Origin of the sequence: Mycobacterium sp. IS-1590 (assembly GCF_001500025.1) — a bacterium.
Taxonomy (GTDB): domain Bacteria; phylum Actinomycetota; class Actinomycetes; order Mycobacteriales; family Mycobacteriaceae; genus Mycobacterium.
Window position 1 is genome coordinate 1 of record NZ_LQIW01000006.1, and the last position, 57,671, is coordinate 57,671.

The window sequence follows — 57,671 nt, forward strand, 5'->3', positions numbered from 1 at the left end:
CCGCCCGCGGAGGAGGGGGTGCGGGTCGCGGCGGTGACGAGGCGGCCGTCGTCGACCTGCCTGGGGCGATCGCGCGTTCCTCGCCGAACAGAAAGGCCGCCACCACGACCGCGGCGACCAGCAGCACCGCGAGCACCGCAGGCACCACGAGTCCCGGCCGCAGCCACGACCGATTCGGCTGGGCGGCGGCCACGGCCAACCGGGTGCTGTCGGGGTCGGCCGAGGCGACACCGAGGTGGTGGCTGAGCGCCCTGGCGAAATCCGCGCACCGCTCGAATCGGTCCTTGGGGTTCTTGGACAGCGCCTTGGCCAGCACGGGGTCCAGGTTGGCGAGGTCGGGGCGGTGGGTACCGATCGCCGGTGGCGCGGCCGACAGGTGCTGGCTGATGACCACTGCCGGATTCGAGTTGCGAAACGGCGGCGAACCGGTCAGCAGGTGAAATGCGGTGGCGGCCAACGCATATTGATCTGCTCGGCCGTCAAGCGTCTCGCCCATCAACTGCTCTGGTGCGGCGTAGGACACCGTGCCCACCGTCATGTTGGTCGCGGTGAGACCGCTGACGTCGTCCGCCCAGCGGGCGATCCCGAAGTCGGCCAACAGGACTCGTCGATCATCTGCCTCCGGCCGGGCGAGCAGGATGTTGGCCGGTTTGACATCGCGGTGCAGCAGGCCGCCCTGATGCGCGTAGTCGAGGGCGTCGGCGATGGCGGTGACGATCGCGGCGACCTCCCGCGGAGGCATGCCGTTGGGATGGTGCTCCTTCAGCAGTTGCGCGGCGTCGGTGCCGTCGACGTAATCCATCGAGATCCAGATCTGGCCGTCGGTCTCGCCACGATCGTGGATCCCGACGATGTGCGGATGCCACAACGTGGCCGCGATGTCGGCCTCGCGCTGGAACCGTCTGCGGTACTCGTCGTCGGCCGACACCGACGCGGGAAGCACCTTGAGCGCGTCGCGTCGGGGCAGGCGCGGATGTTCAGCCAGGTAGACCTCGCCCATTCCGCCGGAGCCGAGTAGTCGCACGATGGTGTATCCGGCGAAAGTCGCCCCCTCGGCCAACGGCATGGCCGAATAGTACGAGACGACTACAGATCGAGTGTCAGATGGGAACCTTCGGCGGCGCGGGAAATGCAGATCAACATCAGCCCACCGTCGCGTTCGGTGTCGGTGAGCAGCGTGTCGCGGTGGTCGACCGAACCGGTCAGCACCCTGCTGCGACACGTACCGCAGAAGCCCTGCTGACAGGAATACGGGGCATGCACACCGGATCTGCGCAGTGCCGCAAGCAGCGTCTCGTCGGCCCCCACGTCGATGGTCTGGCCGCGTGAGGCCACCGTCACCGAGAAGTTCGTACCGTCCTCGACCGGTGGCGCCGCGAACCGCTCGAAATGCAATTCCACGTTGTCGCGCCCGACCAGCCGATCGCGGATGACCGTCAACATCGGCGCCGGACCGCACGCGTAGACCGCGGTGCCGCTGGGGCAGTCGCCGAGCAGGTCGTCGGCGCTGGGCAGCCCGTCGACGTCGTCGGTGCGGATCTGCACGCGGGAGTCGAACCGTGTGAGCTCGTCGACGAACGGGAGGCTGTCACGACTGCGGCCGGTGTACACCATCGACCACTGGACACCGAGCGCTTGCGCCATACGCACCATCGGCAGGATCGGCGTGATGCCGATGCCGCCGGCGACGAACCTCAGCTGCCGGGTGGGGGAGCCGTAGCCGGGAACGGTGAGCGGAAACGCGTTGCGGGGCCCGTGCGATGTCACGGTCGCGCCTGGGCTCAGCGCCTCGTGCACCTCGATCGAACCGCCGCCGCCGTCGGGGATGCGCCGCACCGCGATGCGGTACCTGTCGGAGTGGGCGGGGTCGCCGCACAACGAGTACTGCCGCACAAGCCCGCTGGGCAGCGTGATGTCGATGTGCGAGCCGGGATGCCAGCGCGGCAGCGGTTCGCCGCCGGCGGCGACCAGCGTCAACGCCACGACGTTCTCGTCGCGCGCCACCACCCCGCGGTCGGCGACCCGCAGAACCAGCGTGCGGTCGAGCTCGCGGGGCGGTGTGACCTTGCGGACGGCGCCGGCCAACGCTTCCATTCCGTTGATCACGACGTCGGCGATGCCGATCATCGCGTAGCGCCGTCCCGGCCGCAGCGGATGGGCGGGCAGTTGCCGGTAGCGCTCGCGCAGACCCATCAACGGTGTGCGGCGCGCGCGGCGGGTGAGGTGGCCAGGTAGGCCACGGCCTGGGCGGTCGAGCCCATGTCCTCGGGCGAGTAGCGGGGGCGGAAGTAGGACAGTGTGTTCGTCCCGAACAGCGTCCGGAACTTGGGCAGCAGGCCGAGTTCGGAGTCCCGCATCCGCAGTCGCTGCATCTCGAACCAGCCGATGTCACTGTTGGGGTCGGACTTCAGCAGATACCAGGTGCCGCGTTGGAAGAACGTGAACATTGCGGCCGCGGCGACCGTCATCGCCCGGATCCGGTCGGGATAGCTGTCGTGGAAGTAGACCGCGACGTCGTGGGCGACGCAACGGTGCTCGACCTCTTCGCTGCCGTGCCAGCGGAACAGGTCGACCAGGGTGGGGTCCGCGCCGTGGTCGTCCCACGTGGAGTTCAGCGCGAAGTCGCCGAGCACCGCGGTGTAGTGCTCGATCGCCGCGATCAGCCACAGCCGCTCACACAGGTTGCTCAGCCGCCGCTGCGGGTCGTCGAAATCCTTTGGCGCCAGGACTTTTTCGAACATGTAGCCGACGAGGTCGAGCATGGGTTTCGGGTCGACCCCGTTGCCGACGAGGAAGTCGGAGATCACGTCGTCGTGGGCCGCGGCGTGCGTCGCCTCCTGCCCGATGAAACCGCGGATGTCGTCGGCGAGCTTGGGATCTCTGACCAAGGGCAGCGCCTCGTTGTAGGTGCGGACGAACCAGTGCTCGGCGGCGGGCAGCACGACGTTGAACAGGTTGATCATGGTGGAGGCCACCGGGTGGCCGGGGATCCACTCCAGGGGAACTCCGGAGAGGTCGAAGTGGACCTTGCGGGCCTGGATCTGGACGGGCCCGGGGTCGACCTCGCGGGCGAAACGGCGCGGACGTAGAGCCCCAGGCTGGGCCGGCGACAATGCCATCTCGGCTCCTCCTTCGTGCCGCACAGTCTAGTGCGGTAAGCGGGAGCGCAGGTTTGCGGTTCGCCGGGCGCGTCTATAACACGTTCATGGTGGCGATCGACGACCTCCTCGGGTGGGCCAAAGCGCAGGTGTCCGCCCGCGTGCCGAAGGCCGACCTGGACCAGCGCGATCCCGACTACATCCGCGAGCAGCTGCCCGGGCTGTGGCTGCTGGCGTCGTTGTACTTCCGCGCCGACGTCCGCGGCCTGGACCGCATCCCCGCGGAGGGTCCCGTGTTGTTGGTGGGCAACCACAGCGGGGGCAACCTGCCGCCCGACACGTTCGTGTTCACCCTGGCCTTCAGTTCGTACTTCGGGGTCGAGCGGCCCTTCTATCAACTCGCACACAACCTCGTCGTCTCGATGCCGGGCCTGGGTTCGCTGCGCAAGTTCGGCACCGTGGCCGCCAACCACGACAACGCCAAGCTGGCATTGGAGTCCGGCTGTGCGCTTCTGGTGTACCCGGGCGGCGACTACGAGGTGTTCCGCCCGTCGTGGCAGCGGCACGAAGTCGATTTCGGCGGCCGCAAGGGCTACGTGAAGCTGGCCCGCGAAGCCGGGGTGCCCATCGTGCCGATCGCCAGTGTGGGCGGCCAGGAAGCCGCCTTGTTCCTCGACCGCGGCCAGTGGTTGGCGCGTCTGTTGATGGCGGACAGGCTGGCCCGGCTCAAGAGCGTGCCCATTCTGCTGGCACCGCCGTGGGGTCTGACGGTCAGCGACTTCATACCGCGGCTGCCCCTGCCGACGAAGATCGCGATCGAAGTGCAGGACCCGATCGACGCGGACGACATCGCGGCCAGTGACGACGACGTCATCAACGACAAGGTGTTGAGCAGCCTGCAGGCAGGAGTCGACAGGTTGGCGGCCGAACGACGCTTCCCGGTTCTGGGCTGAGACATGAGGGTTCAACGCCAGTGCGTCATCGACGCCGACCGCGACCAGGTGTGGAAGGTGGTCAGCGATCCGGGGTGCTATCCGGAGTTCATGGCCAGCCTCGAGCGCTGGGAGATGCTGACAGATGCGCCCGCCGGGCTCGGGTCCCGCTACACCGTGCACTGGAAAGTCGGTTCGGTGCCGATCGGCGGCACCGTGGAGGTCGTCGAGTTCGATGAGCCGCGCGAGGTGTCGTGGATCGGGATCACCGGTGTGTCACAGCGCGGCCGGTTCCGGCTGCGCGACACCGGGGACGGGCGCACGAAGGTGACGTTCCGGTTGTCCTACGAGTCCGCCGGCAACCTTCTGGGGCTCATCGCCGACCGGGTGGCCGCGCGTCAGGTCGGTCGCACGATGAGCGAGACGCTGACCAACCTGCGCCGGATGGTGGAGGGCTGAACCCTCTCAGCCGGCCGGTGGCGGCGGCGGGGTACCCGCGCCGGGGGCGCCCTGGATCGGAACCACCGGGGTCGGGGTCACGGTGGTGACGCCGTTTCGGCCTACCGTCGGACCGCCGGAGGGACCCTGCTCGGCGATCAGGTCCGCCGCTTTCTGACTGCAGTCCAGCATCAGCAGCATCCGCCCGCCCGAGGTGATCTTCTGCTGATCGACCAGGCACTCCGCCTGGGGGAGTACGCTGCCGACCGAACCGCCGAAGTAGGCCTTGACGCCTTGGGACTTCAGGATCTGCAACGCCCGGTTGTACGGTTCGCCGACCACGTTCAAGGTGCTCGGTTGCGACATCGCGATTCCGGCGCCGACGAGTGCCGCCGAACCGACAGCCACGAGCCCGCCGCTGAGCACAACAAGCTTGTTCACGTGATCTCCTCAGGTCGCTGCGGTGCGAACATATCGCAGCCGTGACGAATGTGAAACCGGAGCAGACGGCCTCGGCGTTACACCGCCGGGCGCACCGCATTTCGCATGACCTCGCCCAGCCGCGCCGCGGTGACGTCGTCGAAGACGTCTTCGAGCAGCAGCTTCTTACCGTCCGGGCCGGCCAGCGGCACCCGCCAGTTCGGATACTCGTCGGTGGTTCCCGGCTGATTCTGGGTGCGCATGTCACCGACCGCGTCGGCCAGCGAAAGCGACAGCAACCGCGACGGGGTGCGGCCGAGATAGCGATGCAGGGCCTCGACGATCGCGGCGGTGTCGGACTCCGTGTCCCCGCGCAGGAGCCCGACGCGGCGCAGCTCGTCGAGCCATCTGTCCTGTTGCTCGCGGTCGTCGGCCAGCTCCTCGGCGGCGGGCCGCGTCAGCAGCCCGAGGTCGTCGCGCAGGCGAACGTGTTCGCCGGCCAGGTAGCCGGCCGTCGGGGGCAGGTCGTGCGTGGTGACGGCCGACAGGCAGTACTCGCGCCACCGCTCGGCGGCCAGCGGGCCGCCCGCGGGGCCGTGCGCGCCGTCGCGGTCGGCCTCGAACCACAGGATCGAGGTGCCGAACAGGCCGCGGTCGTGCAGGTAGTCGCGAACCCAGGGTTCGACGGTGCCGAGGTCCTCGCCGACCACGACGGCTCCCGCCCGGTGAGCCTCGAGCGCGACGATGCCGATCATCGCCTCGTGGTCGTAGCGCACGTAGGTGCCGTCGGTGGGCGGCGCCCCGTTCGGGATCCACCACAGCCGGAACAGCCCGATGATGTGGTCGATCCGCACACCGCCCGCGTGCCGCAGCACCGCGTTGACCAGTGCGCGGAACGGCTCGTAGGCGAGCTTCTCGAGCTGGTCCGGGCTCCACGGCGGTTGTGACCAGTCCTGGCCGAGCTGGTTGAACTCGTCGGGAGGAGCGCCCGCCGTGACGCCGAGCGCGAGCACGTCCTGCAGCGCCCAGGAGTCCGCGCCGTTGGGGTCCACGCCCACCGCGAGGTCGTGCATGATGCCCAGGCTCATTCCCGTCTGCAGCGCGGTGGCCTGCGCCGCGGTGAGCTGATCGTCGAGTTGCCACTGCAGCCAGCGGTGGAAGTCGACGGCGTCGGGGTGCTCGGCGGCGAAGGCCGCGACGGCACCGCCCGCCGGATGCTGCAGTTCCGTCGGCCACTGGTGCCAGTCGGCTCCGTACCGTTCGGCCAGCGCACACCAGATGGCGAAGTCGTCGAGGCTGCGGCCCTCGCGCTCGCGGTACGCGGCGTAGGCCAATTCCCGCCCCGCGGAACGGGGTACCTCGTACACCGTTTCCAGCGCTGAGCGTTTCGCCTTCCACGCCGCGTCACGCTCGACCTGCTCGGCGCGGTCGGCTCGGGACTGCACGGCCTCGCGTAGCTTGCGTAACCGGTTGCGGCGGCGGACATAGGCGTATTCGGGGATCGCCTCCACCCGCAGATAGATCGGGTTGACGAACCGGCGAGAGGTCGGCAGGTAGGGCGAGGGCTCCATGGGCGCGACCGGCGCGGCCGCGTGTAGGGGATTGACGAGGATGAATCCCGCGGCGTGCCGGGCCGCCGACCATACCGCCAGGTCGGTCAAATCGGTCAAATCGCCTACACCCCAGGATCTTTCGGAGCGCACGCTGTAGAGCTGGGTGGCCAGGCCCCAGTTCCTGCCGGATGGGGGCGTCAGCGAGGCGGGGGAGACGATGATCGGGGTGCTGAACTGGGCCCCATCGGCGTGCAGTTCCAGGCGGTGATATCCGATCGGCAGGTCGGCGGGCGTCTCGAAGGTCGCCTCACCGACCGGTCTTCCGTCCAATTCGTAAGGGGGTCTGTTGTTTTCGAGTTGACGCAGGTCCGTTCGTACGGAGCCGTCCTCCAGCCGGATCCGCAGCGACACCGGGTCACCGTGTGTGACGTGCACCCAGAACGTCGAGGGGGCGCCGCTGCGCCCGATGATCGTCGGCGGAAGGTGGCGGGACCAGTATTCGCGGTCGTGGGCGGTGAGGGCGGCATCGCGGTCGTCCTCGCTGCCGGCGGCAACACCCAACGCGGCCAGCACCGAGATCAACGTCGACTCGGCGACGGCGATGCGCGTGCCCGTCCAGTCCTCGTAATCGGTTGCGACACCGTAGCGTCGCGCCAACTCCACTAGCGACGCGGCGGGCCCTGTCATATCGCCAATCTTGCCCGGAATCGGTCGCCACGTCTCATCACAGGCTCGCTCATACCCGATCTGCGCGAACTCAACCGGCGCTCAATGGGCCTCGGTGGGTGGGTAGTGTCGGCCGGTATGGCGCCCGACCGGCAGGAGACTGCCGAGGTGCAGAGTCGACAGGCCCGGATCGCGGTCGCAGCGCTGTTCCTGACGAACGGCGCGGTGTTCGCCAACCTGCTGCCGCGCTACCCGGAGATCAAGACCGATCTGGGGCTCTCGAATTCGGCGTACGGCGCGGCGGTCGCCGCCTTCTCGGCGGGGGCGCTGGCCGCCGGGCTGACCGCCGCCGCGCTCATCCGCCGCTACCGCTCGTCGTGGGTGGCTGTGGTCGGCACCGTCGGAATCGGGGTCTTCGTGGTGCTAGCGGGCGTGGCGACCTCGCCGGTGTTGTTCGCCGCCGGGCTGTTCGCGGCGGGCGCATGTGATGCGGTGACCGACGTCGCGCAGAACGCCCACGGCCTGCGCGTACAGCGCATCTACGGCCGTTCGATCATCAACTCGCTGCACGCGGTGTGGGCAGCGGGTGCCATCATCGGCGGTCTGATGGGCGGGGCGGCCGTCGTATCGGGCGTTCCGCGCGCACTGCATCTCGGCTTCTCGGCCGTGCTGTGCAGCGTGGTCGTTCTCGTCGCGTACCGCTACCTGCTGCCCGGACCCGATCACGAAGACCACCGGGAGGCGCGCGCCGGGCGTGCGGGCCGTACCGGTGGTGCGCTGTACGCCGCGCTGCTCGCCCTCGTGCTGATCGCGGTGGCCGGTGCGACGGTCGAGGACGCCGGCAACTCCTGGGCCGTGTTGTATCTGCGCGACACCCTCGGTGCGCCCGGACCGATCGCGGTGACCGGCTACATCGCCGCCGTCACCTTTCTCTTCATCGGGCGACTGGCCGGTGACCGCCTGGTCGACCGGTTCGGGGAACGCGCCGTGGTGCGCGCCGGCGGCGCGATCACCGCGATCGGGATGGGTCTTGCGCTGGCGTTTCCGTCCGTTCCCGGCACGATCGCGGGCTTCGCGATGGCCGGCCTGGGCGTGGCGACCCTGGTGCCGTCGGCGATGCACGCCGCAGATCAGCTGCCGGGTCTGCGGCCGGGCAGCGGCCTGACGATCCTCACCTGGCTGATGCGCATCGGGTTCCTGGCCGCCCCGGTCCTCGTCGGTGCGATCGCCGACGCGACGAGCCTGCGCGCCGGCCTGCTTGTCGTCCCGGTCGGCGGCGTCGTGGTCGTGGTGATGTCGGGTGTGCTCAGTGCGCGACGCCGGCCAGCTCGATCGTGAGCACACCGCCGACGACGAGCGCGATGCCCAACGTCATCACCCAGGTCAGTGGTTCGGTGAACAGAAAGCGTGCGATGACCGCGACCAGCGCCACGCCGCAAGCGGTCCACACGCCATAAGCGATGCCGACCGGCATCCCGAGGCTCAACGTCAGCCACAGCAGATAGAAGGACGCCAGGTAACCCAGGACGATCGGTGCGATCCAGGCCTTCTTGCGGAACCCTTCCGATGCCCGCAGCGACAGCGTCGCGAACACCTCGAAGACGATCGCGACCGCCAGTGTCCAGTACATCACCGGTGTTCGACCGCCCGGTGCGAACCGAACTCGATCAGCAGCACGCCGGCGATGATCAGACCGATGCCCGCGACGATCGGCCAGGTGAACGGGTCACCGAACAGGGCAGCGGCGAGAACCGCGGTGCCCGCCGTGCCGACCGCTCCCCATATTCCGTACGCCACCCCGACCGGCATTCCGGCCCGCAACACCAGCGTCAGGAATGTGAAGGCCGCCAGGTAGCCCCCGACGACGACGAGAAGCCACGCCGAATGATCCTGGGACGCCCGCAGCGACAGCGTGGCGGCGACCTCGACGACGATCGCACCTGCCAGCAAGGCCCACTTCTGCACGCGATCAAGCTAGCCGACCGGCCGACGATGGCCCGCCCGACGCGCAAAACCGCAGCCCAGATGGGCTGTGGGAAGGCGCGCGTAGCCTGAACTCGCTGTGTTCCATCGATCGGAGGAGTCCCATGCCGTACGACGTGGAGTCGCGGTGACCGCAGAGGCACGGGGCAGCGACGCGCTCGTCGTCGACACCGCGTACGGACCGGTCCGCGGCCTCGACGACGGCACCGTGAAGGCGTGGAAGGGGATCCGGTTCGCCGCTGCGCCGGCAGGTGAGCTGCGGTGGCGGGCGCCCGAACCGCCGCGGCGCTGGTCCGCACCGGCGGATGCCACGCGGGTCGGCCCGGTGTGCCCGCAGCCGACGGATCCGCGCATCCCGATCGACCTCGGCGCTCCGCAGGGCGACGACTGCCTGAGTTTGAACGTGTGGGCGGCATCCGACATCGACCCGGGCGCGGGCAAACCGGTGATGGTGTGGGTGCACGGCGGTGCCTACGTCCTCGGTTCGTCGGCGCAGCCGCTGTATCACGGCCGCGCACTCGCCGCCGGCGGCGACGCCGTGATCGTCACGGTGAACTATCGCCTGGGGGCGCTGGGCTTCCTGGATCTGTCGGCGGTGGGCGAGGGCTTCGCCACCAACCTCGGCCTGCGGGACGTGCTGTTCGCGCTGCAGTGGGTCCGCGACAACATCGCGGGCTTCGGGGGAGACCCGAACCGCGTCACCATTTTCGGGGAATCAGCCGGCGCCGGGATCGTCACCACGCTGCTGGCCAGCCCGGCCGCCGCGGGCCTGTTCTGCGCGGCGATCGCGCAGAGCTCACCGGCGACCTCGGTCTACGACCGCGAACGCTCGCAGCGGGTGGCCGCGCTGTTCCTCGACCGGCTGGGCCTGGGATCCAGCGATGCCCAGCAGTTGGTCTCGGTGCCCACCTCCGCGCTCATGACCGCCTCCAAGGACGTCTTCGACCACATCCCGGTCAGGACGCCGGGCACGCTGGCGTTCGCGCCGATCATCGACGGCGACGTGGTCCCCGCGCACCCGGTCCAGCTGGCCCGCGACGGCCGTACGCATCCGGTACCTCTGATCATCGGCACCAACAAGCACGAGGCCGCGCTGTTCCGCTGGATGAAGTCGCCGTTGATGCCGATAACCCCGAAGGCCATCCGAACGATGTTCGCCGAGATCGCGGCCGAACAACCCGACCTGCAGCTCCCCGACGAACAGCAGATCCGTGCCGCGTACCGGGGGCGGGGCAAGACCATCGGCATGGGTGTCGCCCGCGACATCGGGTTCCGGATGCCGTCGGTCTGGTTCGCCGAGGGCCATCGCGACGTCGCGCCCGTGTACCTCTACCGGTTCGACTTCGCCACCCCGATGCTGCGACTGCTGCGGCTCGGCGCCGCCCACGCGACCGAGTTGCCGTACGTGTGGGGCAATCTGGTCGCCGGCCCGAAGGACCCGACCTTCAAGCTCGGCGGGCTCAAGGCGGGCAAGACGGTCTCCGCGCGCGTCCGGCGGCGCTGGCTGAACTTCGCCGTGGACGGCACACCCGCGGGTCTGGCCGGTGATCCGGTCTGGCGGCCGTACCGCGCCTCCGACCGCGCCACCTTGCTCATCGACGCCCAGGACCGGGTGGCCGACGACCTCGACCGCGATCTGCGCACCGCATGGGGCGATCAGGTGCTGAGCTTCCGGTGAGTCGTATGCTTTGCCTGGAGGTTTCGAAGTGGATGTGAGTGGCGTCTTCTCGCACGTGTTGCCACCGTTGATGCACGATCCCGTGGTCTTCGCGGTGCCGTTCTTCTTGTTGCTGTTGGTCATCGAGTGGGCGGCCGCCCGCAGACTGGCGCACGAGGAGGCCGACCGGGCACCGGCCGGTGCGTATCAACGCTCCGATGCGTGGGCCAGCATCTGGATGGGCGTGGTCTCGATCGGCACGAGCGGGGTGCTGAACTTCATCGCGCTGCTGGCCTACGCGGCGTTGTTCGTCTACGTCGCGCCGTGGCAGCTACCCGCGGACGCGTGGTACACGTGGGCGATCGCGATCGTCGGAGTGGACCTGCTCTACTACGTCTATCACCGGATGGCACACCGGGTGCGGCTGATCTGGGCCACCCATCAAGCGCATCACTCCAGCCAGTACTTCAACTTCGCCACCGCGCTGCGCCAGAAGTGGAACATCAGCGGCGACGTGTTCTTGCGGGCGCTGCTACCGCTGTTCGGCGTACCACCGTGGATCGTCTTCGCCAGCTTCTCCATCAACCTGATCTACCAGTTCTGGATCCACACCGAACGCATCGATAGGCTCTGGCGCCCAATCGAATTCGTCTTCAACACGCCGTCGCACCACCGGGTGCACCACGGAATGGACCAGCAGTACCTCGACAAGAACTACGGCGGCATCTTCATCCTGTGGGACCGCTTGTTCGGCAGCTTTGCGGCAGAGACGGCGCGCCCGCACTACGGGCTGACCAAGCAGGTCGACACCTACAACATCTGGACGCTGCAGACACACGAGTACGTGGCGATCGCGCGTGACGTCGCCCGAGCGCGGCGGTGGCGCGACAAGCTGGGATATCTGTTCGGCCCGCCCGGGTGGGCGCCGGCCCGAACGCCGGTTGTGGCAGAGCAGCAGTCCGCCCCGGTCGGCGCCTGAGCCAGGTAGCCCCCAGCGCCGTAGTCTGCGCTGTGTGAAAACCGTCTTCGATGCCCCGGTCGACGCCGGTCTGGTCGAACGTTCGCTGGCGACAAGCACGTTGGGCTCGGTGTGGCTCGACGAGCAGATTGGCCCGCCGCGCCCGCGGTTCCCCGCCCTGACGAAGCCCGTCACGTGCGACCTCGTCGTCGTCGGGGGCGGCTACACCGGGCTGTGGACCGCTCTGCACGCCGCGCGACGCGACCCCGATCAGCGGATCGTGCTCATCGAGGCCAACCGGGTGGGCTGGGCGGCCTCCGGCCGTAACGGAGGCTTCGTCGACGCCAGCCTGACGCACGGTGCTGCGAACGGAAAAGCGCGCTGGCCCAATGAGTTCGACGTTCTCGAGGCGATGGGCCTGGAAAACCTCGACGGCATGCAGGCCGAGATCGCGCAACTGGGCCTCGATACCGACTGGGAGCGCACCGGCACGCTGACGGTGGCCACCGAGCCCCATCAGGTCCACTGGTTGCGCCACGCCGCGGCCGACGGTGAGGGGAAGTTCCTCGACACGACCGAGGTTCGCGACGAAGTGGCATCACCGATCTACCTCGCCGGCCTGTTCAACGCGGACACCTGTGCCCTCGTGCACCCGGCCAAGTTGGTGTTCGCACTCGCCGGCGCCTGCCGGGACGCAGGCGTGCGCATCTTCGAGCACACGAACGCCGTCCGGCTCGATTCCGGTGGCGTCGGGTTGCGCGTGCAGACCGGGCGGGCCGTGGTCACGGCGCGGCACGCGGTGCTCGCGACCAACGTCTATCCGAGCCTCCTCAAGCGCAACCGATTGCACACGGTGCCGGTGTATGACTACGTGCTGGCCACCGAACCGCTCACCGATCACCAGCGGGACCGCGTCGGCTGGCGCGGGCGGCAGGGAATCGACGACTGCGCCAACCAGTTCCACTACTACCGCCTCACCGCCGACAACCGGATCATCTGGGGCGGCTACGACGCCGTCTACCACTTCGGGGGGAAAGTGCGTGCCCGCTACGAGGATCGGCCCGCGACCTACCGCCGGCTGGCCGAGCACTTCTTCCTGACCTTTCCGCAACTCGACGACGTCCGGTTCAGCCATCGGTGGGCCGGCGCGATCGACACCAACACCCGGTTCTGCGCGCACTGGGGACTGGCCAGAGACGGCCGCGTCGCATATGTCAACGGCTTCACCGGACTCGGTGTGGGCGCTTCCCGGTTCGCCGCCGACGTGTGCCTGGACCTGCTCGAGGGCCGGCCCACCCCGCGCACCGAATTGCAGATGGTGCGCGAGCGACCCCTGCCGTTCCCGCCGGAGCCGATGGCCAGCGTCGCCATCCAGACGACACGGTGGTCGCTTGACCGCGCGGACCACGCCGCCGGACGTCGCAACGCCTACCTGCGGACGCTGGACGCGTTGGGCCTCGGTTTCGATTCTTAGCGCTCCCGTGCCGAAACCGCTGCCGGGGCGTAACGTCTTTGTGACCTTCACCGATGGGCAAGTGACGGAACCATCGTCGAGTGGTTGCTCCTGGTCGGGCGGTGATTGTGAGCTCTCCCGACCCGGTTAGCGGCTCACAACGCGCCGGTACCGGACCTTCATCGGCTCGACGAGCGGAGACGACTGTGCGCCGACATTCGCTACGGGTACTGGCGGCGCTGGCCGCCCCGATCGCTGCGGGCGCCATGCTCTCCGCGCCCGCGCAGGCCAACCCGGGCGTCCTGGTCCACCCCGGCATGGAGATCCGCCAGGACAACAACGTCTGCACGCTGGGTTACGTCGATCCGGCGACCCGGATCGCATTCACCGCGGGCCATTGCCGCGGCAGCGGTCCGGTGCGCGACCGCAACGGAAACCACATCGGGGTGCAGACGGTGTACCGCGACAACACCCCCAACGGCGCGACCGTCGACACCAATCATCAGATCGCCGACTGGGAGGCGATCGCACTCGCGCCCGACGTCACGGTCAACAACGTGCTTCCGGGGGGCAAGGTGCTGGTGACCGACCCCGGTGTCGTGCCGACGGCCGGTCAGCCGGTGTGTCATTTCGGCGTGGTGACGGGGGAGAGCTGCGGCAACGTCGAAGCCGTCAACAACGGCTGGTTCACGATGGCCAACGGGGTGGTCAGCCAGAAGGGCGACTCGGGCGGCCCGGTGTACGTGATCACCCCCGACAACCGTGCGGTACTGATCGGCATGTTCAACAGCACCTGGGGCACATACCCGGCCGCGGTGTCCTGGCAGACGGCGAGTCAGCAGGCGAGCGAGGACGTCATCTCCGCCGCGTCCGCCACCGTCGGCACCGTGTCGCTGCCCTAGGGAGCCAGCGCGAACACCGGGATGGACGGCGCGGCGGCGCGCAGCTCGTCCGGTGAGGACGTCGGCGTCAGACCGCCGATGTGGCCCTTGACCTCCCAGAACCAGCGGTCGAGGTAGCGGCTGAGCAGCTCGGGTTTCGCTTCGTCGGGGACCTCGCTGATCCGCACCTCGCGGCGACGCCACCGGGGACCGACTTCGACCACACCTGCCGCCCGGGCGTTGCGGACCCACTGGGTGTGACCGCGCGGGGAGACGAGATAGTCGCGACCGCCGACGGTGAGCACGTTGACCACCACGCGCCGGCGCTTGCCCGTCTTGCGGCCACGTACCGACAGCGCTCTGGTTCCGGCGACGCTGACACCGGCCTCGGCCAGCCATCGGAAGATGCGGTTGACGGTGCGGGCGGCCCGCGTCGGTTCGTCGTAGCGCAGTGTCGTCACAGTGGGCCTCCTCGATTAGAGAGCGGTGCTCTCAGAGTCCAGGCTGCCACCGCGAGCCGCAGAAAGCAAGAGCAGTGATCTCGTTTTGTGTCACACTCGGCGCATGGGCAAACGGGCCGAGAGCAGACAGAGAATCGAGGAGCAGATCATCGAACTGGGTCGGCGACACCTCGTGACCGACGGCGCGGCCGGACTCTCGCTTCGGGCGATCGCTCGCGACCTCGGCATGGTGTCCTCGGCGGTGTACCGCTACGTGTCCAGCCGTGACGACCTGTTGACGATGCTGCTGGTCGATGCGTACTCCGAACTCGCCGATCATGTCGACCGCGCCCGCAGCGACGGCGGACCGTGGCATGAACAGTTCCGCGCGATGGCGCACGCCGCGCGCCGGTGGGCCGTCGAGGAGCCGGCGTCGTGGGCGCTGCTCTACGGCACCCCGGTGCCGGGTTACCACGCGCCGCGCGAGCGCACTGTGGGGCCCGGGACCCGCGTCGTCGGCGCCGTGTTCGATGTGGTCGGCGCCGGCATTGCCGCCGGTGACATCCCATCCTCGAAAACCGTTGTCGACGAACCGTTGTCGTCGGACTTCGAGGCGTTGCGCACCGAGTTCGATTTCGCCGGCGACGACGGCGCGATCACCAAGAGCTTTCTGGCATGGGCGGCGCTGATCGGGGCGATCAGCCTCGAGGTGTTCGGCCAGTACGGGCCCGACACGCTCACAGATCCCGCGGCGGTCTTCGATCTGCAGGTCGGCCTGCTGATCGAGGCACTGAAAACAGATAAGTATTGACTTATATAAGCTCGGGCTTTAACTTATCGAGGTGCACGCGTTCGACGTCCTGGGCGATCCGGTGCGCCGCCGGATCCTGGAACTGCTCGCCGACGGTGAGCAGCCCGCAGGAGCCATCGCGGCCACCATCCGAGATGAGTTTGCAATCACCCAACCGGCGGTCTCGCAGCACCTGAAGGTGTTGCGCGACAACGGCTTCACCTCGGTACGGCCGGAGGGTCAGCGCCGCCTCTATGCGGTCAACGGCGCAGCGCTGCGCGACGCCGACGAGTGGCTCGCCGGCTTTCGCCGGTTCTGGGCGCCGAAGCTCGACGCGCTCGGCACCGAGATCGCGCGGGGTAAGCGACAACGACGAAGGAAGGCAACATGAGCGAGATCGACGTGGACCACCAGATCAGCACCGTCGCACGGACCGTCGGGAAACGCACGATCGACGCAGGCGAGGCGCACGTCGTCACGATCAAGCAGACCTACGACACCGATCAAGCCGACCTGTGGGATGCCGTCACCAATATCGAGCGCATCCCGCGGTGGTTGATGCCGATCTCCGGTGACCTCCGGGTCGGGGGCACCTATCAACTGCACGGCAACGCCAGCGGGACGATCCTGACGTGCGACCCGCCGAAGAGCTTCACCGCAACCTGGGAGTACGGCGGAAACACCAGCTGGATCGAGGTCAACGTCGGTGAGCAGGGCGCAGACCGGGCGGAGTTGGTCATCGAGCACATCGCCGTCGTCGGCGACGAGATGTCCCTGCAGTTCGGCCCCGGCGCGGTGGGTATCGGCTGGGACTCGATGGTGCTCGGCCTGGCGCTGCACCTGTCGACGGGTGAGGCGATCGACCCCGAATTCGGCGCGCAGTGGGTCGCCACCGACGAGGGTCGGCGCTTCCTGGCGCTGTCCAACGACGCCTGGTACCAGGCGAACATCGCATCCGGCGCCGATCCCACCGCCGCACGCGAGGCCGCCGACCGCTGCCTGAAGGCCTATTACGGCGAGGCCTGAACTAGAACACGTTCTAGCCAATCGGACGGGCCGCGGATATCCTCGACGCGATGCTTGCCCAGACACCTGTCCAGATCGCATGGGTGACGCGGGACCTCGACGTCACCGAAGAGGCGCTCACCTCGATGTTGGGCGTCAAGAAGTGGGTGCGCATGCCCGGCGTCCACTTCGCGCCGGACACGTGCACGTACCGCGGCGAACCCGCCGACTTCGTCGCCGACATCTCGCTGAGCTACGCCGGCGACACGCAGCTGGAACTGATCGCACCGGTCTCCGGGCGCAACATCTACACCGACTTCCTCGACACCGCAGGTCCGGGAATGCACCACATCTGCGTCGAGGTCGACGACGTGGACGCGGCGCTGACCGAACGGAGAGCCGAGGCGGTACAGCGCGGCGTGATGCCCGGCGGCATGGAGTTCGCCTACATCGCCGCCGCCGGTCTGCCATACCTGGAGATCGCCTCCATCCCCGACGAGATCAGGGCCTTCTTCGACTACATCAAACAGGAGCAGCAGTGAGCACCAGCGAGATTCCCGACACCGTCAACGCCGCCGATGTCGCGTCGTGGTCCGACGAATTCGATGTCGTGGTGGTGGGATTCGGCATCGCGGGAGGTTGCGCAGCGGTCAGTGCCGCGGCCACGGGCGCTCGGGTGCTGGTGCTGGAGAAGGCCGCCGATGCCGGCGGGACCAGCTCGATGGCCGGTGGGCACTTCTATCTGGGCGGCGGCACCGCCGTACAGCAGGCCACCGGTCACGAGGACAGCGCCGACGAGATGTACTCCTACCTCGTCGCGGTGTCGCCCGAACCCGACCACGACAAGATCCGCGCCTACTGCGAGGGCAGCGTCGAACACTTCAACTGGTTGGAGGACTTGGGTTTTCAGTTCGAGCGCAGCTACTACCCGGGCAAGGTGGTGGTGCCGCCGGGCACCGAGGGCCTGTCGTACACCGGCAACGAGAAGGTGTGGCCGTTCTGCGAGCAGGCCAAGCCGGCACCGCGCGGGCATTCGGTGCCGGTGCCCGGTGAACTCGGCGGCGCCGCGATGGTCATCGACCTGTTGGTCAAGCGCGCCACCGAACTCGGCGTGCAGATCCGCTATGAGACCGGCGTCACCAACCTCGTCGTCGAGGACGGGTCGGTGGTCGGCGTGCGGTGGAAGCACTTCGGCGAGACGGGCGCGGTCAAAGCGAAGGCGGTGATCATCGCCGCCGGTGGGTTCGCGATGAACCCCGAGATGGTCGCCGAGTTCACGCCGGCACTCGGCCAGAAGCGCAAGACCAAGCACCACGGCGAGGTGGAGCCCTACATCCTGGGCAATCCCAACGACGACGGGTTGGGCATCCGGATGGGCATCTCGGCGGGCGGCGTGGCCAAGAACATGGACCAGCTGTTCATCACCGCGGCCGCGTATCCACCGGAGATTCTGCTCACCGGCGTGATCGTCAACAAGGACGGCCATCGCTTCGTCGCCGAAGACTCATACCATTCGCGCACTTCGGCTTTCGTGCTCGAACAGCCGGAACAGACCGCCTATCTCGTCGTCGACGAGGCCCATATGGAAATGCCCGAGATGCCGCTCATCAAGTTCATCGACGGCTGGGAGACCGTCGAGGAAATGGAAGCCGCCCTGGGCATCCCGCAGGGCAACCTGGTCGCCACGCTCAACCGGTACAACGAATTCGCCGCTCGCGGTGAGGATCCCGACTTTCACAAACAACCCGAGTACGTGGCGGCCCAGGACACCGGCCCATACGCGGCGTTCGACCTGTCGCTGGGGCGCGCGATGTACTCCGGTTTCACCATGGGCGGGCTCGCAGTGTCGGTCGACGGTGAGGTGCTACGGGAGGACGGCTCCGTGGTCCCCGGCCTCTATGCGGCGGGAGCGTGCGCGTCCAACATCGCCCACGACGGTAAGGGCTACGCGAGCGGAACCCAACTCGGCGAAGGGTCGTTCTTCGGGCGGCGGGCGGGAGGACACGCAGCCCGCCGCGCGGGGGCGCACGCCGCGGCGCGTTAGACCTTCGCCGGTTCGTCACCTTCGACGCGACCCAGCCGCCACTCGCCGTCGCCCAACAGCTCGAGTTCGTGGGTGTGGTGCTGTTCGACGGTGCTGCGGTGGCTCACGCTGACCAGGATGGTGTCGGGCAGCTCCTGGCGAACCAATTGGTAGAGCATGAACTCCAAGCCCTCGTCGAGCGCGGACGTGGACTCGTCGAGGAATACCGCCTTGGGTTTGGTGAGCAGGATCCGGGCGAAGGCGATGCGTTGCTGTTCGCCGGGGGAGAGCACCTTGGCCCAGTCGTCTACCTCGTCGAGACGGTCCGCCAGGTGCGGCAGCGCCACCTTGTGCAGCGTGTGGCGCAACGTCTTGTCGTCGATCTCACCGACCTCGTTGGGATAGCTGACAACGGTGCGCAGGTCGCCCAGCGGCACGTACGGCATCTGCGAGAGGAACATCGTCTCGTTCGGACCGCACGGCCGGGTCAGCCGTCCCGAGGTGAACGGCCACAGCTGCGCCAGGCTGCGCAGCAGGGTGGTCTTGCCGCTGCCCGACTTGCCGGTGACCACCAACGAGTCGCCGACCTCCAACCGCATGTCGAGCGGTCTGATCAGTTGGCGGCCGTCGGGGGTGCGGACCTCGACGGCGGACAGTTCGACGGTGCCGTCCGCGCATGGCGCGGTGGTCAGCTCGGGCAGCGCCCGGCCCTCGTCGTTGGCGACCACCAGGCCGTGCAACCGGATGATCGCCGCTCGGTAACCGGCGAACTGGTCGTAGACGTTGCGGAAGAACGACAGGCCCTGCTCGATGTTGCCGAAGGCCGCCGCGGTCTGGCTCATCGCCCCGAGCGTGATCTCACCGGTGAAGAACCGGGGAAACTGCAGCAGGTAGGGCGGCACGACGATGATCTGGTCCATCGACAGGTTCCAGCCGTAGAAGCCCATCATGCGGTTGATGTAGCGCTTGTAGTTGCTGACGACGGGCGCGAACAGCCGCCGCAGCCCCGACCTTTCGGCAACCTCGCCGCGGTAGAAGGCGACCGCCTCGGCCGCGTCGCGCAGCCGCACCAGCGCATAGCGGAAGGCCGCGTTGAACTTCTCGTTGTAGAACGACAGCCAGATGATCGGCCTGCCGATCCAGAACGCGAAGACCGAAGCCAGCAGCACGTAGGCCAACAGGATCCAGAACATCGCCCGCGGCACGCTGCCGATGATCGGCAGCGTGAGCGTTCCCGACAGATTCCACAGGATCGCGGTGAAGGAGATCATCGAGACGATCGCACTGACCGCGCCGAACAGCAGCGTGGCGGTCGAGGTGTTGTTGGGTGTGTTCGGCAGGCCGCCGACCCCCGCGGTGAAGATGTCGATGTCGTACTGGATGCGTTGGTCGGGATTGTCGATGGTGTCGTCGATGAAGCGGCCGCGGTAGTAGGCCTTGTCGTCCAGCCAGTCGCCGGTGAGCCGGTCGGTGAGCCAGACCCGCCAGGCCAACATGAACCGCTGAGTCATGAAGAGGTCGAGCATGATCCGCGCGACGTGGATGACGGCCAGGATCGCGAAGACCATCATCGACAGCCAGAATCCGTCCCTGCCGGAGTTGCGGATGGCGTCGTCGCCGCTGCCCAGACCGGATGCCACCACCTGGAAGCTGGTCATCATGTCGTTGCCCTGGAAGGTGAACAACACCGTCAGGCGAACCCCGATGATCACCGAGAGCAGCAGCGCGCCCAGCCACAGCCAGACCTTGACGCTCTCCGGACCCTTGAAGTAGTCGCCGGTGATACGCCAGAACTGACGGCCCCACACGGTGAACCTGGCGATGAGCACCAAGACGATCAGCGTGCACACCGCCGCGATCGCCCAGCCCCGCGCGATCCACACCAGCGACGTCCACAGTTCACTGCCCCAGTCCAGCGTCGGGGTGAACATTCCCTCATTCACTCCGGCAAGGTACCTTCTCGGGCCGCCGCAGGCGCTTCAGAAGGGCCAACCGCGGGTCGCGAATCTGACGAGGGGCGCTCATCGGGCGAATGTCGAGCGCAGATGTGCCGCCAGGTCCTCGGGGTCGACGTGGGCCGCCGCATAACCGAGGTAGCCGTCGGGTCGCACCACGAACATCGACCGCTCCGCACAGTCGCAGGCGCGGGCGAAATGCCCTTCGGCGTCGCGGATCAGCGGTAACGCCGTGTCGGTGACGTCGGCGCCGGGCGCGGCGACCAGACGCGGTCATGCGGTCGCCCGCCACGGCCATCGCCGCTGCGGCGGCACGTTCGAAGTCCGCCACGTCGGCGGTGGCGCACCCCGGACCGGCGTACAGCAGCACGGTGTGGTGGGGGCCGAAGAGCTCAAACAAGCGGAGCGGGCCGGTGACGGCGTCGCGAATCAGCCCGGTCGCGTCGTTGGCTCGTCGTCCCGCACCCGGCGCGACGATCGGGCTGTCCGCGTAGTCGATGAGCAACTGCGCCTCGCGGCGGATCACGTACCGCGGGTCGCTCGAGTCGGCACCGATACCGTCGCGGGCGCTGCGCACGGTGCGCCCGACCACCTCCTCGCCGACCGGCCGGCGTTCGGCGTCGTAGGTGTCGAGCAGAGCGGGCGCCGACGCGCCCGACACGACCAACGCCAGTTTCCAGGCCAGGTTGTGGGCGTCCTGAATGCCGGTGTTCATCCCCTGCGCACCGGTCGGCGGGTGGATGTGCGCGGCGTCGCCGGCCACGAACACCCTGCCGCGCCGGTAGGCGTCGACGAGGCGATGGCTGATGCGGAAGACCGATGACCAGCGCAGTTCGCGCGCCGTGGTCGGTTCGGGGGAGAGTCGGTCCAAGACGGCCTGGATGTGGTGCAGTTCGGGTGCGCGGGTGCCCTCGAAGCCGTGCGCGACACCGTCGGCAGGCGTACTGGCCAATTCGTCGGGCACCAGCATCGACATCCGGTACCGGCGGCGATGATTCGTCTCCGCCCGAGGACCGTAGGGCGGCAGCGGTATGCACACCAGCAGATCCTCGGTGGTCCCGTTGGTCTGGCGCATCGACCGAACGGCGTAGCCGCGCGGCAGCGACCAGTCCACCTCGACATCACCGAGCATGTACTGCTCGGTGAATGCGCCGCCCTCGAAGGTCAGGCCCAGCGCCTTGCGTACGGTGCTGTGCGCGCCGTCCGCGCCGACGAGGTAACGGGCCCGCACGGTGCGTTCCCCGACGCCGCTCAGTGTCGCGGTCACGCCGTCGGCGTCCTGATCGAAGCCGGTCAGCCGCCACCCACGCTCGACGCGCACCCCGCGCGACGTGAGTTCGTCGCCCAAGATGCGCTCGGTCACGTACTGAGGAATCGCGACGAAGCCGAAGGGCACGTCGGCGGGAACCTCGAAATCGAGCTGCGCGACCTGCTCGCCGTTGACGTAGACCAGCTGACCGCGCATCGGGGTCGCCGCGTCGAGAATCCGCCCCAGCACGCCCATGTTCTCGAACACTTCGAGCGAACGGGATTGCACGCCAACCGCTTTCGCGTAGAGCGGTGGTTCGGTCAGTGGGTCGACGACCCGGCAGTCGATGCCGCGCCTGGCCAATTCGATCGCAGCGGTGAGCCCCACCGGCCCGGCACCGGCGATCAACACTTGTGTTTCCTCGAGGCTCGGCACGCCTGATTATGCTGCCACCATGGGCACCGATGCACCGGCTCCGTCCGCAGTGAACGCAGGGCATCTGATCGCTCGCCGGTTGCGCGCCAGCGGAATCGACACGGTGTTCACGCTTTCGGGCGGACATCTGTTCTCGATCTATGACGGTTGCCGGGCACACGACATCCGGCTGGTCGACACCCGCCACGAGCAGACCGCCGCGTTCGCCGCCGAGGGCTGGTCCAAGGTCACCCGGGTGCCGGGCGTCGCGGCGTTGACGGCCGGGCCAGGCGTCACCAACGGCATGAGCGCGATGGCCGCGGCGCAGCAGAACCAGTCGCCGTTGGTGATCCTCGGCGGTCGCGCACCGGCGATGCGGTGGGGACAGGGCAGCCTGCAGGAGATCGACCATGTCCCGTTCGTCGCACCGCTGACCCGCTTCGCCGCGACCGCGGACTCGCCGGACGCCGTTGCGGGACTGGTCGATGACGCGCTGCGGGCCGCGGCCGGGGTGGCGGGCGGCCCATCCGGGGTGTCGTTCATCGACTTCCCGATGGACCACGTGTTCAGCGAGGCCCCGGACACCGGCGCGGTGGGGGCCCTGAGCGAACCGACCGCGGGCGTAGAGGCCGACGGCGACGCCGTGGCCGTCGCGCTTGCCCTGCTGCGCGAGGCGCGGCGGCCGGTCATCATGGCCGGGACCAACGTCTGGTGGGGCCACGCGGAGACCGCGCTGTTGGAGCTGGCCGAAACGCTGCGCATCCCGGTGCTCATGAACGGCATGGCCCGCGGCACCGTTCCGGCCGACCACCAGCTCGCGTTCTCGCGGGCACGCTCAAAGGCGTTGAAGCAGGCCGATGTTGCGCTGGTGATCGGCGTGCCGATGGACTTCCGACTGGGCTTCGGTGGCGTGTTCGGCGCGGACACCGCGCTGATCGCCGTCGACCGCTGCGCACCGGACCGAACGCATCAGCGGCCGGTCGCCGCGGGCTTGTACGGCGACATCACCGCCACGCTGTCCGCGCTGTCGACGGCACGACCGATCGATCACGAAGCCTGGATCGCCGACCTGCGTGCCACCGAGACCGCGGTGCGTACCTCCGAGGCCGAGGAGCTGCGCGACGACCGCACGCCGCTGCACCCCATGCGCGTGTACGCCGAGATCAGCGCGATGCTCGAGCGCGACGCGATCGTGGTGGTCGACGCCGGCGACTTCGGGTCCTACGCGGGTCGCGTCATCGATAGCTTCGTACCCGGCGCCTGGCTCGACAGCGGCCCGTTCGGCTGCTTGGGGTCCGGACCGGGATACGCCCTGGCCGCCAAGCTGGCCCGGCCCGACCGTCAGGTGATCCTGCTCCAGGGCGACGGCGCATTCGGGTTTTCCGGTATGGAATGGGATACGTTGGTGCGACACGGGATTCATGTCGTCTCGGTGGTCGGCAACAACGGCATCTGGGCGCTCGAGAAGCACCCTATGGAAGCGATCTATGGGTATTCCGTCGTGGCTGACCTGCGACCCGGAACGCGGTACGACGAGGTGGTGAGGGCGCTCGGCGGACATGGCGAGTTGGTGTCGACGCCCGCCGAACTGCAACCGGCCCTGGAGCGGGCCTTCTCCTCGGCGCTGCCCGCGGTGGTCAACGTGCTGACCGACCCGACGATCGCCTACCCCCGCCGCTCCAACCTGGCCTGACTCGATTGCCGCGACCGTGCGGGTCTGCACACGACACGCCGCGAAATTCCAGCACTCCGCGCACGTTCGCGGCGGCGCGAGCGCGACGAAAATGACTCGACCCATCCGGTCTCCGCGCCCATGCTGAACTCATGGAGGTGCGCATACACGACTCTTCCGATGAGTTTCGCGCGATCGCCGAACCGCTGTACCGGCGCGACCCGATCGCCAACACCATCGAGCTCACGACCGTTGCCGCCGCGATCCCCGACGACGCGCTGTTGCTGTCGGTGTGGCAGAACTCGGACGTGGTCGGCGTCGCGCTGCACACCCCGCCATACCCGTTGGCGTGCAACGGTATTCCGATAGACTGCGTCGACGTCGTTGCGCGTGATCTCCGTCGGAGACGACCCGACCTGATCGGGGTCCGCGGTTCTCGTGAGATTGCCGTCGCGATCGCCGACGCCTGGCGGTCGCACGGCGGACGTGCGGGCACCGTCACGCTCGAAGAGCGGCTCTACCGACTGGGGACCCTGCGACCGCCGGCCGGCGTTGCGGGGGCGCCGCGATGGGCAGACGAGACCCACCGCGCGGTGCTCATCGGCTGGGTGGAGCGCTTCTTCACCGAGACCTTCGGCCATCCCCGCGACGACACCGCGGGGGCTCGCTTCGTCGATGCGGCCGCCGACCGGGGCGACCGGTTCCTGCTCTGGGACGTCGGCCGCACACCGGTCAGCACGGCGCTGCTGCGTGCGCCCGCGGCGGGGGTGTCGCGCATCGGCCCGGTCTATACACCCGGGGACCACCGGACCAACGGCTACGGCTCGGCCGTCACCGCCGCAGCCGCACAGGCCGCACTGGACCGCGGCGACGCGGAGGTGGTGCTGTTCACCGATCAGGCCAATCCGACCTCGAACGCGATCTACCGAAGGATCGGCTTCGAGCCGGTGTCAGAATTCGCGCGCATCGACTTCCGCACGGTCGCCCGACCTTGACCGTGCCCAGACTGCTGGCGAAATGCGGCGTGTCGCGAAGCGGACACGCACGCTCGCCCGAAGGAGCGCAGCGCGTACGGTAGCGGTGTGGCAAAGACGAAGACCCGCACTTCAGGTCGTGTCAGCAACAGGTTCTGGAAAATGCTCGGCGCCAGTACCGACCGGAGCCAGGCGCAATCGATGGCGCAGGTACGCAGCTCGGCGGACTTCGACGAGAAGGCCGCGGCCCTCGACGACGAAAAGTTGAGCAAGGCCGCCAAGTTGCTGAACCTCGACGACCTCGCCGAGTCCACCGACATCCCGCAGTTCCTGGCGATCGCCAGGGAAGCCGCCGAACGCACAACGACGCTGCGGCCGTTCGACGTCCAGTTGCTGGGGGCCCTGCGCATGCTCGCGGGCGACGTGGTCGAGATGGCCACCGGCGAGGGCAAAACGCTCTCGGGCGCGATCGCGGCGGCCGGGTACGCCCTGGGCGGACGGAGCGTGCACGTCATCACCATCAACGACTACCTCGCTCGCCGAGACGCCGAATGGATGGGCCCGTTGCTGGAGGCGCTGGGCCTGACCGTCGGCTGGATCACCGAGAGTTCGACCGCCGAGGAGCGCCGCGCGGCCTACCAGTGCGACGTCACCTACGCCTCGGTGAACGAGATCGGGTTCGACGTGCTGCGCGACCAGTTGGTCACCGACGTCGCGGACCTGGTCTCGCCGAACCCCGACGTCGCGCTGATCGACGAGGCCGACTCGGTGTTGGTCGACGAAGCGTTGGTTCCGCTGGTGCTGGCCGGCACGACCCACCGCGAGACCCCGAAGGTCGAGATCATCCGCATGGTCGGTGAACTCACCCCCGGTGTCGACTACGACACCGACACCGACAGCCGCAACGTCCATCTCACCGAGATCGGTGCACAGAAGATGGAGGCCAAGCTGGGCGGTATCGACCTGTATTCCGAAGAGCACGTCTCCGGCACGCTGACCGAGATCAACGTGGCGTTGCACGCCCACGTCCTGCTGCAACGCGACGTGCACTACATCGTCCGCGACGACGCCGTGCACCTGATCAACGCCTCCCGGGGCCGCATCGCGCAACTGCAGCGCTGGCCCGACGGCCTGCAGGCCGCGGTCGAGGCCAAGGAGGGGATCGAGACCACCGAAACCGGCGAGGTGCTCGACACCATCACGGTGCAGGCACTGGTCAACCGGTACGCGACGGTGTGCGGCATGACCGGCACCGCGCTGGCCGCCGGTGAGCAGCTGCGCCAGTTCTACAAGCTGGGTGTGTCGCCGATCGAGCCGAACAAGCCGAACATCCGCGAGGACGAGCCCGACCGGGTGTACGTCACCGCCGCGGCCAAGAACGACGCGGTCGTCGAGCACATCAAGGAGATTAACCAGACCCGCCAGCCGGTGCTCGTCGGCACCCGCGACGTCGCCGAATCCGAAGAGCTGCACGAGAAGCTCGTCAAAGCCGGTGTGCCCGCCGTCGTGCTGAACGCCAAGAACGACGCCGAGGAGGCCGCGGTGATCGCCGAGGCCGGCAAGCTGGGCAGCGTCACGGTGTCCACGCAGATGGCGGGCAGGGGCACCGACATCCGGCTCGGCGGTTCGGACGTCAGCGATCACGACGCCAGAAAAGATGAGGTTGCCGAGCTCGGCGGATTGCACGTCATCGGGACCGGCCGCCACCACACCGAGCGGCTGGACAACCAGTTGCGCGGTCGCGCCGGGCGCCAGGGCGATCCCGGCTCGTCGGTGTTCTTCTCCAGCTGGGAAGACGACGTCGTGGTCGCGCATCTGGAACCCAACAAGCTGCCGATGGACACCGATGAGAACGGCCGCGTGGTCAGCCCCAAGGCGGCCAGCCTGCTCGACCACGCACAGCGCATCGCCGAGGGCCGGATGCTGGACATCCACGCCAACAACTGGCGCTACAACCAGTTGATCGCCCAGCAGCGCGCGATCATCGTCGAGCGACGAAACACGTTGTTGCGCACGCCCACAGCGCGCGAGGAGCTCGCCGAGCTGTCGCCGAAACGCTACGAGGAGGTCGTCGAACGGCTCGGCGAGGAGAAGCTGGAGAAGATCTGCCGGCTGATCATGCTCTACCACCTCGACCGCGGCTGGGCCGACCACCTGGCGTACCTGGCCGACATCCGAGAGAGCATCCACCTGCGGGCGCTGGGCAACCAGACGCCGATCGACGAGTTCCACCGCATGGCCGTCGACGCGTTCGCATCGTTGGCCGCCGACGCCATCGAGGCGGCCCAGCAGACGTTCGAGACCGCGCCCTCGATCGAGGACGAACCCGGCGTCGACCTGTCCAAGCTGGCCCGCCCGACCTCGACGTGGACATACATGGTGCACGACAACCCGCTCGCCGACGACTCGCTGTCGGCGCTGAGCCTGCCGGGCGTATTCCGCTAGGTTTAGCCCATGACCGAGGCGCATGGCCAGGTGCCTTCGCCGCCGGACGAGGCGGGTCAGGCCCGCGAGCGGGTGCTCACGGTGCCCAACGCGCTCAGCGCGCTGCGACTGGTGCTGGTCCCGGTCTTCTTGTGGCTCCTGCTCGTGGTGCACGCCAACGCATGGGCGGTGGCCGTGCTGATGTTCAGCGGGTTCTCCGACTGGGCCGACGGCAAGATCGCCCGGCTGGTCGACAACCAGTCGTCGCGGCTGGGGGAACTGCTGGACCCCGCGGTGGACCGCATCTACATGCTGGTGATCCCGATCGCGATGGGGCTGCACGGATCGCTGCCCTGGTGGATCGTGCTGACCCTGATCGGGCGGGACGCCGTGCTCGCCGCGACGCTGCCGGTGCTGCGCAGCCGTGGCCTGACCGCGCTGCCGGTCACCTACATCGGCAAGGCCGCCACGTTCGCGTTGATGTCGGGTCTGCCGCTGATCCTGTTGGGGCAGTGGGACGCCACGTGGAGCCGGGTCGTGCTCGCCATCGGGTGGGGCTTTTTGATCTGGGGCCTGCTGATGTACCTGTGGTCCGCCGTGCTCTACCTGATCCAGGTGGGCATGGTGGTGCGCCGACTGCCGAAGGCGCCGCGATGACGCAGAGCTTCCGCAACACACTCGGCGGCTACGACCCCGAATCGGGCCACAATGCCCACGATGCGAACCGGCCGACCAAGATCCCGGTGCCGTCACTGCTGCGGTCCCTGTTGACCGAGCACCTCGACCCGGGATACGCCGCGGCCGCCGAGGCGAAAGCCGGCCTCGAACGGCCGAGGTGGCAGCAGTGGGCCTGGCAGCTCGCCGGCGCCTTGCTACTGGTGGTCGTGTTCGCCGCCGCGGTGGCACAGGCACGCGCGACCGCCCCCGGTGTCCGCGAAACGCAGCACGTTCTCGCGGGCAGCGTGCGGACGGCGCAGGCCGACACCACGGCCGCCGCCGAGCGGCGCGACACGCTGGCTGCCGAGGTCGACGACGAACGGCGCAGGCGCCTGGAAGGCGATGCGCGCGGCCAGCAGCTGCTCAGCCGCCTCGACGAGGCGAGCTTCGCCGCCGCGGCCACACCCGTGATCGGGCCCGGCCTGACGATCACCGTCACCGACCCCGGGGCGTCGTCGGCCAACCTCAGCGACGTCTCCAAACAACGTGTTCCGGGCAGCCAGCAGGTGATCTTGGATCGCGACCTGCAGATGGTCGTCAACTCGCTGTGGGTCAGCGGCGCCGAGGCGCTGTCGGTCGGCGGCGTGCGGATAGGCCCCAATGTGACTATCCGACAAGCGGGCGGCGGCATCCTGGTCGACAATCAACCGATCAGCAGCCCGTACGTCGTCCTCGCGATCGGACCGCCGCACGCGATGCAGGAGGTGTTCGACCGCAGTCCCGGTCTGCAGCGGCTGCGGCTGTTGGAGGCCTCCTACGGTGTCGGGGTGAGTGTGAGCGCCGGCGACGGGCTGCAGCTGCCCGCCGGCTCGGTCCGAGAAGTCAACTTCGCCAAGCAGATTGGGCAATGACACGAACGTGAAGTCAGAAACATGATCGGAATCGCCGCACTGATCGTGGGCGTGGTGCTCGGGCTGGTGTTCCACCCCGACGTGCCCGAGTTCGTCCAGCCGTACCTGCCGATCGCGGTCGTGGCCGCGCTGGACGCGGTCTTCGGCGGGCTGCGCGCGTACCTGGAGCGCATCTTCGACTCGAAGGTGTTCGTGGTGTCCTTCGTGTTCAACGTGTTGGTCGCCGCGCTCATCGTCTACCTCGGCGACCAGTTGGGGGTCGGCACACAGCTGTCCACGGCGATCATCGTCGTACTCGGGATCCGGATCTTCGGCAACGCAGCCGCTTTGCGTCGCAGGTTGTTCGGGGCGTGACGACGAGGCATGACCCATGAGTGAGCACACACCGCAGCACCCCGAACCCGGTGGCTCGCACGACCGCCGGACCGCGGGCGCCGGGCGCCACGAACTGCCGCCCCACGAGCCGTCTCAGGAGATCGGCGGTCTGCGCGCCGGCGGAATCGCCGGGGTGATGCGCCGGGGCCGCGCGCAGGTGGTATTCGGGGCGCTCGCCGTGGTGCTGTGCGTACTGCTCGGGGTGGCGATCGTGACCCAGGTTCGGCAGAACGAGTCCGGTGACTCGCTGGAGACGGCCCGGCCCGCCGACCTGCTGGTGCTGCTGGACTCGCTGCAACAGCGGGAGGCGGCGCTGAACACCGAGGTGAACGATCTACAGCGCACCCTGACCCAGTTGCAGGCGTCCGGCAGCAGCGACCAGGCCGCCATCGAGAACGCCCAGGCCCGGCTGGCGGCGCTGTCCATCCTGATCGGCACGGTTCCCGCGACCGGCCCCGGAGTGACGTTGACCATCACCGACACCGCGCCCGGCGTGCCCGCCGAAACCCTGCTCGACGTGATCAACGAACTGCGCAACGCCGGTGCCGAGGCGATGGAGATCCGCGGCGGGGGATCCGACTCACAGACCGCGGTACGCGTCGGCGTCGACACCTGGGTGGTCGGCAACCCGGGCGCCCTGGTGATCGACGACGTCACCATGAGCCCCCCGTATTCGGTTCTGGCCATTGGCGATCCGCCTACCCTCGCCGCGGCCATGACCATTCCCGGTGGCGCCATGGACAGCGTCGAGCGGGTCGGTGGCAGCATGGCTGTGCAGCAGTCCGAGCGCGTCGACGTGACCGCCTTGCGGCAACCGAAACAGCGCCAATACGCTCAGCCAGTCAAATGAGGGTCGGTTGCCAACCCGGGCCGAACCGCTGAACAACGAGGAGCGCCGTGAGCGAAATCCCAGCCGACCTGCACTACACCGAGGAGCACGAGTGGGTGCTGCGCACCGGCGACGACACCGTGCGCGTCGGCATCACCGACTATGCCCAGTCGGCGCTCGGTGACGTGGTGTTCGTCCAGCTGCCCGATGTCGGCGCCGAGGTGACCGCGGGCGAGTCGTTCGGCGAGGTCGAGTCCACCAAGTCGGTGTCGGACCTGTACGCCCCGATCACCGCGAAAGTCGTTGCGGTCAACGGTGATCTCGAGGGGAGTCCGCAGCTCGTGAACTCCGATCCCTACGGGGAGGGTTGGCTGGTCGAGCTGCAGGCCGACCCCGCCGCCCTGGAGGAGGGGCTGGACACGCTGCTGGACGCCGACGGCTACCGCAGCACAGTGAGCGAGTGACGGGTTGTTAGGGTTTTGCAGACCGGACGCCAACTAGGGCGGATCCGGCGGTGGTGGGCACAATCGCGCTCGCCGCGCGGTACGGTCGACATCAAGACGCGGTATCGCCACAGCAGCCAGTTAGGAGCAGCGGGTGACGGAAAACGACCGGAACTCTGGGACCGACCAGACGTCTGACGAAGTCACCGTGGAAACGACATCCGTCTTCCGCGCCGACTTCCTCAACGAACTGGACGCCCCGGCCACGGCGGGGACCGAGGGCGCCGTTTCGGGCGTCGAAGGTCTGCCTGCCGGATCGGCGCTGCTGGTCGTCAAGCGCGGGCCGAACGCGGGTTCCCGGTTCCTGCTCGACCAGCCCACCACGTCGGCCGGTCGGCATCCCGACAGCGACATCTTCCTCGACGACGTCACGGTGAGCCGCAGGCACGCCGAGTTCCGCCTCGAGAGCGGCGAGTTCCAGGTGGTCGACGTCGGCAGCCTCAACGGCACCTACGTCAACCGCGAACCGGTCGACTCCGCGGTGCTCGCCAACGGCGACGAGGTGCAGATCGGAAAGTTCCGCCTGGTGTTCCTCACCGGCCCGAAGAACGACGACAGCGGTCAGGCCGGCTAGTGGTCGACCAACGCATGCGCGAAGAGTAGCCATGGGCGCACCCGACACTCCCGCGCTCACTGGGATGTCGATCGGAGCGGTCCTCGATCTGCTGCGACCGGACTTCCCGGACGTGACCATTTCCAAGATCCGGTTCCTGGAGGCCGAAGGCCTGGTCACCCCCGAGCGCACCGCGTCGGGTTACCGCCGTTTCACCGCCTACGACTGTGCTCGTCTGCGGTTCATCCTCACCGCCCAGCGCGACCAGTACCTGCCGTTGAAGGTGATCAAGGCACAGCTCGACGCGCAGCCCGACGGCGAACTGCCCCAGAACGGATCGGCATACGGCGTACCGCGTTTGGTTCCGGTCTCTGCTGAGGGGGCCGACAATGCCTCGGGCGCGGCGGCGGTGGCCCCGACGCAGGTGCGGCTCTCGCGGGAGGATCTGCTGGCCCGCTCGGGGGTCGGAGAAGAACTGCTGGGCGCGCTCGTCAAGGCCGGGATCATCACCACTGGCCCGGGTGGTTTCTTCGACGAGCATTCCGTGGTGATCGCGCAGTGTGCGCGCGCCCTGGAGGATTACGGTGTCGAGCCCCGGCACCTGCGGGCGTTCCGCTCGGCGGCCGATCGACAGTCCGACCTGATCGCCCAGATCGCCGGGCCGATCGTCAAGGCCAACAAGGCCGGAGCCCGCGACCGGGCCGACGACTTGGCCCGTGAAGTGGCGGCCCTGGCGATCACATTGCACACGTCGTTGATCAAGTCGGCTGTGCGCGACGTACTGGATCGCTGAGGATTAGACTCGAAGCGATGGCTTACAGGCTCGCTTCTTCGGTGCGGAGGGCAGACACAGATGGGTGAGGTTCGTGTGGTCGGCATTCGCGTGGAGCAGCCGCAGAACCAGCCGGTCCTGCTGCTCAGGGAGTCCAACGGTGACCGGTATCTGCCCATCTGGATCGGCCAGTCGGAGGCCGCCGCGATCGCGCTCGAACAGCAGGGCGTCGAGCCGGCCCGGCCGCTGACGCACGATTTGATCCGAGATGTCATTGCCGCGCTTGGTCATTCGCTCAAAGAGGTCCGCATCGTGGACCTGCAGGAGGGCACCTTCTACGCCGACCTGATCTTCGACCGCGACATCAAGGTGTCGGCGCGCCCGTCGGATTCCGTGGCGATCGCGCTACGGGTCGGGGTGCCGATCTACGTCGAGGAAGCGGTGCTGGCCGAGGCCGGGCTGATCATTCCCGACGAGAACGACGACGAGGCGGCGGGCGCGGTGCGCGAGGACGAGGTCGAGAAGTTCAAGGAGTTTCTCGACAGCGTCTCACCGGACGACTTCAAGGCGACCTAGTTCCATCGAGGCAACGCCGCCGCCCTGCGGATTTGTCACGGAAACGTCTCGTCGCTTCGACACGCGGCGCAGGGTTTCCCCAACGGCGAATCGGGCAGCCATACTTTGGGGGCCGGACCACTGATGGGCAGTCCACAGACGGCGAGAAGCGTATGCTCGACACACTCGGGCTTGGCAAATGTGCGCCCCACGCAGGTCACAGACGCGGGTTCGATCGGCGAGAGGAATCGAGAAGTGGGAGACACGCCACGTCAGGAGCAGCTGGACCTCACCGCTGCTAGCGGCCCCGCGGATTCGGCGACGACCACCACCCCGGAAGCGGCCGGAGAACCCGTCCAGGCCGGACTGTTCCCCGACAACTCCGTTCCCGACGAGCTCGTCGGCTACCGCGGCCCCAGCGCCTGCCAGATCGCCGGGATCACCTACCGCCAGCTCGACTACTGGGCGCGGACGTCGCTGGTCGTTCCGTCCATCCGCAGCGCGGCCGGCTCCGGCAGCCAGCGGCTGTACTCGTTCAAGGACATCCTGGTCCTCAAAATCGTCAAACGCCTGCTCGACACCGGCATCTCGCTGCACAACATTCGCGTCGCCGTCGACCACCTGCGCCAGCGCGGGGTTCGCGATCTGGCCAATATCACGCTGTTCTCCGACGGCACCACCGTCTACGAGTGCACGTCGGCCGAAGAGGTCGTCGACCTGCTGCAGGGCGGTCAGGGCGTGTTCGGCATCGCGGTTTCGGGCGCCATGCGGGAGTTGACCGGCGCGATCGCCGACTTCCCGGGTGAGCGCGCCGACGGTGGCGAGTCGATCGCGGCGCCCGAGGACGAACTGGCGTCGCGGCGTAAGCACCGCGACCGCAAGATCGGCTAGCCTGCGCGGGCTGGACGCCCGCGCCGAGCCGAGCCCACACGGTAAACTCGTCAACGCATCGCGCTTGTGCGGGAGAGTTTCGTGGCGGCCAGTCACGGACGCCGAAGGAGCAACACCTCTCCGTCAACCTCTCAGGCACCCGGACCGCGCAGGCCCCGATGCCTCTGGAAAGCGGTGAGCGGCACGGTCGGGTTCGCCCGGGGGCCACTCACCCGCCCATGGGGAAAGGCGTATCTCGCACCGTCGCGATCGCCGAATCTCTCAGGCGCCCGCACCGGGTCGACGACAGAGGGGGAGGAACCCAGCGGTCCTCTGCCTGCACGCGTCTGGAGTAGCCCGAGTGTTCGATTCCCATCAACCCAATTTCGCCGATCGCCACATCGGACCGGATGCGGACGCCGTCGCCACCATGCTCGAGACGATCGGAGTCGCTTCACTCGACGAGCTCGCCGAGAAGGCGTTGCCCGCGGGCATCCTGGACCCGCTGTCGACCGACGGTCTGGCCCCGGGTCTGGACCGGCTGCCTGCGGCCGCCTCCGAAGCGGAGGCGCTCACCGAACTGCGCGCGCTGGCCGACGCGAACACCGTGGCCGTGTCCATGATCGGCCAGGGCTACTACGACACGCTCACCCCACCGGTGTTGCGCCGCAACATCCTTGAAAACCCCGCCTGGTACACCGCCTACACGCCGTATCAACCCGAGATCAGCCAGGGCCGCCTCGAAGCGTTGCTCAACTTCCAGACCATGGTGACCGATCTGACCGCCCTCGAGGTCGCCAACGCGTCCATGCTCGACGAGGGCACGGCGGCCGCCGAGGCGATGACGCTGATGCACCGCGCCGTGCGGGGAAATCGGTCTAACCGACTGGCAGTCGATGCCGACCTGTTCCGCCAGACCGCCGCGGTGCTGGCCACCCGCGCCGAGCCGCTGGGCATCGAGATCGTCACCGTCGATCTGACCAAGGGGCTGCCGGACGGCGAGTTCTTCGGCGTGGTGGCGCAGCTGCCGGGGGCCAGCGGCGCCGTCGTGGACTGGAGCGAGCTCGTCGCTCAAGCTCACGACCGCGGCGCGCTGGTCGCGATCGGTGCGGATTTGCTGGCGTTGACGCTGCTCACCCCGCCCGGGGAGATCGGCGCCGACGTCGCGTTCGGAAGCACCCAGAGGTTCGGCGTGCCAATGGGTTTCGGTGGCCCCCACGCGGGATACCTGGCCGTGCACGCCAAGCACGCGCGGCAGCTGCCGGGGCGACTGGTCGGGGTGTCTCTCGACGCCGACGGGGCGCCGGCGTACCGGCTGGCGTTGCAGACCCGCGAACAGCACATCCGCCGCGACAAGGCCACCAGCAACATCTGCACCGCGCAGGTGCTGCTCGCGGTGATGGCCGCGATGTATGTCAGCTACCACGGGGCCGACGGCCTGACCGGCATCGCGCACCGGGTGAACGAGCGCGCGCGTGCGGTGGCGGCAGGGTTGACGGCGGCCGGGGTGGAGATCGTGCACCGCTCGTTCTTCGACACCGTCCTGGCCAAGGTGCCGGGGCGGGCCGCGGCGGTCCGCGAGGCCGCCAAGGCACGCGGTATCAACGTCTGGCTGGTCGACGACGACCACGTCTCGGTGTCGTGTGACGAGGCGACCACCGCCGCACATGTCGAGGCGGTGCTCTCGGCTTTCTCGGCGACGCCGGTCGATACGGAGTTCGACGGTCCCCGCATCGTGACGCGCACGTCGGAGTTCCTCACCCATCCGGCATTCACGCGGTACCGCACCGAAACCGAGATGATGCGTTACCTGCGGTCGCTGGCCGACAAGGATATCGCCTTGGACCGCAGCATGATCCCGCTCGGATCGTGCACGATGAAGCTCAACGCGGCCGCCGAGATGGAGCCGATCACCTGGCCGGAGTTCGCACGCCAGCATCCGTTCGCGCCGGCGTCCGACACACCGGGTCTGCGGAAGCTGATCGCCGACCTCGAACGGTGGCTTATCGACATCACCGGATACGACGCGGTGTCACTGCAGCCCAACGCCGGCTCGCAGGGCGAGTACGCCGGCCTGCTGGCGATCCAGGCGTATCACGCCGAGCGCGGTGAGCCCGACCGCAACGTCTGCCTCATCCCGTCCAGCGCACACGGCACCAATGCGGCATCGGCGGCGTTGGCGGGCATGCGGGTCGTCGTGGTGGCATGCCGACCCAACGGCGACGTCGATCTCGATGACTTGCGCGCCAAGGTGAGCGAGCACGCGGATCGCCTGTCGGCGTTGATGATCACCTACCCGTCGACGCACGGGGTGTACGAGCACGACATCGCCGACATCTGCGCGGCCGTGCACGACGCGGGCGGTCAGGTGTACGTCGACGGCGCCAACCTCAACGCTCTCGTCGGCCTGGCCCGGCCCGGGCGGTTCGGCGGCGACGTCAGCCACCTCAACCTGCACAAGACGTTCTGCATCCCGCACGGCGGCGGCGGCCCGGGTGTCGGACCGGTCGCGGTGCGCGCGCACCTGGCCCCGTACCTGCCCGGACATCCGCTCGCCGAGGAATCCCCCGCAAGCGGGAGGTACCCCCATCCGGAGAAGTACACGGTGTCGGCGGCGCCGTACGGGTCGGCGTCGATCCTGCCGATCAGCTGGGCCTACATCCGGATGATGGGCGCGGGCGGACTGCGCGCAGCGTCGCTGACCGCCATCGCGTCGGCCAACTACATCGCGCGTCGCCTCGACGAGTACTACCCGGTGCTCTACACCGGCGAGAACGGCATGGTCGCCCACGAGTGCATCCTCGATTTGCGCAGCATCACCAAGCAGACCGGCGTGACCGTCGACGATGTGGCGAAACGGTTGGCGGACTACGGTTTTCACGCACCGACCATGAGCTTCCCGGTGGCGGGCACGCTGATGGTCGAGCCCACCGAGAGCGAGAGCCTCACCGAGGTCGACGCGTTCTGCGAGGCGATGATCGCAATCCGCGGTGAGATCGACAAGGTCGGCGATGGCACCTGGCCCGCCGAGGACAACCCGCTGCGCAACGCACCGCACACCGCGGAATCCCTGCTGGTGGACGACTGGAACCACGCCTACACCCGCGAGCAGGCGGCCTATCCGCTGGGCAAGAACTACCGCCCCAAGGTGTGGCCGCCGGTGCGTCGCATCGACGGTGCCTACGGCGATCGCAACCTGGTGTGTTCGTGCCCGCCGGTCGAGGCGTTCGCCTGATCACCCCCCTCCGCCCTCCGCGCCGAACGTGGATTACCCGCACGCCTGACCGCAGAAAAGTGTGCCGGTAACCCACGTTCGGCGGATAGGGTGCTCGGGTGCTACCACCGACGGTCGCGCAATGGCGGGACGGCGGTCGCCTGCTCAGGACGGCGGCGGGGGAGATCTTCGTGCGCGGCGCCCCAGGCAACGGCCCGACGATCCTGCTGCTGCACGGGTATCCGTCGAGTTCCTACGACTATCGCAGCGTCGTGCCGCATCTGGGCGACCGCGCCTGGATGACGCTGGACTTCCTCGGGTTCGGGCTGTCGGACAAACCGCGCCCCCATGTGTACAGCCTGTTCGAGCAGGCCGACATCGTGCAGACGGTGGTGGCCGAGACGACGACGGGTCCGGTCGTGGTCATCGCCCACGACATGGGCACGTCGGTGGCGACCGAACTGCTGGCCCGCGACGTCGACGGTGGCCTGCCCTTCGACCTGCGCGCGGCGGTGCTGACCAACGGCAGCGTCATCCTGCATCGGGCCAGCCTGCGGCCGGCGCAGAAGCTCCTGCGCAGCCCCCTCGGCCCGCTTTTCGCCCGGCTGACCAACGAACGGGGGTTCGCGCGCGGTTTCGGCAGGCTGTTCAGCTCCGCGCACCCGCTGACCCGCGACGAGGCCGAGGCGCAGTGGGCGCTGCTGGCCCATAACGACGGGCACCGGATCGCCCACCTGCTGATCCACTACCTCAACGAGCGTGTCGAGTACGCGCCGCGATGGCATGGTGCGGTGCGTGATTGGGCCAAGCCGCTGAGTTTCCTGTGGGCACTCGACGATCCCGTGGCGACCGGCAACGTGCTCGACGGCCTGCGCGAACTGCGGCCCCACGCCGACGTCGTCGAACTGCCGGGCGTGGGCCACTATCCGCAGGTCGAAGTGCCCGACGTGTTCACCCGCGCGGCGTTGAGCCTGCTGGAGCGCTAACCGACGAAGTCGGCGATCGCTGCCGTCAGCTCGGGGGAGTCGGAGCTGGCGAGGTTCTGGTAACTGCCGCCGCTGATCTCGGCCACCGCCTCCCAGGTCGCACGATCGGAGTCCGAACCGAAGTCGATGACGTTGACGGCCACCGGCCTGGCCTCGTCGAACGCACCGCGGATGTACTGCTGCAGGCCTTCTCCGTTGAGGGTCTGGTCGGTGTGCGGGCCGGTGGTGATCACGAGGACCGAATTCTGTTGTCCCTCACGAAAGTTCGCCATCGCTTCGGTGTAGACCAGCCGCAGCGTGGTGAACGAGACCGCGCCCCCTCCTGAGGCGGACTGTTCGTCCAGCGCCGCCGTCAACGCCGCCGACCGGGGCCGGCCGTCGACCTGGTCGCTCAGCGGTCCGGTGCTCACCTCCGAACGGCCCGCGGTGCCGTCGAACGTCCACAGCCCCACCGCCGACGAGGCGGGCAACACCTGCAACCGGGCATTCAGTGCGCCGACGACGTTCTGCAGCCGGGACCGTCCGCCTTCGTCGGTGGGCATCGACTGGTCGAGCATGATCGTCACCGCCGGGTTGGCCGCCGGGGCGGTCAACGCATTGGCCAGCAGCGCACGGGTCTGGTCGTCGCCCACCGACAGTGGAGGCGGCACCGGCCCGAAGTCGACGACGTCGCTGTCGGGCAGCGTTGCGTCCGGGGTGCGGAATCCGGCCTTGGCCAGTTCCGCGAGTTGTTCGGGTTTGCGCATGAACCGGGCGAATTCGCTGGCGGCGCTCTTCTGCTCCTGCGACAGCCAGTCGCCCGACACCAGCACGGTCGGGTAGTCGGCCATCGCCGCGGGACCGGGCGGCAGCCATCCGGAGACCACGCCGGTGGCATTGTCCAGACCGGTGCTGCGCTGATAGAGCTGTTGTTCGGTGATGGCGACGGCGTGCACGGGTGCTGCGGCCGGATCGGACGCGTTGACCAGCGCGTCGAACGCGGTGGAGGTCTTCTTGTCCGCCAGCTGGGGTTGACCCGCGACCACCGAGTTCACCGCGCGCGTGCCGTCACTGGCGGGCGCCCCGGCCGGTACCGAAGCGGCCGCGATCGCCTCCGCGGCGAGATACGACGCATCGCTGTCGCCGCTCAACGGCAGTGCCAGCCGCAATGAGCCCCAGCCGGGAAGATTCAGAGCGTCCAATGCCGACGGATTGCTCTGCAGAGCGGGCAGGGTCGACCAGTTCTGTTGTGCCAGAGCGTTCTTCAACTGTGGCCGAACGGCAAGCAGCACCGGTGACGTGGCCAGCGACCGGCTGTCGATGATCGTCTGCGCGCCCGACGCGGCCTCGAGCCGGGCCGCCGACACCGAGCTGCCCGGAACCCAAAGCGCGGGGCGATCACCCAACTCCTGTGGCCAGGCCCCGATGAAACCGTTGACCACCTGGTCGGATTCGGCCGGTTTGACCCCGATCTTCACGCACTTGTCGGCCACCGGGGCAGCGGTCTCGTTGTAGCGGTTGGCCAGCGACTGAATCGGCTCGGCGATGTTCGGGTCCGCCACCACCGCGACCGACAGTTCACCGTCGACGCACCGCGCCGCTGCCTGGTCGGTGCGATTGGACAGTGCGTCACCGAAGAAGCGCCACAGGATGACCGCCCCGACGACCACCACGACCGCGACCAGGGCAGCGATGACGCCGACGCTGACGCCGCGCCTGCCCGGGGTCACGGCCCGGTGACTACCGGTCCACTCACCGCCCTCCCATTCACCGCTGTGTTGCGGCCCCGAGCGCGGCGGGCCTCCCGGAGGGGGCGTGGACCCACCGGTCCCGCCATCCGAGTAGTCGGGTTCGCGATCCGAGTAATCCGGACCATCCGCATAGTCGGGACGGTCGACGTCTCCGTACTCGGAGCCGTAGCCGGCGTCGTAGCTTCCGGGCCCCGGTTGCGGACGGTCGTCGAGGTAACCGAAGCGTTCGGTCGAAGACTCGTCGTGGCGGTCGCCGAATTCGCCGCCTGCCGAATCTTCGGGATCCGGTTTACTGTGCCTGCCCACTTCCGCCCTCTACTTGCGACGCCGACCGGTCACCGGATCACGCACCGCCGTGCGCGGCCTTGTATTCGCGGCGACGGCGATGCAGGATCGGCTCGGTGTAGCCGTTCGGTTGTTCGGCACCCGAGAGGATCAATTCCTGCGCGGCCTGGAACGCGATGTTGTGGTCCGGATCCGTTGCCATTGGCTTGAATTCGGGGTCCTGCTCGTTCTGCTTGTCGACGATGGCGGCCATCCGCTTGAGGCTGGCCACCACATCGTCGGGCGTGATGACGCCGTGACGCAGCCAGTTCGCCAGCAGCTGACTCGAAATACGCAGCGTGGCACGGTCTTCCATCAGCGCGACGTTGTGGATGTCGGGCACCTTCGAGCAGCCGACACCCGCGTCGATCCAGCGCACCACGTACCCGAGGATCGACTGGCAGTTGTTGTCGACCTCTTCGCGGATCTCCTCGGGCGCCCACGCGAGCTCCTTGGCCAACGGCACGGCCAGTAGCTGCTCGACGCTGGTGCGCTTTTCGCCTTCGAGTTCCTTGTGCACCGCGTACACGTCGACCTCGTGGTAGTGCATGGCGTGCAGCGTGGCCGCGGTCGGCGACGGCACCCATGCGGTGGTGGCGCCGGCCTTCGGCTGACCGATCTTCTGCTCGACCATGTCGGCCATCAGGTCGGTCATCGCCCACATGCCCTTGCCGATCTGGGCCTTGCCGGAGAATCCGGTCGCCAGCCCGATGTCGACGTTCTGGTCCTCGTAGGCCTGGATCCACTGGGTACTCTTCATCGCGCCCTTGCGGATCATCGGGCCCGCCTCCATCGAGGTGTGGATCTCGTCGCCGGTGCGGTCGAGGAAGCCGGTGTTGATGAACACCACCCGGTCGGCGGCGGCCTTGATGCACGCCTTCAGGTTGACGGTGGTCCGGCGCTCCTCGTCCATGATGCCGACCTTGAGGGTGTTGGCGGGCAACCCGAGCACATCCTCGACGCGGCTGAACAACTCGACGGTGTAAGCGACCTCTTCGGGGCCGTGCATCTTGGGCTTGACGATGTACACCGACCCGGTGCGGCTGTTGACCAGCGGGCCGTTGCCGTCCCCAGACTTCAGGCCGTGGGTTGCGATGAGGCTGGTGAACAGCGCGTCCTGGATACCCTCGAAGACCTCGACCTCGTCGCCGTTGCCGTCTGTCCTGACGATCGCGTCGTTGGTCATCAGGTGACCGACGTTGCGCACGAACAGCAGGCTGCGGCCGGGCAGCGTCAGCTCGCCCTCACCGTCCGGGGTGGTGTAGGTGCGGTCCTCGTTGAGCCGGCGGGTGAAGGTCTTACCGCCCTTGGTCACCTCTTCGGTGAGGTCACCGCGGTTGAGGCCCAGCCAGTTCCGGTACCCGAGCACCTTGTCGTCGGCGTCGACGGCCGCGACGGAATCCTCGAAGTCCATGATCGTGGTGACCGCAGACTCCAGGACGACATCCTTGATTCCTGCGGCGTCGGTCGAGCCGACGGGCGACTCGGGGTCGACGAGAATCTCAACGTGTAACCCGTTGTTGCGCAACAGCACCGACCACTGCGGCGCTCCGAGGTCGCCGGTGTAGCCGACGAACTGCTCGGGCGTGGCCAGCCCGACGGAGTTGCCGTCACCCAGGTCGACGAGCAGTTGACCATCGTCGATGCGCAGACCGGTCGCCTCGCTCCACTGACCGGACGCCAGCGGGGCTGCCTCGTCGAGGAAGCGGCGCGCGTAGGCGATGACCTTGTCGCCGCGAACCTGGTTGTAGTCAGAACCCTTCTCGGCGCCGTCGTCCTCGGAGATCACGTCGGTGCCGTACAGCGCGTCGTAGAGCGAACCCCAGCGCGCGTTCGCGGCGTTCAGCGCGAAGCGAGCGTTGAGGATCGGCACCACCAGCTGGGGTCCGGCGGTCGTGGTGATCTCGTCGTCGACACCCGCGGTCGTGATCGCAAAGTCGTCGGGCTCGGGGAGCAGATAACCGATCTCGGTGAGAAACGCCTTGTACGCCTCGTGGTCGAGCGGCTCGATGACCCGCTGCCGGTGCCACTTGTCGATGCGGGCCTGCAGATCGTCGCGCCTGGCCAGCAGTTCTTCGTTCTTGGGCGTCAGATCGGCGACGACCTTGTCCACGCCGGACCAGAAGGTGTCGGGGTCGATGTCGGTGCCGGGCAACGCCTCGTTGTTGACGAAGTCGTACAGCACCCGGGCCACGCGCAGGTTCCCCACCGTCACGCGATCGGTCATCATTCCTCCTAGAACTGTCGCCCCAGCTTACCCAGCGGTAACCCGGCTTATTCGCAACCGGCTGGTCAGCCGTCCCGGCCGGCCACGGTCACCAGCCGTTCGCAGCGGTCGGCGAGGTCGGCCCGCAGCGGCGCCGCCCGCTGCGCGATGGTCTGCTGAATCCGTACGTATTCGGCGCGACCGGCCGGTGTCTCGATCGCGATCGGCTCGAATCCGTATTCGCGGAGATCATAGGGGCTGGCCCGCATGTCGAGTTCGCGGGCTTCGGTGGCCAGCTCGAGGCAGTCCATCACGAACTCGGAGTTGACCAGCGGGCCGAGCTTGAAAGACCACTTGTACAGGTCCATCGCGGCGTGCAGACAGCCCGGTTGCTCCGAGGCGACCTGGCTCTGCCGGGTCAACTGTTCGGCATTGCGTCCGGCGGCGGGTTCGGTGAAAAAGCGGAACGCGTCGAAGTGACTGCAGCGCAGCGCCATCGACTCGACGACCGCATCGGTGCCGGCCGCGCCGAGCCGCAACGGCACCCGGTCGTGACGCACCGCCGGCGACCGGTACACCATCGCCCACTCGTGCAGCCCGAAACAGTTCAGCCTGGCCGGGCGCGCCGCTGTCGACCGCAGCAGGCGCCCGACGAAGCGGACCGTGTCGATGCGCGCCGCCAGGTACTCGGGGCTGACCACCACACCGTCGGCGCCACTCGCGTACCCCGTTCGGCCACCGAAGCGCTGCGCGCCGGCGCCGGCCAGAACGACGCCGAAACCGGGATGCCACGCCCGCAACCTGCCGGGCCGCAGGCTGTAGTACGTGAACAGGAAGTCCCAGACCGGGTGCTTCTCGCCGCACCGGGCGCGGCGACGGTGCGGTGCGCAGAACGCGTCGACCCGGCGTTGATGTGCGCGCTCGCGGGTGCTCCAGACGGATTCGTCGAGCACGACCGCGGTGCGCACGGCGACATCAGACACGGTGGGTCCCGTCGCGCACGGTGCCCACCAGGTCCTCGACGAGATCCTCGAGCGCGACCATCGCCTCCACGCTGCCGTCGGGCGCGGTCACCAGCGCCAGGTGGCTGTTGGTGCGCCGTAGCCGAGACAACGCGTCGGGCAGCGGGAGCGACGACGGGACCACCGGCAGTGGACGCACCATCGACAGGTCCAGCACGGCGTCGGGGTCGTTGACGAACGCCAGCACGTCCTTGATGTGCAGATATCCCAGGTAGGTGCCGGAGGCGTCGGTGATCGGGAAGCGTGAGTACCCCGTCTCGGCCAGCGCCTCCTCGACGGCGCCGACGGTAGGTCCCGCCCCTTCGCGCGCCACGGACACGGTCCGGATGTCGCGCAATGGGAATGCGACGTCCTTGACCGCCCGGTCGCGGATCTGCAGCGCGCGGGTGAGCCTGCTGTGTTCCTCGGGATCGAGCAGCCCCTCGGACAGGGATTCGGCGATCATCTCCGACAGCTCCACGGTGGACACCGTGACGTCGAGTTCATCCTTGGGTTCCACCCGGAACATCCGCAGCGCCACGTTGGCGCACCAGTTGTAGAACGCGATCAGGGGCCTGGCCACACGAATCCACACCAGATAGGTCGGTATCAGCAGCATGGCCGCCGATTCCGGGCCGGCGATCGCGATGTTCTTCGGCACCATCTCACCGAGCAGCACGTGCAGGACGACGACGATGGCCAGTGCGACGACGAAGGACACCGAGTGCAGCACGGCATCGGGCACGCCCACGGCGTCGAACGGCTTCTCCAGCAGATGCGCGACCGCGGGTTCGCCGACGCGACCGAGCAGGATCGAGCAGATCGTGATGCCGAGCTGAGCGCCCGCGAGCATGAGCGAGAGGTGTTCACCGGCGCGGATCACGGTGACGGCGCTCTTCTTGCCCTGTTCGGCCAACGCCTCCAGTCGATCGCGTCGCGCCGAGATCAACGCGAACTCCGATGCGACGAAGAACGCGTTGACGGCCAGCAGCAGCACCGTCAGCAGCACACCGAAGAGATCACCCATCGGCGCTTCTCCCGTCGGCCTCGCCGCTGCGGCCCAGCTCGGTCAGCTCGAGCAGGTCGATGCGGCGACCGTCCATCCGCAGCACGGTGGCCAGCCACCGGTTCGGATCCTCGAGCGGACCGTCCGGGTCGAACGCCTCGAGCTCGACCGACTCACCTTCGTCGGGGATGTGCCCCAGCTTCTCGAGGACCAGGCCCCCGATCGTCTCGTAGTCGCCCTCCGGGGCGCGGAACGCCGTGGCGCCGGCGACCTCGTCGATGCGCAGCAGGCCCGATATCTGCCAGCCGCGGCCCGCCGGCACCACGTCGGGCGCCTCGTCGTCGTGCTCGTCGCGGACGTCGCCGACGATCTCCTCGATCAGGTCCTCCACGGTGACCATGCCCGCCGTCCCGCCGTATTCGTCGACTACCAGCGCGGTCTGCAGGCCGTTGGCGCGGATCTGTGTCATCACCGTGTCGCCGTCCAGAGTCGAGGGCACCTTGGCGACCGGCAGCGCCAGCGAGGCCAGCCGGGTGGTCGCACGTGCGTCGATCGGCACCTCGAACACCTGCTTGACGTGCGCGATCCCGATCGTCTCATCGAGGTCCCCGCGGATGATGGGAAACCGCGAGTATCCCGTCCTGATCGCGGCGGTGACCAGGTCGGCCACCGTGGCGTCGGCGTCGAGGGCCTCGATCTTCTGCCGGGGTGTCATGAGTTCCTCGGCGGAGCGATCGCCGAACCGCAGCGACCGGTCGACCAGCACCGCGGTGACGGGATCCAGTGCGCCGCTGCGGGCCGAACTGCGCACCAGCGACACCAGTTCCTGTGGGGAGCGTGCCGAGCGCAGCTCCTCGGCGGGCTCGATGCCAAGGCGGCGCAGGATCATGTTGGCGGTCCCGTTGGTCAGCCGGATCAGCGGGGTGAACAGCGCGGAAAACAGCAGCTGCGGTCCGGCCGACCAGCGCGCCGTCGGCACGGGCCGTGCGACCGCGAGGTTCTTCGGCACCAGCTCGCCGAACACCATGGAGATCGAGGTGGCGATCGCGATCGCCAGAACCAGCGCCAACCCGCCGGTGTAGCTCGGGGGTATACCGATCGCCTCCAGGCCGGGGTGGATCAACCGCGCGACGACGGGCTCGGCCAGGTAACCGGTCGCCAGCGTGGTGATCGAGATGCCCACCTGGGCGCCCGACAGCTGGAACGACAGCGTGCGGTGTGCCCGCTGGACCAGCTTGTCGCGCCGGTGGCCGCTGCGCGCGTTGGCATCCACGGTGCTGCGCTCGAGCGCGGTCAGCGAGAACTCGGCGGCGACGAAGACCGCGGTGCCCGCCGTCAGCAAGACGATTGCCAGCAGCGACAGCAACGTCGAAGCGACGCTCATCGGGGTGTTCCCGCGCAGGTGCCGGGCCTGTTGCCCGGCCGTCTAGAGGAAGGCTCGGCGTCGGGAGGCTCGGGCCGCTCGGCCCGGTGGGCCCCCTCCGTAACCCGGGCCTCGACGGGTGCCTGCGGCACGGGATCCCTTTCGCGTAGAGGACTGAAGGAAACCCATGGTAACGGGTGATCTTGCCGGGGCGGGATCACCAACCCGTGGGCAGCGGATGCCCCTCGGCGAAGCCTGCCGCCGACTGCACGCCGAGCACCACCTTTTGGTGCAGTTCGGCCAGATTCGCGGCGCCGACGTAGGTGCAGGTGCTGCGCACCCCGGAGGTGATGTGGTCGAGCAGGTCCTCCACGCCGCCGCGGGACGGGTCCAGACCCATCCTCGACGTCGAGATGCCCTCTTCGAACAGCGCCTTGCGGGCCCGGTCGAACGATCCGTCACCGGCGGTGCGGGCGGCAACCGCACGCTTGGACGCCATTCCGTAGCTCTCCTTGAACGGTCGGTTGTCGCGGTCGCGCATCAGGTCGCCGGGGGACTCGTAGGTGCCCGCGAACCACGAGCCGATCATCACGTTGGATGCACCTGCGGCCAATGCCAGTGCGACATCGCGCGGATGCCGGATTCCGCCGTCCGCCCACACGTGAGCACCCAATTGCCTTGCTGCGGCGGCACATTCGACAACCGCGGAGAACTGGGGCCGCCCCACGCCGGTCATCATGCGCGTGGTGCACATCGCGCCGGGCCCGACGCCCACCTTCACGATCGACGCCCCCGCGCTGAGCAGATCCCTGGTGCCCTCGGCGGAGACCACGTTGCCCGCGGCCAGCGGCAGCCCCAGGTCCAGCGACGACACCGCCTTGATCGCGTCGAGCATCTTCAGCTGGTGCCCGTGGGCGGTATCGATCACCAGCAGGTCCACCCCGACCTCGGCCAGGCTGCGCGCCTTGGCGCCGACGTCGCCGTTGATCCCGACCGCCGCCGCGATCCGCAGTCGGCCCCTGTCGTCGACCGCGGGTGTGTAGATGCCCGCACGGACCGCACCGGTACGCGTCAGCACCCCGGCCAACGTCCCGTCGCTCTCGGTCAGCACCGCCACATCGACCGGTGCGTGCTCGAGCAGGTCGAACACCTTACGCGGCTCGGTGCCCACCGGCGCGGTGACGAAGTCGGAGACCGCGACGTCCCGCACGCGGGTGAACCGGTCGACGCCCTCACAGTTCGCCTCGGTGACCAGGCCGATCGGCCTGCCCTCGAAGACCACGACCGCGGCGCCGTGCGCACGTTTGTGGATCAGGGCCGTCGCATCGGACACCGAGTCGTCGGGTGAGAGCACCACGGGGGTGTCGACGACGAGGTCGCGGCTCTTGACGAAGTCGACGGTCTGTTGCACCGCCGAGATCGGCAGGTCCTGCGGCAGCACGACGATGCCGCCGCGGCGGGCCACGGTCTCAGCCATCCGGCGGCCGGCCACGGCGGTCATGTTCGCGACCACGACCGGGATGGTGGTGCCCGAGCCGTCTGCCGTCGACAGGTCGACGTCCATCCGTGATTGGACATCGGAGCGTCCGGGGACGATGAAGACGTCGTTGTACGTGAGGTCGTAAGCGGGCCGGTGGCCCTCCAGAAATCGCATGTCGCCTCGAGTCTAGTGCGCCACCGGTTGCTGCCGAGACGACGCGAACCTGCTCACCCGGAGCCCGAAGCGTCAGCGTCGAGTTCCGTCGCCTTCGGCGTGGGCCCCGCTCGCTCGGAGACGGACGGCGGCCCTGGCCGGGTTAAGCCTCGACTTCGCTGAGGTCCCCGCTCCACAGTGTGTGGAACCTCTTGGCGGGGTCGGTGTCGATGCGGCCGTAGGTGTGCGCGCCGAAATAGTCACGCAGACCCTGGGTGAGCGCGGCGGGAAGGCGCTCTTGGCGCAATCCGTCGTAGTAGGACAGCGCCGAGGAGAACCCGGGAACCGGGATGCCCAGTTCGGTGGCCGCGACGACGACGCGGCGCCAGCTGTCGATCGCCGCCTCGATCGCGCTGCGAAAGTACGGCGCGACGATCAGCGTCGGCAGGTCGGGGTCTTCGTCGAACGCGTCCTTGATGCGGTTGAGGAACTTGGCCCGGATGATGCAGCCGCCGCGCCAGATCGTGGCCAGGTCGCCGGGAGTGATGTTCCAGTCGTACTCGGCGCTGCCCGCCTGGATCTGGTTGAAGCCCTGCGCGTAGGCGATGATCTTCGACGCGTACAGCGCCTGACGGACGTCCTCGGTGAACTTCTCGGCGTCGCTGGGCTTTTCACCGAGGCCGCCGGAGGCAAGACCGGTCGTGGCCTTGCGCTGGGTCACCGATCCCGACAGGGCGCGGGCGAACACGGCCTCGGCGATACCGGTCACCGGCACGCCGAGATCGAGAGCCGATTTCACCGTCCAGCGTCCGGTGCCCTTCTGCTCGGCCTCGTCGAGGATGACGTCGACGAGCGGCTTACCGGTCTTGGCGTCGGTCTGGCGCAACACCTTCGCGGTGATCTCGACCAGGAAGCTGTCCAGGTCGCCGGAGTTCCATTCATCGAAAACGTCGGCGATCTCGCCCGCCGACTTGCCCAGCCCGTCGCGCAGCAGCTGATAGGCCTCTCCGATCAACTGCATGTCGGAGTACTCGATGCCGTTGTGCACCATCTTCACGAAGTGACCGGCGCCGTCGGGGCCGATGTGGGTGCAGCACGGGACACCGTCGACGTGCGCCGAGATCTCCTCGAGCAGCGGGCCCAGCGATTTGTAGGACTCGGCTGGGCCGCCGGGCATGATCGACGGGCCGTTCAGCGCGCCCTCCTCCCCGCCGGAGATGCCGGCACCGACGAAGTGCAGCCCACGGTCACGCATCGCCTTCTCGCGGCGGATCGTGTCGGTGTAGAGCGCGTTGCCCCCGTCGATGATGATGTCGCCTTCCTCCATCGCGTCGGCGAGCTCGTTGATCACCGCGTCGGTGGGCTCACCGGCCTTGACCATGATCAGCACACGGCGCGGCTTCTCCAACGCGTCGAGGAATTCGGCGATGGTCTCGCTGCGCACGAATTTCCCCTCGGAGCCGTGCTGTTCGAGCAGCGCGTCGGTCTTGGCGATCGAGCGGTTGTGCAGCGCGACGGTGTAGCCGTGCCGGGCGAAGTTGCGCGCGATGTTGGATCCCATGACGGCAAGCCCGGTCACCCCGATCTGAGCGGTACCGGTGGTCGATGCGGAAGCGTCAGAGCTCATGCGGGCAGCCTTTCGTTGTTTTGTTGTGTGAACGCCTCGTTCGCGGTTTGTCCCTACGCGGTGAACAGCCGCTGCAGTTCGGTCAGCCACGGCAGCACCACCGCGACGGTCGGGACCACGAGCACCGCTGCCGCTGCCGCATACGCGCCGGCGGCCAGCACCCGGCTGTTGGGCCTGCCGCCGAGTCGGCGCACGCGGAGCAGGGTGGTGGGTCCGCCTGCGGCCAGCGCACCCGACGGCGTACGGCCGGCCGCGCACGCTACGAGCGCGCGGGCCAGGGGAGTGGGACCGGCGATGCGGAGGGCCGCGTCGTCGGCGAGCATCTCGACCAGCAGTCGCACCGCGTCCAGGGCGCTTCCGCTGCGCACGAAGCGCGGGAACGCCGCGTTCACCGCGGTGAACATCTCCAGCACGAGATCGTGCCTGGCGCGCAGGTGCGCGCGTTCGTGGGTGAGGATCGCCGCAATCTCGTTGTCCGCCAACGTGGTCAGCGTGCCCTCGCTGACCACGACGCGGCTACGCACCCCCGGCAGGCAATACGCCAACGGCTGGTCCACGTCGAGGATGCGCAACCCGCCCCCCGCATGCGCGTGGGCCCATTTCTGCGACTTGCCCACGAGGTCGACCACCATCCGGTGACGGGCGCGACGGCGCCGCGTCGCGATCGCCACCTGCACCACCGCCGCGATCAGACGTGCACCGACCACCAACGTCAGGGCTAAGACCACCACGTAGACGATCCACACCGGCCAACCCAGAACAGCGATCTCGCTGGTGATCGTGGCGGTCGGCCGACCGTCGGGACCCGGGGCGAAAAGCCTGCTGGCGATGGCGATACCGGCCGAGAAGGCCGACAGGACGGCGGCCAACGCGATCGCCTGCCACAGAACGATGGCCGCCCGCGGTGCGCGGAAGGGCCATGACGCGCGCGCCAGGAGGGCGGGCACCGGTCCCGACAGGACCAGCGCCAGGACGGTGAAGGCCAGCGCGGACACGCTGTCAGTCTCTCTCAGCCGGTGCCCGAATTACCAGCGGGCGGCGCAACGCGGACCTTGCTTTCCAGTTCGGCCAGAGCGCGACGCAACGCCGCGGCCTCGTCGGCACCGACCCGCTCGACGAAATGCACCAGCGCGGCTTCCCGGCTGCCCGAGTCGGCGGCCTGGTCGAGTGCGTCGACCATCAGGCCCGCGACGAGTTCGTCGCGGCCGTGGGTCGGTGCATAGCGGTGGGCGCGGTCGTCGCGGTGCTGCACGACGAGATTCTTCTTCGCCAGCCGCTGCAGCACGGTCATGATCGTGGTGTACGCCAAGTCGCGTTGGGCGGAGAGCGCCTCGTGAACTTGGCGCACGGTTTGGGGTTCGCGGGAGGACCACAGGTGATCCATCACCGCGCGTTCCAGGTCCCCTAGACGCGTCAACTTCGCCATGGTCCGGTCATCTCCTAGAGGCTATCGATCCAGCGTACTACGTCTTACTACCGTGCGTCGTATTTCGCCCGGTGGACAAGCCGCCACCGTCGCCGGCTCGAACTTCCGCCCGTGGTCACCGCCCGTATGGCCGGTGGTGTGAAAGCAGTCACAGGGTCTGGTCGTCGTGACGCGCCTAGCTATAGTAAGCCTTACCTAACTTGAATATTGGAGGCCCTATGACGGTACTGGTCGACGATCCACTCATCGCGAGCATGGCGATCCACCGGACGCTGCCGCTGCATGAGTCGAGTCGACGGCTCCGTGAGCTCTATCCCGAGTGTCCACGGGTCTACGGCGTCGCGGTGATGCGGGATCTGTCACGACGGCGTTGGTGGCCACTGGCCGATGCGCTGACCACCGACCGCCTGCAGACGATGTTCGACCTGGCCGCCGAGGAGACCGACAGCCGTGCGGCAGTGGCCCACCAGCTGGCCGCCACCCTCGCCCACGTGGTGGTCGGACGCGTCGTACCGCTGGTCGTCCTCGAGGGCCGCGCATGGGATACCGGCCTGGAGAACCTCTGGGTGCACGTGGATTCGGAGGGTGCGATCGATTGGGTCGGCGTCGTCGACCCGACGCTTCGGGCCCTGCCCGACGATCCGTACTTCGACCACAGATCGAACCGCGCCGGACGGTCGACGCGCGACGGCATCGTGGCGCTGCCCAGCGAGGCGGCGCTGACGACGTGGGTCGCGCACCGCAGCCACCGCGCGCTCGCGCCCCTGTTCGCCAAGCTGGTCGAGATCAGCGGGGGCGCGATGTCGGTCGCCTCGATGTGGCACGTCGTGGGCGGGGCGGTCGTCAGCGCCGCCACCCAGGTGCCGCTGCTCGCCGGATCGAGCGAGTGGACGAGCATGCGGCGCGGGCAGGCCGTGCTCGATGCGCTCGTCGGCTTCGGACTTCCCGTCCGGGGCGGCTCACGAGCAATCGGCGCGAAGGTCTTGCTTAATTAGGCAAGCCTTGCCTATGCTCTTGGCAGAGATCGAACCGGAGAACCACCGGACCGCGCCGGAGTCCTGAGGGCTGCAGAGACCCCCGGTCCACACGGAGGACGGGCCCCGCACCACTGGTGCGGGGCCCGTTCGCATGTTGCTGAATTCCCTGTGCGTCAGGCGTTTTCGCTGCTAACCTTTTCGACGGCGCCACCGCTGTCGGCCCAATCGCCGAACGCGCCGAGGTTGTACACCTGCTGATAACCGAGTTCCTTGAGTGCCTGACCCGACAGCGCCGAGCGCCCACCGGATGCGCAGTACACGACCACCGGCTTGTCCTTCGTGAAGTTCTGGTCGTGATACGGCGACTCCGGGTCGGCGCGGAACTCGAGCATGCCGCGCGGGACGTGGACGGCGCCCGCCACCTTGCCGCTCTTGTCCAGCTCATGGGCGTCGCGGACATCGACGACCAACGCGCCGTTGGCGATCAATTCCTTCGCCTCGGCGTGGGAGATCTTCGGCACCACGGCGTTCGCGGCTTCAACGAGGTCTTTCGCGGTTCTGGCCATGGCCGACCCTAACTCCACGCACCCGGCGCGGTCATGGTGTTGGGCGGCGTGTAGACACGTGCCGTGACTACCGACCTGCCATCCGACCTCGGTAAGGGCTTCGACACCGAGCTCGGCCTGACCTATCTCGAACTCGGTCCCGACGGCGGCCGCGCACAGCTGACGGTCACGGACAAGTTGCTGCAGCCCTACGGCATCGTGCACGGCGGCGTGTACTGCTCGATCGTCGAGAGCCTGGCGAGCGTGTCGGCCGCGGTCTGGCTTGCCGACAACGGCGGCGGCAACGTCGTCGGCGTCAACAACAACACCGATTTTCTGCGCGCCATCTCCGCAGGGACCGTCACGGCGGTGTCCACACCAATCCATCGCGGCCGCCGTCAGCAGTTGTGGCAGATCGCCATCACCGACGACGACGACAGGCTCGTCGCGCTTGGACAGGTGCGGCTGCAGAACATGCCCGCCGGCTAAGAGGTCGCGTGCGCTGCTGATCGCCGCGCTCCGTGGCAATATCGCCCACTATGCGTTTATCCCCGCATGAGCAGGACCGCCTGCTGATCTCCTATGCGGCCGAGCTCGCCCGGCGCCGGCAGGGCCGCGGCCTGAAGCTCAACCACCCCGAAGCGGTCGCGCTGATCACCGACCACCTCCTCGAGGGTGCCCGCGACGGCCGCACGGTGGCCGAGCTGATGGCCAGTGGCCGCGAGGTTCTCAGCCGCGACGACGTCATGGAGGGCGTGCCCGAGATGCTCGAGGACGTCCAGGTCGAGGCGACATTCCCCGACGGCACCAAGCTCGTCACCGTCCACCACCCGATCCCGTGACCGAACCGATGGTGCCCGGCGAGATCCTCTACGGGGACGGCGATATCGAGATCAACGCCGGACTCGAGCGGCTCGCGATGGAAATCGTCAACACCGGAGACCGGCCGGTGCAGGTGGGCAGCCACGTCCACCTGTCGCAGGCCAACGCCGCGCTGTCCTTCGACCGCGCGGCCGCGCACGGCCACCGGCTCGACATCCCCGCGGGCACCGCGGTGCGGTTCGAACCCGGTGTCGCCCAGACCGTCTCACTCGTCCCGCTCGGTGGATCGCGCGAGGTGCACGGGTTGACCCTGGATCCGCCCGGCCGGCTGGCCGAGAACAGAGGAGCCCGATGACCCGGCTGCCGCGCGCCAGGTACGGCGCGCTGTTCGGACCGACCACCGGCGACCGGATCCGACTCGCCGACACCGACTTGTTCGTCGAGATCACCGAGGACCGCAGTGGCGGACCCGAACTCGCCGGTGACGAGGCCGTCTTCGGCGGGGGCAAGGTGCTGCGCGAATCCATGGGGCAGGGGCGTGCGACGCGCGCCGACGGGGCTCCCGATACCGTCATCACCGGCGTGGTGATCCTCGACTACTGGGGAATCATCAAGGCGGACATCGGTATTCGTGATGGGCGTATCGTCGGTATCGGCAAAGCCGGCAATCCCGACATCATGTCGGGCGTGCATCCCGAACTCGTGGTCGGGCCGTCGACGGAGATCATCGGGGGCAACGGCCGTATCGTCACCGCCGGCGGTATCGATTGCCACGTGCACCTGATCTGCCCCCAGACGATGGCCGAAGCGCTCGGCGGGGGCATCACCACGATGATCGGGGGCGGTACCGGCCCGGCAGAAGGCAGCAAGGCCACCACCGTCACCCCCGGCGCATGGCACCTGGCGCGCATGCTCGAGTCGCTGGATTCCTGGCCGATGAACATCGCGCTGCTCGGCAAGGGCAACACGGTCAGCGCCGAGGCCATGTGGGAGCAGTTACGGGGCGGCGCTTCGGGATTCAAACTGCACGAGGACTGGGGCAGCACCCCCGCGGCCATCGACGCCTGCCTCACCGTGGCCGACGCGTCGGGCGTACAGGTGGCGCTGCATTCGGACACCCTCAACGAGGCGGGCTTCGTGGAGGACACCGTCGGCGCGATCGCAGGCCGGTCGATTCACGCCTACCACACCGAGGGCGCCGGCGGGGGGCACGCTCCCGACATCATCACCGTCGCCGCGCAACCGCATGTGCTGCCGAGCTCGACCAATCCGACGCGCCCGCACACGGTCAACACGCTCGACGAGCACCTCGACATGCTGATGGTGTGCCATCACCTCAATCCCAGCGTCCCGGAGGATCTCGCGTTCGCCGAGAGCCGCATCCGGCCATCGACCATCGCCGCGGAGGATCTGCTGCACGACATCGGCGCGATCTCGATGATCGGCAGCGACGCCCAGGCGATGGGCCGCATCGGCGAAGTGGTGATCTGCACGTGGCAGACCGCGCATGTCATGAAACGCAGGCGGGGGGCGTTGGAAGGCGACACCTCCGGGGCGAGGGCCGCCGACAACCACCGCGCGCGACGCTACGTCGCCAAGTACACGATCTGCCCTGCGATCGCGCACGGGCTCGACGCCGAGATCGGATCGATCGAGGTGGGCAAGCTCGCCGACCTGGTGCTGTGGGAACCCGCGTTCTTCGGTGTGCGCCCGCACGCAGTTCTCAAGGGCGGCATGATCGCCTGGGCCGCAATGGGAGACGCGAACGCGTCGATCCCAACCCCGCAGCCGGTGCTGCCGCGCCCCATGTTCGGCGCGGCGCCGTCGGCCGCCGCCGCCACGTCGGTGCATTTCGTCTCGCAGCAGGCGGTCGACGACGGACTGGCCGACCGGATCGATGTGAAACGGCGCCTGGTGCCGGTCAAGGATGTCCGCAACGTCGGTAAGGCCGATATGCCGCTCAACGATGCGCTGCCGCAGATCGAGGTCGACCCCGACACCTTCACCGTCCGCATCGACGGAGACGTATGGCAGGAGCAACCGGCGAGCGAACTGCCGATGGCGCAACGGTACTTCCTCTTCTGACGCCGATGACGAACCTGACGACGCTTCTCGCACTGGCCGACTCGCGGTTGCCGACCGGCGGTCACGTGCACTCCGGCGGTGTCGAGGAGGCGGTCACCAGCGGGCTGGTCGCCGACGTCACCACGTTGCGGGCATACCTGCGGCGGCGCATCCGGACCCAGGGCCTCGTGACCGCTTCCCTGGCCGCGGCGGTGCACACCGGGACTTTCGAGCCCGCGCAGGCCGACCACGAAACCGATGCCCGCATACCGGCGCCCGCCGCCCGCCAGGCGTCGCGTGCCCAGGGTCGAGGCCTGGTCCGTTTGGCCCGCCGGGTGTGGCCCGACGAGGACTGGGGTGCACTCGGCACCACCCCACACCTGTCCGTTGCGGCCGGGTGGGCGGGCCGTGCTTCGGGCTTGACCGCTGAGCAGACCGCTCTCTGCGTGGTGTACACGACGATGACGGGTTCGGCGACCGCCGCACAGCGCCTGCTCGCACTCGATCCCGGCGACGTCGCCGCGCTCACCTTCGAGCTGTCGGCGCTGTGCGACCAGACCGCGGCCTCGGCGGCGAAGGAACTGGCCGACCTGTCCGATCCGTTGCTCGACGTGCTGGCTCAGCGCCACAGCAGGCGCGAGCGTCCCCTGTTCGCCTCCTAGTCCGCGCCCGAAAGGACCGTCATGCCTCCGCATTTCACCGACGGTGAGCCACACCGTCATCATCTCGAGCGACCCAAGCGCGCGCGACAGCCGGGGGAGCCCTTACGCATCGGTGTCGGCGGTCCGGTGGGTTCGGGGAAGACCGCACTGGTCGCGGCGTTGTGCCGGCAGCTGCGCGACGAGCTGTCGCTGGCCGTGCTGACCAATGACATCTACACCACCGAGGACGCCGACTTCCTGCGCCGCCACGCCGTGCTGCCCGACGAGCGGATCACCGCGGTGCAGACCGGCGGCTGCCCACACACCGCGATCCGCGACGACATCACCGCCAACCTCGACGCAATCGACGACCTCATCGCGGGCAACAATCGGCTCGATCTCATCCTGGTCGAGTCCGGCGGGGACAACCTCACGGCGACGTTCTCCTCAGGGCTGGTCGATGTCCAGATCTTCGTCGTCGATGTCGCGGGCGGCGACAAGGTTCCCCGCAAGGGTGGTCCCGGGGTGACCTACTCAGATCTGTTGGTGATCAACAAGACCGACCTCGCTCCGCTCGTCGGAGCCGACCTCGACGTGATGCGGCGCGACGCGACCGCCGTGCGTGGTGATCGCCCGTTCGTGATGATTTCGCTGACCGATGATCCTGCGGCCTCCGCGGTGCTGGAGTGGGTTCGCTCCCAGCTCCGGGTGTTCGTCTAGTGCGATCCGAGGTGCTGATCGTCGCGCGGCGGAACCGCCGGCCGCGCATCGAGTGTGCGGGCGGTCTGGCCGCCCGGCTCACCGGGCCCGACACCGTCCATCTCGTGTCGGCGGCGGCAACCCCGTTGGGGGGTGACGTTCTCCACTTCCGTGTCGTCGTCGAGCCGGACGCTCGACTGCGGATACGCACCGCCGCCGCAACGCTCACCCTGCCAGGCGCGAGAACGGTTGATTCGCACGCGATCTGGGAGCTCGATGTGGCAGGGGAACTGGACCTGGACCCGGAACCCACGATCGTGGCCTCGGACTCGCGGCACCACAGCTCGGTGCGCCTCGGTCTCGGCGCATGCGGACGTCTGAGGCTCCGCGAGCGGGTGCAGATCGGCAGATCCGGTGAACGCCACGGGTTCTGGTCAGGGTCGTTACACGCCGACGTCGACGGCGCCCCGCTGTTGCGGCACCGCATCGAGTTGGGCAGGGGAGCGGTCACCGACGACGAGATCGGCGCGCCGATGGCCGCGATCAGCGAACTGAGCTACCCGGACGCCGACGTCGACACCGCGGGTGAACCGCTGGCGTTGGCCGCGGGCGGCTGCCTTGCGACCTGGCAGGGCGCGCGGCTCTAGCCCGCGACCTTCTCGGTGTCGCGTACGCCGGCCGCGATCTCCTCGAGCTCCTCTATTCGGGTGCGGGCGTAGGCCTGCTGCTCGGTGATCGTGAGGTTGCCGCGCTGCGTCGACAGGAACGTGACTGTCCACGACACCAGCGTGGTGAGCTTGCGCCGGAAGCCGACCAGATACACGAGGTGCAACACCAACCAGGCCAGCCAGGCGATGAAGCCGCCGAACTCCAGCGGGCCGATCTTGGCGACGGCGGAGAACCGCGACACCGTGGCCATCGAACCCTTGTCGAAGTACTGGAAGGGTTCGCGCTGCGTGGGATCGGCGCCCTTGAGCTCGGCCCTGATCGCGTTGGCCGCATACCTTCCGCCCTGGATGGCGCCCTGCGCCTGCCCGGGAACGCCCTCGACATGGGCCATATCGCCGACCACGAACACGTTGGGGTGGCCGGGCAGCGTCAGGTCCGGGTTCACGAGCACGCGCCCGGCCCGGTCGACCTCGCCCTCGGACTGCTCGGCGAGGTCGCGGCCCAGCGGGCTGGCCTGCACACCGGCCGACCACACCTTCGTCGCGGACTCGATCCGCCGAATGGTGCCGTCGGAGTCCTTGACGGTGATGCCGTTGCGGTCGACGTCGGTGACCATGGCGCCGAGTTGGATGTCGACGCCCATCTTCTCCAGCCGGGCCTGCGCCTTCTTGCCGAGCTTCTCGCCCATCGGGGGCAGGACCGCTGGCGCGGCGTCGAGCAGGATCACCCGCGCGGTGGTCGAATCGATATGGCGGAACGCACCTTTGAGGGTGTGATCGGCCAATTCCGCGATCTGTCCGGCCATTTCGACGCCGGTCGGACCAGCGCCGACCACCGTGAACGTCAGCAGCTTCTCGCGCCGGGCCGGATCGCTGGAACGCTCCGCCTGCTCGAACGCGCTGAGAATGCGAGCCCGCAGCTCCAGCGCATCGTCGATGGATTTCATGCCCGGCGCCCACTCCGCGAAATGGTCGTTACCGAAATAGGACTGGCCGGCGCCCGCGGCGACGATGAGCGTGTCGTACGGGGTGACGTAGGTGTGGCCGAGCAGCTCCGACTTGACCGTCTGGTTGGCCAGGTCGATGTGGGTGACGTCACCGAGGAGCACCTGGCAGTTCTTCTGCTTGCGCAGGATCATCCGCGTGGGCGGAGCGATCTCCCCGGACGGGATGATGCCGGTCGCCACCTGATACAGCAGCGGCTGGAACAGGTGGTGGGTGGTCTTGGCGATCATCTTGACGTCGACGTCGGCTCTCTTCAGCCTCTTGGCAGCGGTCAGCCCGCCGAACCCTGACCCGATGATGACGACCTTGTGCCGATCAGATGCAGTGGCTCCGGGATGGCTCATACTGGGCTCCTCGACGGTGCTTCCACGTGCAGTTCACTACCCGTAACGGTAGTCGCCTGAACACCCGATCAGTGAACGGGTTCGTTGTGTTATATCCCACCCGGGGCGTGGACTACCCGCCGAGCAGCGGTCGGAGCGCTTCGCCCACCGCGGTGACACGGCCGGGGTGGTATCCGTCGAGGCTCGTGACCGGGCTCAAGATCACCCCGTCGACACCGGCATCGAGGACCTTGGTCTTGATCTGCTCGGCGATCTGATCGGGGCTGCCGAACACCGCTTGCTGTTTGTAGTCGTCGGGGATGACGTCGCCGGTGACGTTCTCGTCGATGATCGCGACGACGAGCATGCTGGTCTCCAGCGTCGCGGGGTCGCGGCCGATC

The 57,671-nt window shown here is 68.3% G+C and carries 55 protein-coding genes, 1 pseudogene and 1 riboswitch (1 of these 57 running past the window's edge); of the genes and pseudogenes, 34 read left to right on the forward strand and 22 right to left on the reverse strand.

Annotated elements, in window-relative coordinates; all coding sequences use genetic code 11:
• From AU197_RS06390 to AU197_RS06400, 3 genes are all read right to left on the reverse strand, one after another.
• A partial coding sequence (locus AU197_RS06390; protein WP_064401797.1) for a serine/threonine-protein kinase occupies positions 1 to 1,066 on the reverse strand: 1,066 nt, incomplete at its 3' end.
• A 20-nt stretch (positions 1,067 to 1,086) separates the two neighbouring features.
• Positions 1,087 to 2,193, reverse strand: coding sequence for a PDR/VanB family oxidoreductase (locus AU197_RS06395; protein WP_064401702.1), 1,107 nt, complete (start codon positions 2,191 to 2,193; stop codon positions 1,087 to 1,089).
• Positions 2,193 to 3,119, reverse strand: a complete 927-nt coding sequence (locus AU197_RS06400) for a metal-dependent hydrolase (RefSeq protein WP_064401703.1) — start codon at positions 3,117 to 3,119, stop codon at positions 2,193 to 2,195. The genes AU197_RS06395 and AU197_RS06400 overlap by 1 nt, the downstream gene beginning before the upstream one ends.
• 86 nt (positions 3,120 to 3,205) lie before the next feature.
• Here AU197_RS06400 and AU197_RS06405 point away from each other — a divergent pair, with 86 nt between their 5' ends.
• The gene (locus AU197_RS06405) at positions 3,206 to 4,051 is read left to right on the forward strand and encodes a lysophospholipid acyltransferase family protein (protein WP_064401798.1); all 846 of its coding nucleotides are present in this window, start codon (positions 3,206 to 3,208) and stop codon (positions 4,049 to 4,051) included.
• A gap of 3 nt (positions 4,052 to 4,054) precedes the next feature.
• Positions 4,055 to 4,489 carry an SRPBCC family protein gene (locus AU197_RS06410; protein ID WP_064401704.1) on the forward strand — a complete coding sequence of 145 codons (435 nt, stop codon included), beginning with the start codon at positions 4,055 to 4,057 and terminating at the stop codon, positions 4,487 to 4,489.
• A 6-nt stretch (positions 4,490 to 4,495) separates the two neighbouring features.
• Here AU197_RS06410 and AU197_RS06415 read toward each other — a convergent pair whose 3' ends face one another.
• Positions 4,496 to 4,909, reverse strand: coding sequence for a hypothetical protein (locus tag AU197_RS06415; protein WP_064349838.1), 414 nt, complete (start codon positions 4,907 to 4,909; stop codon positions 4,496 to 4,498).
• Positions 4,910 to 4,986: 77 nt separating this feature from the next.
• On the reverse strand, positions 4,987 to 7,128 hold the full coding sequence (gene malQ, locus AU197_RS06420; protein ID WP_064401705.1) for a 4-alpha-glucanotransferase: 2,142 nt from the start codon (positions 7,126 to 7,128) through the stop codon (positions 4,987 to 4,989).
• A gap of 117 nt (positions 7,129 to 7,245) precedes the next feature.
• On the opposite strand from malQ, the gene AU197_RS06425 reads away from it, so the two are divergent.
• Positions 7,246 to 8,445: an MFS transporter gene (locus tag AU197_RS06425; protein ID WP_064401706.1), complete on the forward strand. Its 1,200-nt coding sequence runs from the start codon at positions 7,246 to 7,248 to the stop codon at positions 8,443 to 8,445.
• Here AU197_RS06425 and AU197_RS06430 read toward each other — a convergent pair.
• Positions 8,414 to 8,737 carry a DMT family transporter gene (locus AU197_RS06430; RefSeq protein ID WP_064401707.1) on the reverse strand — a complete coding sequence of 108 codons (324 nt, stop codon included), beginning with the start codon at positions 8,735 to 8,737 and terminating at the stop codon, positions 8,414 to 8,416. The genes AU197_RS06425 and AU197_RS06430 overlap by 32 nt on opposite strands.
• Positions 8,737 to 9,072 carry a DMT family transporter gene (locus AU197_RS06435; protein WP_064401708.1) on the reverse strand — a complete coding sequence of 112 codons (336 nt, stop codon included), beginning with the start codon at positions 9,070 to 9,072 and terminating at the stop codon, positions 8,737 to 8,739. Before AU197_RS06435 ends, AU197_RS06430 begins: the two co-directional genes overlap by 1 nt.
• Before the next feature lie 145 nt (positions 9,073 to 9,217).
• Here AU197_RS06435 and AU197_RS06440 point away from each other — a divergent pair, with 145 nt between their 5' ends.
• From AU197_RS06440 to AU197_RS06455, 4 genes are all read left to right on the forward strand, one after another.
• Positions 9,218 to 10,768 (forward strand): carboxylesterase/lipase family protein, encoded by a 1,551-nt coding sequence (locus AU197_RS06440; RefSeq protein WP_064401709.1) that lies wholly within the window; start codon positions 9,218 to 9,220, stop codon positions 10,766 to 10,768.
• A 70-nt stretch (positions 10,769 to 10,838) separates the two neighbouring features.
• On the forward strand, positions 10,839 to 11,726 hold the full coding sequence (locus AU197_RS06445) for a sterol desaturase family protein (protein ID WP_064401799.1): 888 nt from the start codon (positions 10,839 to 10,841) through the stop codon (positions 11,724 to 11,726).
• Between the two features lie 34 nt (positions 11,727 to 11,760).
• Positions 11,761 to 13,179, forward strand: coding sequence for an NAD(P)/FAD-dependent oxidoreductase (locus AU197_RS06450; RefSeq protein ID WP_064401710.1), 1,419 nt, complete (start codon positions 11,761 to 11,763; stop codon positions 13,177 to 13,179).
• A gap of 185 nt (positions 13,180 to 13,364) precedes the next feature.
• On the forward strand, positions 13,365 to 14,060 hold the full coding sequence (locus tag AU197_RS06455; RefSeq protein ID WP_064401711.1) for an Rv1815 family serine proteinase: 696 nt from the start codon (positions 13,365 to 13,367) through the stop codon (positions 14,058 to 14,060).
• Here AU197_RS06455 and AU197_RS06460 read toward each other — a convergent pair.
• Positions 14,057 to 14,500, reverse strand: coding sequence for a nitroreductase/quinone reductase family protein (locus AU197_RS06460; RefSeq protein ID WP_064401712.1), 444 nt, complete (start codon positions 14,498 to 14,500; stop codon positions 14,057 to 14,059). The two genes, AU197_RS06455 and AU197_RS06460, sit on opposite strands and share 4 nt — an antisense overlap.
• A 103-nt stretch (positions 14,501 to 14,603) precedes the next feature.
• Here AU197_RS06460 and AU197_RS06465 point away from each other — a divergent pair, with 103 nt between their 5' ends.
• From AU197_RS06465 to AU197_RS06485, 5 genes are read left to right on the forward strand one after another with little or no spacing between them, the layout of a single operon-like run.
• Positions 14,604 to 15,290 carry a TetR/AcrR family transcriptional regulator gene (locus tag AU197_RS06465; RefSeq protein ID WP_064401713.1) on the forward strand — a complete coding sequence of 229 codons (687 nt, stop codon included), beginning with the start codon at positions 14,604 to 14,606 and terminating at the stop codon, positions 15,288 to 15,290.
• Between the two features lie 31 nt (positions 15,291 to 15,321).
• Positions 15,322 to 15,660: an ArsR/SmtB family transcription factor gene (locus AU197_RS06470; RefSeq protein WP_064401714.1), complete on the forward strand. Its 339-nt coding sequence runs from the start codon at positions 15,322 to 15,324 to the stop codon at positions 15,658 to 15,660.
• Entirely contained in the window at positions 15,657 to 16,295 is a 639-nt protein-coding gene (locus tag AU197_RS06475; RefSeq protein WP_064401715.1) for an SRPBCC family protein, read from the forward strand. The genes AU197_RS06470 and AU197_RS06475 overlap by 4 nt, the downstream gene beginning before the upstream one ends.
• Positions 16,296 to 16,345: 50 nt before the next feature.
• Positions 16,346 to 16,816: a VOC family protein gene (locus tag AU197_RS06480; protein ID WP_064401716.1), complete on the forward strand. Its 471-nt coding sequence runs from the start codon at positions 16,346 to 16,348 to the stop codon at positions 16,814 to 16,816.
• Positions 16,813 to 18,318 carry an FAD-binding protein gene (locus AU197_RS06485; protein ID WP_064401717.1) on the forward strand — a complete coding sequence of 502 codons (1,506 nt, stop codon included), beginning with the start codon at positions 16,813 to 16,815 and terminating at the stop codon, positions 18,316 to 18,318. Before AU197_RS06480 ends, AU197_RS06485 begins: the two co-directional genes overlap by 4 nt.
• Here AU197_RS06485 and AU197_RS06490 read toward each other — a convergent pair.
• Positions 18,315 to 20,228, reverse strand: coding sequence for an ABC transporter ATP-binding protein/permease (locus AU197_RS06490; protein WP_064401718.1), 1,914 nt, complete (start codon positions 20,226 to 20,228; stop codon positions 18,315 to 18,317). The genes AU197_RS06485 and AU197_RS06490 overlap by 4 nt on opposite strands.
• 90 nt (positions 20,229 to 20,318) lie before the next feature.
• A pseudogene (locus AU197_RS06495) lies at positions 20,319 to 21,936 on the reverse strand (FAD-dependent monooxygenase).
• Between the two features lie 19 nt (positions 21,937 to 21,955).
• Between AU197_RS06495 and AU197_RS06500 the strand changes: the two are divergent.
• The 14 genes from AU197_RS06500 to AU197_RS06565 all read left to right on the forward strand — a co-directional run bounded on the left by AU197_RS06500 (position 21,956) and on the right by AU197_RS06565 (position 37,210).
• A complete protein-coding gene (locus AU197_RS06500; RefSeq protein ID WP_064401719.1) occupies positions 21,956 to 23,608 on the forward strand; it encodes an acetolactate synthase in 1,653 nt (550 codons plus the stop codon).
• A 131-nt stretch (positions 23,609 to 23,739) separates the two neighbouring features.
• Entirely contained in the window at positions 23,740 to 24,582 is an 843-nt protein-coding gene (locus tag AU197_RS06505) for a GNAT family N-acetyltransferase (protein WP_064401720.1), read from the forward strand.
• A gap of 87 nt (positions 24,583 to 24,669) precedes the next feature.
• Entirely contained in the window at positions 24,670 to 27,006 is a 2,337-nt protein-coding gene (gene secA2, locus AU197_RS06510; protein ID WP_064401721.1) for an accessory Sec system translocase SecA2, read from the forward strand.
• A gap of 9 nt (positions 27,007 to 27,015) precedes the next feature.
• A complete protein-coding gene (locus AU197_RS06515) occupies positions 27,016 to 27,642 on the forward strand; it encodes a CDP-alcohol phosphatidyltransferase family protein (RefSeq protein ID WP_064401722.1) in 627 nt (208 codons plus the stop codon).
• Entirely contained in the window at positions 27,639 to 28,553 is a 915-nt protein-coding gene (locus tag AU197_RS06520) for a DUF881 domain-containing protein (protein WP_064401723.1), read from the forward strand. Before AU197_RS06515 ends, AU197_RS06520 begins: the two co-directional genes overlap by 4 nt.
• 21 nt (positions 28,554 to 28,574) lie before the next feature.
• The gene (locus AU197_RS06525) at positions 28,575 to 28,907 is read left to right on the forward strand and encodes a small basic family protein (RefSeq protein ID WP_064401724.1); all 333 of its coding nucleotides are present in this window, start codon (positions 28,575 to 28,577) and stop codon (positions 28,905 to 28,907) included.
• A 16-nt stretch (positions 28,908 to 28,923) separates the two neighbouring features.
• Positions 28,924 to 29,778: a DUF881 domain-containing protein gene (locus AU197_RS06530; protein WP_064401725.1), complete on the forward strand. Its 855-nt coding sequence runs from the start codon at positions 28,924 to 28,926 to the stop codon at positions 29,776 to 29,778.
• Positions 29,779 to 29,825: 47 nt separating this feature from the next.
• Positions 29,826 to 30,221: a glycine cleavage system protein GcvH gene (gcvH, locus tag AU197_RS06535; protein ID WP_064401726.1), complete on the forward strand. Its 396-nt coding sequence runs from the start codon at positions 29,826 to 29,828 to the stop codon at positions 30,219 to 30,221.
• A 133-nt stretch (positions 30,222 to 30,354) separates the two neighbouring features.
• Positions 30,355 to 30,834, forward strand: coding sequence for a glycogen accumulation regulator GarA (gene garA / locus AU197_RS06540; RefSeq protein WP_064401727.1), 480 nt, complete (start codon positions 30,355 to 30,357; stop codon positions 30,832 to 30,834).
• A gap of 31 nt (positions 30,835 to 30,865) precedes the next feature.
• Positions 30,866 to 31,606: a transcriptional regulator FtsR gene (gene ftsR / locus AU197_RS06545; protein WP_064401728.1), complete on the forward strand. Its 741-nt coding sequence runs from the start codon at positions 30,866 to 30,868 to the stop codon at positions 31,604 to 31,606.
• A gap of 60 nt (positions 31,607 to 31,666) precedes the next feature.
• The gene (locus AU197_RS06550; protein ID WP_059098552.1) at positions 31,667 to 32,161 is read left to right on the forward strand and encodes a bifunctional nuclease family protein; all 495 of its coding nucleotides are present in this window, start codon (positions 31,667 to 31,669) and stop codon (positions 32,159 to 32,161) included.
• 234 nt (positions 32,162 to 32,395) lie between these two features.
• Entirely contained in the window at positions 32,396 to 33,031 is a 636-nt protein-coding gene (locus AU197_RS06555) for a MerR family transcriptional regulator (RefSeq protein ID WP_064401729.1), read from the forward strand.
• Between the two features lie 59 nt (positions 33,032 to 33,090).
• Positions 33,091 to 33,188, forward strand: a riboswitch (glycine riboswitch).
• A 183-nt stretch (positions 33,189 to 33,371) separates the two neighbouring features.
• Complete coding sequence (gene gcvP, locus AU197_RS06560) at positions 33,372 to 36,245, forward strand: aminomethyl-transferring glycine dehydrogenase (RefSeq protein WP_064401730.1); 2,874 nt, start codon at positions 33,372 to 33,374, stop codon at positions 36,243 to 36,245.
• A gap of 98 nt (positions 36,246 to 36,343) precedes the next feature.
• Positions 36,344 to 37,210: an alpha/beta fold hydrolase gene (locus AU197_RS06565; RefSeq protein WP_064401731.1), complete on the forward strand. Its 867-nt coding sequence runs from the start codon at positions 36,344 to 36,346 to the stop codon at positions 37,208 to 37,210.
• On the opposite strand, the gene AU197_RS06570 is transcribed toward AU197_RS06565, so the two are convergent.
• The 9 genes from AU197_RS06570 to AU197_RS06610 form a co-directional block, all read right to left on the reverse strand.
• Positions 37,207 to 39,246, reverse strand: a complete 2,040-nt coding sequence (locus tag AU197_RS06570) for a substrate-binding domain-containing protein (protein ID WP_064401732.1) — start codon at positions 39,244 to 39,246, stop codon at positions 37,207 to 37,209. The genes AU197_RS06565 and AU197_RS06570 overlap by 4 nt on opposite strands.
• 37 nt (positions 39,247 to 39,283) lie before the next feature.
• Positions 39,284 to 41,491, reverse strand: a complete 2,208-nt coding sequence (locus tag AU197_RS06575) for a malate synthase G (RefSeq protein WP_064401800.1) — start codon at positions 41,489 to 41,491, stop codon at positions 39,284 to 39,286.
• A gap of 65 nt (positions 41,492 to 41,556) precedes the next feature.
• A complete protein-coding gene (locus tag AU197_RS06580) occupies positions 41,557 to 42,453 on the reverse strand; it encodes a 3-methyladenine DNA glycosylase (protein ID WP_082696537.1) in 897 nt (298 codons plus the stop codon).
• Positions 42,446 to 43,498 carry a hemolysin family protein gene (locus AU197_RS06585; RefSeq protein WP_064401733.1) on the reverse strand — a complete coding sequence of 351 codons (1,053 nt, stop codon included), beginning with the start codon at positions 43,496 to 43,498 and terminating at the stop codon, positions 42,446 to 42,448. Before AU197_RS06585 ends, AU197_RS06580 begins: the two co-directional genes overlap by 8 nt.
• Entirely contained in the window at positions 43,491 to 44,861 is a 1,371-nt protein-coding gene (locus AU197_RS06590; protein ID WP_064401734.1) for a hemolysin family protein, read from the reverse strand. Before AU197_RS06590 ends, AU197_RS06585 begins: the two co-directional genes overlap by 8 nt.
• Before the next feature lie 196 nt (positions 44,862 to 45,057).
• Entirely contained in the window at positions 45,058 to 46,494 is a 1,437-nt protein-coding gene (locus tag AU197_RS06595) for a GuaB1 family IMP dehydrogenase-related protein (protein WP_064401735.1), read from the reverse strand.
• Positions 46,495 to 46,636: 142 nt separating this feature from the next.
• Positions 46,637 to 48,100, reverse strand: a complete 1,464-nt coding sequence (gnd, locus tag AU197_RS06600; protein ID WP_064401736.1) for an NADP-dependent phosphogluconate dehydrogenase — start codon at positions 48,098 to 48,100, stop codon at positions 46,637 to 46,639.
• A gap of 53 nt (positions 48,101 to 48,153) precedes the next feature.
• On the reverse strand, positions 48,154 to 49,095 hold the full coding sequence (locus tag AU197_RS06605; RefSeq protein WP_064401737.1) for a M56 family metallopeptidase: 942 nt from the start codon (positions 49,093 to 49,095) through the stop codon (positions 48,154 to 48,156).
• 14 nt (positions 49,096 to 49,109) lie between these two features.
• Complete coding sequence (locus tag AU197_RS06610) at positions 49,110 to 49,526, reverse strand: BlaI/MecI/CopY family transcriptional regulator (RefSeq protein ID WP_064401738.1); 417 nt, start codon at positions 49,524 to 49,526, stop codon at positions 49,110 to 49,112.
• 218 nt (positions 49,527 to 49,744) lie between these two features.
• Here AU197_RS06610 and AU197_RS06615 point away from each other — a divergent pair, with 218 nt between their 5' ends.
• Positions 49,745 to 50,521 (forward strand): hypothetical protein, encoded by a 777-nt coding sequence (locus AU197_RS06615; protein WP_064401739.1) that lies wholly within the window; start codon positions 49,745 to 49,747, stop codon positions 50,519 to 50,521.
• A 155-nt stretch (positions 50,522 to 50,676) separates the two neighbouring features.
• Here AU197_RS06615 and AU197_RS06620 read toward each other — a convergent pair whose 3' ends face one another.
• A complete protein-coding gene (locus AU197_RS06620; protein WP_064401740.1) occupies positions 50,677 to 51,069 on the reverse strand; it encodes a rhodanese-like domain-containing protein in 393 nt (130 codons plus the stop codon).
• Positions 51,070 to 51,132: 63 nt separating this feature from the next.
• Between AU197_RS06620 and AU197_RS06625 the strand changes: the two genes are divergently transcribed.
• The 7 genes from AU197_RS06625 to AU197_RS06655 are packed head-to-tail and all read left to right on the forward strand — an operon-like array spanning position 51,133 to position 55,921.
• Positions 51,133 to 51,537, forward strand: coding sequence for a PaaI family thioesterase (locus AU197_RS06625; protein WP_064401741.1), 405 nt, complete (start codon positions 51,133 to 51,135; stop codon positions 51,535 to 51,537).
• Between the two features lie 50 nt (positions 51,538 to 51,587).
• A complete protein-coding gene (locus tag AU197_RS06630) occupies positions 51,588 to 51,890 on the forward strand; it encodes an urease subunit gamma (RefSeq protein ID WP_064401742.1) in 303 nt (100 codons plus the stop codon).
• Between the two features lie 8 nt (positions 51,891 to 51,898).
• Entirely contained in the window at positions 51,899 to 52,225 is a 327-nt protein-coding gene (locus AU197_RS06635) for an urease subunit beta (protein ID WP_064401802.1), read from the forward strand.
• On the forward strand, positions 52,222 to 53,955 hold the full coding sequence (locus tag AU197_RS06640) for an urease subunit alpha (protein WP_064401743.1): 1,734 nt from the start codon (positions 52,222 to 52,224) through the stop codon (positions 53,953 to 53,955). The genes AU197_RS06635 and AU197_RS06640 overlap by 4 nt, the downstream gene beginning before the upstream one ends.
• A 5-nt stretch (positions 53,956 to 53,960) precedes the next feature.
• Positions 53,961 to 54,596 (forward strand): urease accessory protein UreF, encoded by a 636-nt coding sequence (locus tag AU197_RS06645; RefSeq protein WP_064401744.1) that lies wholly within the window; start codon positions 53,961 to 53,963, stop codon positions 54,594 to 54,596.
• 21 nt (positions 54,597 to 54,617) lie between these two features.
• Complete coding sequence (gene ureG, locus AU197_RS06650) at positions 54,618 to 55,295, forward strand: urease accessory protein UreG (RefSeq protein WP_064401745.1); 678 nt, start codon at positions 54,618 to 54,620, stop codon at positions 55,293 to 55,295.
• Positions 55,295 to 55,921 carry an urease accessory protein UreD gene (locus AU197_RS06655; RefSeq protein WP_064401746.1) on the forward strand — a complete coding sequence of 209 codons (627 nt, stop codon included), beginning with the start codon at positions 55,295 to 55,297 and terminating at the stop codon, positions 55,919 to 55,921. Before ureG ends, AU197_RS06655 begins: the two co-directional genes overlap by 1 nt.
• Here the strand turns inward: AU197_RS06655 and AU197_RS06660 are convergent.
• Positions 55,918 to 57,291 carry an NAD(P)/FAD-dependent oxidoreductase gene (locus AU197_RS06660; protein ID WP_064401747.1) on the reverse strand — a complete coding sequence of 458 codons (1,374 nt, stop codon included), beginning with the start codon at positions 57,289 to 57,291 and terminating at the stop codon, positions 55,918 to 55,920. The genes AU197_RS06655 and AU197_RS06660 overlap by 4 nt on opposite strands.
• A gap of 112 nt (positions 57,292 to 57,403) precedes the next feature.
• Positions 57,404 to 57,671 carry the final stretch of an LLM class F420-dependent oxidoreductase gene (locus AU197_RS06665; RefSeq protein ID WP_064401748.1) on the reverse strand. Its footprint extends 662 nt past the window's final position, so 268 of the gene's 930 nt are visible here — the last part of the coding sequence; its start codon lies beyond the right edge, outside the window; the stop codon is at positions 57,404 to 57,406.

Coding starts and splice junctions, on each gene's coding strand:
- AU197_RS06395 (WP_064401702.1), bottom strand. CDS start 2,193: ATGGGTCTGCGCGAGCGCTACCGGCAACTGCCCGCCCATCCGCTGCGG.
- AU197_RS06400 (WP_064401703.1), bottom strand. CDS start 3,119: ATGGCATTGTCGCCGGCCCAGCCTGGGGCTCTACGTCCGCGCCGTTTC.
- AU197_RS06405 (WP_064401798.1), top strand. CDS start 3,206: ATGGTGGCGATCGACGACCTCCTCGGGTGGGCCAAAGCGCAGGTGTCC.
- AU197_RS06410 (WP_064401704.1), top strand. CDS start 4,055: ATGAGGGTTCAACGCCAGTGCGTCATCGACGCCGACCGCGACCAGGTG.
- malQ (WP_064401705.1), bottom strand. CDS start 7,128: ATGACAGGGCCCGCCGCGTCGCTAGTGGAGTTGGCGCGACGCTACGGT.
- AU197_RS06425 (WP_064401706.1), top strand. CDS start 7,246: ATGGCGCCCGACCGGCAGGAGACTGCCGAGGTGCAGAGTCGACAGGCC.
- AU197_RS06430 (WP_064401707.1), bottom strand. CDS start 8,737: ATGTACTGGACACTGGCGGTCGCGATCGTCTTCGAGGTGTTCGCGACG.
- AU197_RS06445 (WP_064401799.1), top strand. CDS start 10,839: ATGCACGATCCCGTGGTCTTCGCGGTGCCGTTCTTCTTGTTGCTGTTG.
- AU197_RS06465 (WP_064401713.1), top strand. CDS start 14,604: ATGGGCAAACGGGCCGAGAGCAGACAGAGAATCGAGGAGCAGATCATC.
- AU197_RS06475 (WP_064401715.1), top strand. CDS start 15,657: ATGAGCGAGATCGACGTGGACCACCAGATCAGCACCGTCGCACGGACC.
- AU197_RS06480 (WP_064401716.1), top strand. CDS start 16,346: ATGCTTGCCCAGACACCTGTCCAGATCGCATGGGTGACGCGGGACCTC.
- AU197_RS06490 (WP_064401718.1), bottom strand. CDS start 20,228: ATGTTCACCCCGACGCTGGACTGGGGCAGTGAACTGTGGACGTCGCTG.
- AU197_RS06500 (WP_064401719.1), top strand. CDS start 21,956: ATGGGCACCGATGCACCGGCTCCGTCCGCAGTGAACGCAGGGCATCTG.
- AU197_RS06505 (WP_064401720.1), top strand. CDS start 23,740: ATGGAGGTGCGCATACACGACTCTTCCGATGAGTTTCGCGCGATCGCC.
- AU197_RS06515 (WP_064401722.1), top strand. CDS start 27,016: ATGACCGAGGCGCATGGCCAGGTGCCTTCGCCGCCGGACGAGGCGGGT.
- AU197_RS06520 (WP_064401723.1), top strand. CDS start 27,639: ATGACGCAGAGCTTCCGCAACACACTCGGCGGCTACGACCCCGAATCG.
- AU197_RS06525 (WP_064401724.1), top strand. CDS start 28,575: ATGATCGGAATCGCCGCACTGATCGTGGGCGTGGTGCTCGGGCTGGTG.
- AU197_RS06530 (WP_064401725.1), top strand. CDS start 28,924: ATGAGTGAGCACACACCGCAGCACCCCGAACCCGGTGGCTCGCACGAC.
- ftsR (WP_064401728.1), top strand. CDS start 30,866: ATGGGCGCACCCGACACTCCCGCGCTCACTGGGATGTCGATCGGAGCG.
- AU197_RS06550 (WP_059098552.1), top strand. CDS start 31,667: ATGGGTGAGGTTCGTGTGGTCGGCATTCGCGTGGAGCAGCCGCAGAAC.
- AU197_RS06575 (WP_064401800.1), bottom strand. CDS start 41,491: ATGACCGATCGCGTGACGGTGGGGAACCTGCGCGTGGCCCGGGTGCTG.
- AU197_RS06585 (WP_064401733.1), bottom strand. CDS start 43,498: ATGGGTGATCTCTTCGGTGTGCTGCTGACGGTGCTGCTGCTGGCCGTC.
- AU197_RS06590 (WP_064401734.1), bottom strand. CDS start 44,861: ATGAGCGTCGCTTCGACGTTGCTGTCGCTGCTGGCAATCGTCTTGCTG.
- AU197_RS06595 (WP_064401735.1), bottom strand. CDS start 46,494: ATGCGATTTCTGGAGGGCCACCGGCCCGCTTACGACCTCACGTACAAC.
- gnd (WP_064401736.1), bottom strand. CDS start 48,100: ATGAGCTCTGACGCTTCCGCATCGACCACCGGTACCGCTCAGATCGGG.
- AU197_RS06610 (WP_064401738.1), bottom strand. CDS start 49,526: ATGGCGAAGTTGACGCGTCTAGGGGACCTGGAACGCGCGGTGATGGAT.
- AU197_RS06615 (WP_064401739.1), top strand. CDS start 49,745: ATGACGGTACTGGTCGACGATCCACTCATCGCGAGCATGGCGATCCAC.
- AU197_RS06620 (WP_064401740.1), bottom strand. CDS start 51,069: ATGGCCAGAACCGCGAAAGACCTCGTTGAAGCCGCGAACGCCGTGGTG.
- AU197_RS06630 (WP_064401742.1), top strand. CDS start 51,588: ATGCGTTTATCCCCGCATGAGCAGGACCGCCTGCTGATCTCCTATGCG.
- AU197_RS06635 (WP_064401802.1), top strand. CDS start 51,899: ATGGTGCCCGGCGAGATCCTCTACGGGGACGGCGATATCGAGATCAAC.
- AU197_RS06640 (WP_064401743.1), top strand. CDS start 52,222: ATGACCCGGCTGCCGCGCGCCAGGTACGGCGCGCTGTTCGGACCGACC.
- AU197_RS06645 (WP_064401744.1), top strand. CDS start 53,961: ATGACGAACCTGACGACGCTTCTCGCACTGGCCGACTCGCGGTTGCCG.
- ureG (WP_064401745.1), top strand. CDS start 54,618: ATGCCTCCGCATTTCACCGACGGTGAGCCACACCGTCATCATCTCGAG.
- AU197_RS06660 (WP_064401747.1), bottom strand. CDS start 57,291: ATGAGCCATCCCGGAGCCACTGCATCTGATCGGCACAAGGTCGTCATC.